61 protein-coding genes and 1 tRNA gene are annotated in these 49,780 nt (G+C 68.0%); 26 read left to right on the forward strand and 36 right to left on the reverse strand.

Going from position 1 to position 49,780, the window contains the following annotated elements:
* Window positions 1–229 precede the first annotated feature (229 nt).
* Both G3T14_RS17575 and G3T14_RS17580 read left to right on the forward strand, forming a co-directional pair.
* The gene (locus tag G3T14_RS17575; RefSeq protein ID WP_163643836.1) at window positions 230–523 is read left to right on the forward strand and encodes a hypothetical protein; all 294 of its coding nucleotides are present in this window, start codon (window positions 230–232) and stop codon (window positions 521–523) included.
* 188 nt (window positions 524–711) lie between these two features.
* Window positions 712–1,254, forward strand: coding sequence for a phage antirepressor KilAC domain-containing protein (locus G3T14_RS17580; RefSeq protein WP_163643837.1), 543 nt, complete (start codon window positions 712–714; stop codon window positions 1,252–1,254).
* 116 nt (window positions 1,255–1,370) lie between these two features.
* On the opposite strand, the gene G3T14_RS17585 is transcribed toward G3T14_RS17580, so the two are convergent.
* From G3T14_RS17585 to G3T14_RS17610, 6 genes are read right to left on the reverse strand one after another with little or no spacing between them, the layout of a single operon-like run.
* Window positions 1,371–1,691 carry a hypothetical protein gene (locus tag G3T14_RS17585; protein WP_246733406.1) on the reverse strand — a complete coding sequence of 107 codons (321 nt, stop codon included), beginning with the start codon at window positions 1,689–1,691 and terminating at the stop codon, window positions 1,371–1,373.
* Window positions 1,688–2,095 carry a hypothetical protein gene (locus G3T14_RS17590; protein ID WP_163643838.1) on the reverse strand — a complete coding sequence of 136 codons (408 nt, stop codon included), beginning with the start codon at window positions 2,093–2,095 and terminating at the stop codon, window positions 1,688–1,690. Before G3T14_RS17590 ends, G3T14_RS17585 begins: the two co-directional genes overlap by 4 nt.
* Before the next feature lie 51 nt (window positions 2,096–2,146).
* Complete coding sequence (locus G3T14_RS17595; RefSeq protein ID WP_163643839.1) at window positions 2,147–2,539, reverse strand: hypothetical protein; 393 nt, start codon at window positions 2,537–2,539, stop codon at window positions 2,147–2,149.
* Window positions 2,539–3,192: a hypothetical protein gene (locus tag G3T14_RS17600; RefSeq protein ID WP_163643840.1), complete on the reverse strand. Its 654-nt coding sequence runs from the start codon at window positions 3,190–3,192 to the stop codon at window positions 2,539–2,541. Before G3T14_RS17600 ends, G3T14_RS17595 begins: the two co-directional genes overlap by 1 nt.
* Entirely contained in the window at window positions 3,189–3,428 is a 240-nt protein-coding gene (locus G3T14_RS17605) for a hypothetical protein (protein WP_163643841.1), read from the reverse strand. Before G3T14_RS17605 ends, G3T14_RS17600 begins: the two co-directional genes overlap by 4 nt.
* A gap of 11 nt (window positions 3,429–3,439) precedes the next feature.
* The gene (locus G3T14_RS17610; RefSeq protein ID WP_163643842.1) at window positions 3,440–5,050 is read right to left on the reverse strand and encodes an AAA family ATPase; all 1,611 of its coding nucleotides are present in this window, start codon (window positions 5,048–5,050) and stop codon (window positions 3,440–3,442) included.
* Between the two features lie 466 nt (window positions 5,051–5,516).
* Between G3T14_RS17610 and G3T14_RS17615 the strand changes: the two genes are divergently transcribed.
* Window positions 5,517–5,843 (forward strand): hypothetical protein, encoded by a 327-nt coding sequence (locus tag G3T14_RS17615; protein ID WP_163643843.1) that lies wholly within the window; start codon window positions 5,517–5,519, stop codon window positions 5,841–5,843.
* Entirely contained in the window at window positions 5,840–6,064 is a 225-nt protein-coding gene (locus tag G3T14_RS17620; protein WP_163643844.1) for a hypothetical protein, read from the forward strand. Before G3T14_RS17615 ends, G3T14_RS17620 begins: the two co-directional genes overlap by 4 nt.
* A gap of 256 nt (window positions 6,065–6,320) precedes the next feature.
* On the opposite strand, the gene G3T14_RS17625 is transcribed toward G3T14_RS17620, so the two are convergent.
* Window positions 6,321–6,617, reverse strand: coding sequence for a hypothetical protein (locus G3T14_RS17625; protein ID WP_163643845.1), 297 nt, complete (start codon window positions 6,615–6,617; stop codon window positions 6,321–6,323).
* A gap of 62 nt (window positions 6,618–6,679) precedes the next feature.
* On the opposite strand from G3T14_RS17625, the gene G3T14_RS17630 reads away from it, so the two are divergent.
* The 4 genes from G3T14_RS17630 to G3T14_RS17645 all read left to right on the forward strand — a co-directional run bounded on the left by G3T14_RS17630 (window position 6,680) and on the right by G3T14_RS17645 (window position 8,434).
* Entirely contained in the window at window positions 6,680–6,874 is a 195-nt protein-coding gene (locus tag G3T14_RS17630; protein WP_163643846.1) for a hypothetical protein, read from the forward strand.
* A gap of 29 nt (window positions 6,875–6,903) precedes the next feature.
* Window positions 6,904–7,362, forward strand: coding sequence for a hypothetical protein (locus tag G3T14_RS17635; RefSeq protein ID WP_163643847.1), 459 nt, complete (start codon window positions 6,904–6,906; stop codon window positions 7,360–7,362).
* Between the two features lie 172 nt (window positions 7,363–7,534).
* The gene (locus G3T14_RS17640) at window positions 7,535–7,753 is read left to right on the forward strand and encodes a hypothetical protein (RefSeq protein WP_246733407.1); all 219 of its coding nucleotides are present in this window, start codon (window positions 7,535–7,537) and stop codon (window positions 7,751–7,753) included.
* Between the two features lie 168 nt (window positions 7,754–7,921).
* Window positions 7,922–8,434: a hypothetical protein gene (locus G3T14_RS17645; RefSeq protein WP_163643849.1), complete on the forward strand. Its 513-nt coding sequence runs from the start codon at window positions 7,922–7,924 to the stop codon at window positions 8,432–8,434.
* 282 nt (window positions 8,435–8,716) lie between these two features.
* On the opposite strand, the gene G3T14_RS17650 is transcribed toward G3T14_RS17645, so the two are convergent.
* From G3T14_RS17650 to G3T14_RS17660, 3 genes are all read right to left on the reverse strand, one after another.
* A tRNA-Gly gene (locus G3T14_RS17650) sits at window positions 8,717–8,791 on the reverse strand.
* Between the two features lie 127 nt (window positions 8,792–8,918).
* Entirely contained in the window at window positions 8,919–9,389 is a 471-nt protein-coding gene (locus G3T14_RS17655) for an NUDIX domain-containing protein (protein WP_163643850.1), read from the reverse strand.
* A 2-nt stretch (window positions 9,390–9,391) separates the two neighbouring features.
* A complete protein-coding gene (locus tag G3T14_RS17660; RefSeq protein WP_163643851.1) occupies window positions 9,392–10,090 on the reverse strand; it encodes a fumarylacetoacetate hydrolase family protein in 699 nt (232 codons plus the stop codon).
* A gap of 159 nt (window positions 10,091–10,249) precedes the next feature.
* On the opposite strand from G3T14_RS17660, the gene G3T14_RS17665 reads away from it, so the two are divergent.
* The 3 genes from G3T14_RS17665 to G3T14_RS17675 all read left to right on the forward strand — a co-directional run bounded on the left by G3T14_RS17665 (window position 10,250) and on the right by G3T14_RS17675 (window position 13,593).
* On the forward strand, window positions 10,250–11,695 hold the full coding sequence (locus G3T14_RS17665) for an FAD-binding oxidoreductase (protein WP_163643852.1): 1,446 nt from the start codon (window positions 10,250–10,252) through the stop codon (window positions 11,693–11,695).
* A gap of 259 nt (window positions 11,696–11,954) precedes the next feature.
* Window positions 11,955–12,248 carry a DUF2218 domain-containing protein gene (locus tag G3T14_RS17670; protein ID WP_163643853.1) on the forward strand — a complete coding sequence of 98 codons (294 nt, stop codon included), beginning with the start codon at window positions 11,955–11,957 and terminating at the stop codon, window positions 12,246–12,248.
* Between the two features lie 79 nt (window positions 12,249–12,327).
* Window positions 12,328–13,593, forward strand: a complete 1,266-nt coding sequence (locus G3T14_RS17675; RefSeq protein WP_163643854.1) for an aminopeptidase — start codon at window positions 12,328–12,330, stop codon at window positions 13,591–13,593.
* Window positions 13,594–13,821: 228 nt separating this feature from the next.
* Here G3T14_RS17675 and G3T14_RS17680 read toward each other — a convergent pair whose 3' ends face one another.
* From G3T14_RS17680 to G3T14_RS17730, 11 genes are all read right to left on the reverse strand, one after another.
* Complete coding sequence (locus G3T14_RS17680) at window positions 13,822–14,571, reverse strand: DUF1223 domain-containing protein (RefSeq protein ID WP_204262919.1); 750 nt, start codon at window positions 14,569–14,571, stop codon at window positions 13,822–13,824.
* Entirely contained in the window at window positions 14,568–15,584 is a 1,017-nt protein-coding gene (locus tag G3T14_RS17685) for a lipid A biosynthesis lauroyl acyltransferase (protein ID WP_163643855.1), read from the reverse strand. The genes G3T14_RS17680 and G3T14_RS17685 overlap by 4 nt, the downstream gene beginning before the upstream one ends.
* A 129-nt stretch (window positions 15,585–15,713) precedes the next feature.
* The gene (locus G3T14_RS17690; RefSeq protein WP_163643856.1) at window positions 15,714–16,736 is read right to left on the reverse strand and encodes a zinc-binding dehydrogenase; all 1,023 of its coding nucleotides are present in this window, start codon (window positions 16,734–16,736) and stop codon (window positions 15,714–15,716) included.
* A 40-nt stretch (window positions 16,737–16,776) separates the two neighbouring features.
* A complete protein-coding gene (locus G3T14_RS17695) occupies window positions 16,777–17,124 on the reverse strand; it encodes a type II toxin-antitoxin system PemK/MazF family toxin (protein ID WP_163643857.1) in 348 nt (115 codons plus the stop codon).
* Window positions 17,111–17,464: a hypothetical protein gene (locus G3T14_RS17700; RefSeq protein WP_163643858.1), complete on the reverse strand. Its 354-nt coding sequence runs from the start codon at window positions 17,462–17,464 to the stop codon at window positions 17,111–17,113. Before G3T14_RS17700 ends, G3T14_RS17695 begins: the two co-directional genes overlap by 14 nt.
* A 159-nt stretch (window positions 17,465–17,623) precedes the next feature.
* Window positions 17,624–17,908, reverse strand: a complete 285-nt coding sequence (locus G3T14_RS17705) for an SH3 domain-containing protein (RefSeq protein ID WP_163643859.1) — start codon at window positions 17,906–17,908, stop codon at window positions 17,624–17,626.
* An 8-nt stretch (window positions 17,909–17,916) separates the two neighbouring features.
* Window positions 17,917–18,687, reverse strand: a complete 771-nt coding sequence (locus G3T14_RS17710; RefSeq protein ID WP_163643860.1) for an SDR family NAD(P)-dependent oxidoreductase — start codon at window positions 18,685–18,687, stop codon at window positions 17,917–17,919.
* Window positions 18,688–18,698: 11 nt separating this feature from the next.
* The gene (locus tag G3T14_RS17715) at window positions 18,699–19,982 is read right to left on the reverse strand and encodes a beta-ketoacyl-ACP synthase (RefSeq protein ID WP_163643861.1); all 1,284 of its coding nucleotides are present in this window, start codon (window positions 19,980–19,982) and stop codon (window positions 18,699–18,701) included.
* Between the two features lie 149 nt (window positions 19,983–20,131).
* The gene (locus tag G3T14_RS17720) at window positions 20,132–21,271 is read right to left on the reverse strand and encodes a beta-ketoacyl-ACP synthase (protein ID WP_163643862.1); all 1,140 of its coding nucleotides are present in this window, start codon (window positions 21,269–21,271) and stop codon (window positions 20,132–20,134) included.
* On the reverse strand, window positions 21,268–21,738 hold the full coding sequence (locus tag G3T14_RS17725) for a 3-hydroxyacyl-ACP dehydratase FabZ family protein (protein ID WP_163643863.1): 471 nt from the start codon (window positions 21,736–21,738) through the stop codon (window positions 21,268–21,270). The genes G3T14_RS17720 and G3T14_RS17725 overlap by 4 nt, the downstream gene beginning before the upstream one ends.
* Window positions 21,739–21,808: 70 nt before the next feature.
* Window positions 21,809–22,111 carry an acyl carrier protein gene (locus G3T14_RS17730; RefSeq protein WP_163643864.1) on the reverse strand — a complete coding sequence of 101 codons (303 nt, stop codon included), beginning with the start codon at window positions 22,109–22,111 and terminating at the stop codon, window positions 21,809–21,811.
* A 326-nt stretch (window positions 22,112–22,437) separates the two neighbouring features.
* Here G3T14_RS17730 and G3T14_RS17735 point away from each other — a divergent pair, with 326 nt between their 5' ends.
* Window positions 22,438–23,592: an AI-2E family transporter gene (locus G3T14_RS17735; RefSeq protein WP_163643865.1), complete on the forward strand. Its 1,155-nt coding sequence runs from the start codon at window positions 22,438–22,440 to the stop codon at window positions 23,590–23,592.
* Between the two features lie 16 nt (window positions 23,593–23,608).
* On the opposite strand, the gene G3T14_RS17740 is transcribed toward G3T14_RS17735, so the two are convergent.
* Both G3T14_RS17740 and ndk read right to left on the reverse strand, forming a co-directional pair.
* Window positions 23,609–23,986, reverse strand: coding sequence for a hypothetical protein (locus G3T14_RS17740; RefSeq protein ID WP_163643866.1), 378 nt, complete (start codon window positions 23,984–23,986; stop codon window positions 23,609–23,611).
* Between the two features lie 133 nt (window positions 23,987–24,119).
* Window positions 24,120–24,542 (reverse strand): nucleoside-diphosphate kinase, encoded by a 423-nt coding sequence (ndk, locus tag G3T14_RS17745; protein ID WP_163643867.1) that lies wholly within the window; start codon window positions 24,540–24,542, stop codon window positions 24,120–24,122.
* Between the two features lie 231 nt (window positions 24,543–24,773).
* Between ndk and G3T14_RS17750 the strand changes: the two genes are divergently transcribed.
* On the forward strand, window positions 24,774–25,316 hold the full coding sequence (locus tag G3T14_RS17750) for a DUF2147 domain-containing protein (protein ID WP_163643868.1): 543 nt from the start codon (window positions 24,774–24,776) through the stop codon (window positions 25,314–25,316).
* Between the two features lie 40 nt (window positions 25,317–25,356).
* Here the strand turns inward: G3T14_RS17750 and G3T14_RS17755 are convergent, their stop codons facing one another.
* On the reverse strand, window positions 25,357–25,992 hold the full coding sequence (locus tag G3T14_RS17755) for a glutathione S-transferase N-terminal domain-containing protein (protein WP_163643869.1): 636 nt from the start codon (window positions 25,990–25,992) through the stop codon (window positions 25,357–25,359).
* Between the two features lie 239 nt (window positions 25,993–26,231).
* Here G3T14_RS17755 and G3T14_RS17760 point away from each other — a divergent pair, with 239 nt between their 5' ends.
* The 5 genes from G3T14_RS17760 to G3T14_RS17780 all read left to right on the forward strand — a co-directional run bounded on the left by G3T14_RS17760 (window position 26,232) and on the right by G3T14_RS17780 (window position 30,257).
* Window positions 26,232–26,477: a hypothetical protein gene (locus tag G3T14_RS17760; RefSeq protein WP_163643870.1), complete on the forward strand. Its 246-nt coding sequence runs from the start codon at window positions 26,232–26,234 to the stop codon at window positions 26,475–26,477.
* A gap of 132 nt (window positions 26,478–26,609) precedes the next feature.
* Window positions 26,610–27,029, forward strand: a complete 420-nt coding sequence (locus G3T14_RS17765; protein WP_163643871.1) for a DUF4345 domain-containing protein — start codon at window positions 26,610–26,612, stop codon at window positions 27,027–27,029.
* Window positions 27,026–29,056 (forward strand): FUSC family protein, encoded by a 2,031-nt coding sequence (locus tag G3T14_RS17770; protein ID WP_281409825.1) that lies wholly within the window; start codon window positions 27,026–27,028, stop codon window positions 29,054–29,056. The genes G3T14_RS17765 and G3T14_RS17770 overlap by 4 nt, the downstream gene beginning before the upstream one ends.
* Complete coding sequence (locus tag G3T14_RS17775) at window positions 29,056–29,250, forward strand: DUF1656 domain-containing protein (protein ID WP_163643872.1); 195 nt, start codon at window positions 29,056–29,058, stop codon at window positions 29,248–29,250. The genes G3T14_RS17770 and G3T14_RS17775 overlap by 1 nt, the downstream gene beginning before the upstream one ends.
* A 2-nt stretch (window positions 29,251–29,252) precedes the next feature.
* A complete protein-coding gene (locus G3T14_RS17780) occupies window positions 29,253–30,257 on the forward strand; it encodes an HlyD family secretion protein (RefSeq protein WP_163643873.1) in 1,005 nt (334 codons plus the stop codon).
* Between the two features lie 515 nt (window positions 30,258–30,772).
* On the opposite strand, the gene gatB is transcribed toward G3T14_RS17780, so the two are convergent.
* The 5 genes from gatB to G3T14_RS17805 form a co-directional block, all read right to left on the reverse strand.
* On the reverse strand, window positions 30,773–32,245 hold the full coding sequence (gene gatB, locus G3T14_RS17785; protein ID WP_163643874.1) for an Asp-tRNA(Asn)/Glu-tRNA(Gln) amidotransferase subunit GatB: 1,473 nt from the start codon (window positions 32,243–32,245) through the stop codon (window positions 30,773–30,775).
* Window positions 32,246–32,488: 243 nt separating this feature from the next.
* Complete coding sequence (locus tag G3T14_RS17790) at window positions 32,489–32,788, reverse strand: hypothetical protein (RefSeq protein ID WP_163643875.1); 300 nt, start codon at window positions 32,786–32,788, stop codon at window positions 32,489–32,491.
* 10 nt (window positions 32,789–32,798) lie between these two features.
* Complete coding sequence (gene gatA, locus G3T14_RS17795; protein WP_163643876.1) at window positions 32,799–34,280, reverse strand: Asp-tRNA(Asn)/Glu-tRNA(Gln) amidotransferase subunit GatA; 1,482 nt, start codon at window positions 34,278–34,280, stop codon at window positions 32,799–32,801.
* Between the two features lie 98 nt (window positions 34,281–34,378).
* Complete coding sequence (gene gatC, locus G3T14_RS17800; RefSeq protein WP_163643877.1) at window positions 34,379–34,666, reverse strand: Asp-tRNA(Asn)/Glu-tRNA(Gln) amidotransferase subunit GatC; 288 nt, start codon at window positions 34,664–34,666, stop codon at window positions 34,379–34,381.
* 133 nt (window positions 34,667–34,799) lie between these two features.
* The gene (locus G3T14_RS17805; RefSeq protein ID WP_163643878.1) at window positions 34,800–34,991 is read right to left on the reverse strand and encodes a hypothetical protein; all 192 of its coding nucleotides are present in this window, start codon (window positions 34,989–34,991) and stop codon (window positions 34,800–34,802) included.
* A 110-nt stretch (window positions 34,992–35,101) separates the two neighbouring features.
* On the opposite strand from G3T14_RS17805, the gene G3T14_RS17810 reads away from it, so the two are divergent.
* Window positions 35,102–35,638, forward strand: coding sequence for an SMI1/KNR4 family protein (locus tag G3T14_RS17810; protein ID WP_163643879.1), 537 nt, complete (start codon window positions 35,102–35,104; stop codon window positions 35,636–35,638).
* 55 nt (window positions 35,639–35,693) lie between these two features.
* Window positions 35,694–36,173 carry a Holliday junction resolvase RuvX gene (gene ruvX, locus G3T14_RS17815; protein ID WP_163643880.1) on the forward strand — a complete coding sequence of 160 codons (480 nt, stop codon included), beginning with the start codon at window positions 35,694–35,696 and terminating at the stop codon, window positions 36,171–36,173.
* Window positions 36,174–36,235: 62 nt separating this feature from the next.
* On the opposite strand, the gene G3T14_RS17820 is transcribed toward ruvX, so the two are convergent.
* The 6 genes from G3T14_RS17820 to acnA all read right to left on the reverse strand — a co-directional run bounded on the left by G3T14_RS17820 (window position 36,236) and on the right by acnA (window position 43,754).
* On the reverse strand, window positions 36,236–36,568 hold the full coding sequence (locus G3T14_RS17820; protein ID WP_163643881.1) for a hypothetical protein: 333 nt from the start codon (window positions 36,566–36,568) through the stop codon (window positions 36,236–36,238).
* Window positions 36,569–36,801: 233 nt separating this feature from the next.
* Window positions 36,802–37,977, reverse strand: a complete 1,176-nt coding sequence (gene dprA, locus G3T14_RS17825; RefSeq protein ID WP_163643882.1) for a DNA-processing protein DprA — start codon at window positions 37,975–37,977, stop codon at window positions 36,802–36,804.
* A gap of 30 nt (window positions 37,978–38,007) precedes the next feature.
* The gene (plsY, locus tag G3T14_RS17830; protein WP_163643883.1) at window positions 38,008–38,616 is read right to left on the reverse strand and encodes a glycerol-3-phosphate 1-O-acyltransferase PlsY; all 609 of its coding nucleotides are present in this window, start codon (window positions 38,614–38,616) and stop codon (window positions 38,008–38,010) included.
* Window positions 38,613–39,920: a dihydroorotase gene (locus G3T14_RS17835; RefSeq protein WP_163643896.1), complete on the reverse strand. Its 1,308-nt coding sequence runs from the start codon at window positions 39,918–39,920 to the stop codon at window positions 38,613–38,615. Before G3T14_RS17835 ends, plsY begins: the two co-directional genes overlap by 4 nt.
* Before the next feature lie 240 nt (window positions 39,921–40,160).
* A complete protein-coding gene (locus G3T14_RS17840; RefSeq protein WP_163643884.1) occupies window positions 40,161–40,829 on the reverse strand; it encodes a hypothetical protein in 669 nt (222 codons plus the stop codon).
* 213 nt (window positions 40,830–41,042) lie between these two features.
* Entirely contained in the window at window positions 41,043–43,754 is a 2,712-nt protein-coding gene (acnA, locus tag G3T14_RS17845; RefSeq protein WP_163643885.1) for an aconitate hydratase AcnA, read from the reverse strand.
* A 320-nt stretch (window positions 43,755–44,074) separates the two neighbouring features.
* On the opposite strand from acnA, the gene G3T14_RS17850 reads away from it, so the two are divergent.
* The 6 genes from G3T14_RS17850 to G3T14_RS17875 all read left to right on the forward strand — a co-directional run bounded on the left by G3T14_RS17850 (window position 44,075) and on the right by G3T14_RS17875 (window position 48,945).
* Window positions 44,075–44,299 carry a DUF6290 family protein gene (locus G3T14_RS17850; RefSeq protein ID WP_163643886.1) on the forward strand — a complete coding sequence of 75 codons (225 nt, stop codon included), beginning with the start codon at window positions 44,075–44,077 and terminating at the stop codon, window positions 44,297–44,299.
* A complete protein-coding gene (locus tag G3T14_RS17855) occupies window positions 44,283–44,552 on the forward strand; it encodes a type II toxin-antitoxin system RelE/ParE family toxin (protein ID WP_163643887.1) in 270 nt (89 codons plus the stop codon). Before G3T14_RS17850 ends, G3T14_RS17855 begins: the two co-directional genes overlap by 17 nt.
* Before the next feature lie 34 nt (window positions 44,553–44,586).
* A complete protein-coding gene (gene ccmA / locus G3T14_RS17860; protein ID WP_163643888.1) occupies window positions 44,587–45,240 on the forward strand; it encodes a heme ABC exporter ATP-binding protein CcmA in 654 nt (217 codons plus the stop codon).
* The gene (gene ccmB / locus G3T14_RS17865) at window positions 45,237–45,905 is read left to right on the forward strand and encodes a heme exporter protein CcmB (RefSeq protein ID WP_163643889.1); all 669 of its coding nucleotides are present in this window, start codon (window positions 45,237–45,239) and stop codon (window positions 45,903–45,905) included. Before ccmA ends, ccmB begins: the two co-directional genes overlap by 4 nt.
* A 113-nt stretch (window positions 45,906–46,018) precedes the next feature.
* On the forward strand, window positions 46,019–46,876 hold the full coding sequence (locus G3T14_RS17870) for an SDR family oxidoreductase (protein ID WP_163643890.1): 858 nt from the start codon (window positions 46,019–46,021) through the stop codon (window positions 46,874–46,876).
* A 599-nt stretch (window positions 46,877–47,475) separates the two neighbouring features.
* Window positions 47,476–48,945, forward strand: a complete 1,470-nt coding sequence (locus G3T14_RS17875) for a PAS domain S-box protein (protein ID WP_163643891.1) — start codon at window positions 47,476–47,478, stop codon at window positions 48,943–48,945.
* 158 nt (window positions 48,946–49,103) lie between these two features.
* Here G3T14_RS17875 and G3T14_RS17880 read toward each other — a convergent pair whose 3' ends face one another.
* Window positions 49,104–49,283 carry a hypothetical protein gene (locus G3T14_RS17880; RefSeq protein WP_163643892.1) on the reverse strand — a complete coding sequence of 60 codons (180 nt, stop codon included), beginning with the start codon at window positions 49,281–49,283 and terminating at the stop codon, window positions 49,104–49,106.
* Window positions 49,284–49,780: the final 497 nt, after the last annotated feature.

The raw sequence follows: 49,780 nt of genomic DNA on the forward strand, positions 1-49,780 counted from the left end.
AGATCCGCCGCCCGCCCGATACCCCCTGACTCAACCCAACCGGACACGGCTCTAGGTGGAAGGGAAGAAGATCGCACCGCGCGATTTCGCTTGCACCTGTTAACTCCTGCCTGGACCCTCCTGGCAAGTTGCACACAGCAACGATTCGGATTTCTGGCGGGGGTCGGAGTTGCAGCGTAGCGTCGTCACGCCCCATCGGACAGATTCATACCGTCGGTGGTGCTCTGACTTGGCGGAGACGATCCGAGAGCACATCCGCGAGCAGGGTTACGACCACCAGGACCTCTATCAGCGTTGGCCGTCGATCCGCCTTGGGACATTCCAGAAGTTCATGAACGGCGACCTGCAGCCGAGCAGCCGGCTCCTGCACTCGTTCGCCGAGGCCAGCGGTCTCGATGTCGAGCCATCCAAGACCCGGTTCCGGCCGTCCATGGCCCCACGCCGGCATGATGCCGGAGCGACTAGGCCTGGGGCTGAGCATGCGGACCTTGGGTCCGCACGCGGGTTGTCCGTTGCAGGATGAAGCGGTTTCCTGAGCGGACGATGCCCTCGGCGCCGAGGCGATTTCCCCGCGTCCCCCCGTCAGGCTGCCGCCCCGTTCCGTCGGGGGCATCGACCGAATCCCGACCTTCCGGAGCCGGCATGCGCCTTCCCCCAGACATTGTGAAGGCATGCATCGGCTTCGCCCCGCAGGCGGGGGTGACCGGAACCGTGCTGCCGGAGATCCGGAAGACTAGATCGTTCGGCGTCGCGCCGGTCGATCCTCTGAACCTGCTGCAGGATCCGACCATCCTCCGCCAGCTACTTGGGGACTTCGCTGAGCAGACGATGCGGCTTCAGGAAGAGAACCGTGCGCTCGGCATCGACCTCACCTGCGCGACCGCCGTCATCGAGAACCAAGAGCCGATCGTCGAGGCCTACGCTGAGATCGTCGAGACCGGTGAGGCCGTGTGCATCACCGACGCGGCGAAGCTCATCGGCGTGCCGCCGTCGGCGCTCTTCGAGCACATGCGCGACCAAGCCGGGGACGAGCCGTGGATCTACTGCCGGACCGGTCGCCCCGAGGTCGCCTTCCAGACGCGGATCAACAGGGACGAGCTCGACCAAAAGGCCGTCCCGTACAAGCGTCCGGACGGCAGCGTCGGCATCCGGTCGATGGTGGTCGTCCTGCCCCGAGGGTTATTCATCCTCAGGGCCGAGATGCAGCAGCGGGAGCGCGACCGCCGCCGGGCAGCCGGCGAGTTCGACCTTTAGAACCGGTTGGAATCCCCTGCCTAACCCAGGCCCTCGGCACCGCGCCAGGGGGCCTTTTTCGTGGCTGGATCGCCAGCGCAAGGAATGGGTACCATCGGTCGTTTGGCTTCCTCCGCCTAGGGGCAAGGCGGCCGACCGGGGTTGAGCCGGAACGTGACGCCATCGTGGAGCAGGGTCCCGTCCGGCTGCAGCACAAGGTCGACATCGAGGTCCACGACGGAGCCGCCGTTCGCGTAGCAGGCGGCAGACCGGGCCCGCCCGCCGGCGAGGACGATCGACCGGCAATCGAGCCCGTCGATTCCCATGCCGCCGTCGGGCCGAACGCTGACGGGCATGGCCACCTCGCCGACGGGGCAGTACAGCCCCGGGGCCGGCCGAGGCGGGTCCGCGAGCGCCGGCGTGGCGAGGACCGCGAGGATTAGGATGGCGCGCATCATGGCTTGAACGCCTCGTCCGCGTCGGCCTCGGGGACCGGCGCGTTGAAATCGACGATCGGTCGGCCCCGGCCCCGTCGGCCGGACAGCACCTTGTCGAGGCGTTCCTCGGCCGCCGGGCGGGCGCCGCCGAGGATGAACAGGGTGTTCTCCGACAGCGCCCACCCCTCGCCGCTATGGACGATCGGCGTGGTCGTCAGAAAGACGTTCCCCTGCCAGGGGTGGCCCCAGCACAGCCCGAAGAGGCCGTCATGCCTGACTTCGAAATCATCGAGGAAGGGGGCGGCGTCGACCTGTTCCGGCGTCGGCTTCCAAGGGGCATCGATCCGAGCCAGCTCCTCGCGCACGGCCTGCCGGCGCTCCTCGACGGCGGCGCGTTCGTTCGGTGTGAGATCTCTCAGGCGCACGGTATTTCTCCTTCTGAGGGCACCTTCGCCCCGGGGCATGCCACCTACAAATCAGGGCGAGATCGCCACCTGCTGCGGGCACCCGGGGATGTTGCTCGCCCACGTGCCGCCGTCGTCCCGGAGGCGCAGCGTGAACACCCTGCCCGGCAGCTGCAGCTTGTCCTCGCCGCCCTCGACGCGGCCGATGACGACGTCGCCGGCGACCGTCGCGCTCCCCCATACCGAGGTACGCGAATCCGTACCTGCCGCCGGCCCCGAGATCTTGCACTCCAGGCGGAAGCGGTGGCCGTCGCCGACGCGGCGGACGTAGAGCGTGCCATCGACGAACAGGCGGCCGTCGACGTCGTCGTGGACGGCGACCGCCCACAGGCGATCCGTGGGGATCGAGCCGGCGAGGCAAGGGCCCGCCCCGAGCAGGGCGGTGGCGAGGATGAGGGCGCGCATCACAGCTTCCTCCGCTTGGCCGCATCGCAGACGTCGCAGGCGATCTTGACCCACCCGCCCTTCCTGTATGCCCCGGGGCCGCCGCAGGTCTCGCAGATGACGGTCGAGAGGCAGCTGGCCGCATCGATGATGGCGGCAACCTCGTCGCCCGTCTCCTCGGGCAGCCCCTCCGTGTACCAGCGCAATTCAGCAAACTTGCTCTTCACCTGCGACGACTTCACGCCGTCGAGGACCCTATGACCGGCGAACGTCTCGGCCGCCGCGCGCGCCAGTTCGAGCCACGGGGTGTCGACCTGCAGCGTCCCCTCCGGGAACAGGTTCGCATAGTCCCGCTCCAGGCCCTCGGAGACGAGCGAGCACGTCGTAGGGACGAGACCCGAAGGCAGCGCGTACCGGGCCGAGCGGATCGCCACGTACCGCTCGGCGATCTCCACGGCGAGCGCGGTGCCCTCAGGCGTGTCCCGGCGACGCGTTCGCTTATCGAGATCGGCCGGCAGCGCGGCCGCCCGCTTGACCGTCGCCTCCAGTTCGACGCGCTCGGGATGCTGCGGGCGCGCCGGCATAGGATCGACGGAGATCGTCGCATCGGGCCCGAACAGGCGGGTAAGGAAGTCGGTGAGCTCGCGCGCCGCGCGGCGTTCTCGGGACGTCATGACGGGCTCCAGGTGCGGGTGCGGGCGGGGGGCAGGCGGGGGATCGACGCGAGGAATCCCGCGGCGGATCGGGACTCGCGCAGGGCGAGGACGGGGTCGCGGTCGCCGTCCTCGGCGAGACGCAGCAGGGCGGCGAGGTAGCCGTAGACGCCTTGGCCGAGCGTGGGCTCGACCGCGCCGTCGGTGACCTGTCCCTCCACGCGGTCGCGGAGCAGGCGGAGCTGGGAGAGCGACATGGCGGCCTCCCTCAGTGCGCCAGGCGCGGGCTGGACCGCAGGGCGACGATCCGCTCGACAGCGCGCCTGAGAGGCCTGATCGACCCTCCCCGCCATGCGCCCGCGAGGGCGTCAATCTCGCTCCCGTCCAGGTCCGGGATCCATCTCGGATCGCTGATGTCGGCGCGGAGATCGTCGAGGATCCCGCGCACGACGATCGGCAGGTCCCGCCGACGCGGCGTGCCGACCTCGACCGCCACAAATCGGTCGAGCAGGGGCCCGCGTAGCGATTCGGTGCCGTTGGCCGTCGCGACGAGCGAGATCCCGCTGAGATCCACCGCGCACTCAAGCCCGATGTCCCAGTACGACCGCCTCGTCGACGGCTCCGCCAGCCCGAGCAGGACCTCGCGCAGGCTGCCATTATGCCCGCCCGCGGCCGGTGCCTTGTCGACTTCATCGAGGACGACGATCCCGTTTCCGCTGCCGCTGGTGATCGCCAGCTGCGCCATGACGCTCGGCCGCGCCGTCGACCACTGCGCGGCCGTTCCGCCGAACGAACTGTCCGAGGCCGACGAGCAGGCGTAGACGAGCGAGGGCACGCCGAGCGCCGTGGCAAGGTCCCGCGCGAGCGTGGTCTTGCCCCCGCCGGGCGGCCCGACGAGGAGCAGGTTCGGCACGGCCGCGTAGGGCCGTCCTAGCATCATGCCGACGATCCGCGCTATGGCGGCCTCGGCCCATGGCGACCGCTCGACGAGCCGGCGCCCGAGATCCTCCAGGTCCGGCATCGGGACGCACGGCAGCCGACGGCCCGCGATCGTGCCGGCCTGTCCCTTCGGCTTCTTGCCATCGGCAGCGGCCGGCAGGACGAGGATAGAGGGAGCCTCCGCGGCCTGTCCGAGGGGGAGGTCCGCGAGCCACGACATGTCGAGCCCCGGAGCCGCTGGAACCACCGCCGTCGGCCGCTCCAGCGGTTCCGGCGGCGTGACGGTGCTCGCGATCCGTTCAAGCAGCGTCCGGGCCGCGAGCTTCTGAGCGTGCCGCTCGGCGACGAAGCCGCGGTCGACGTCGGTCTCGCTATAGGCGACGGCGTCGGGCTCCCGACAGATCCGGCTCGCCAGGTCCATCATCGTCACGCCGATCTCGCGGAATGGAATCGGGTCGCTGAGGACGGTCGAGCCGTACTCGTGGAGCGTCTCGACGCAGAGGGCGACGGCGCGTGCGGTGGCGCTCGGGTCGCCGAATTCGGCCCCGTACAGGCATGCCCGATCCGCGACGTCCCGAAGTTCGTCGAGGATCTCAAACGAGCGGAACGGCGGGCGGTACCCTTCGGTGGCCCTCTCCAGCGCGACGCTCTCCAGGTCGAGTGCGGTGTCGATCCTCGGGTCGTACTGGAAGGACCGGAGCGCCTTGAGCACGTCGTCGGGGAAGCCCTGAGCGAGGCGCCCTTCGATCGCCTCGGCCCACGCCCTCGCATCCTGGAACGCGTCGCCGTGCGCCCATGGATACCCGACGAGGATGTCCTCGATCGAGGGGACGACGGCGCGGTCCCGGCCGCGCAGGGCGGTCTCGTGGCGCTCCAGGCTGTCGGAATACGTGACGATGCGCGCGGCGCGGCGCGCCCAGCGGGTGGGATTGTCGGACATCGGGGAAATCTCGCAGGGATTGGAAACGGGACGCGCGAAGGGCGCCGAGCGCGGGGCTCAGGCGACGGCGGTCGTGCGTTTCTCTATCGAGCGAGCAGTCATGGCGGCGGTCGGCTCCGGTGGAATCCGTACAATGCACATGCGGCCGCCTTCTGTGAAGACGGCCGGAAGGTGTCGGTGGGACCTTGGTTTAAAAACCCCTGGGCTGATCCAGTAAAGGCAACGCAAGCCCTCTCAGAATGTGTGCCATAGCGCGCATTTCAACGGTTTCGGCCTGAAATGTTCGCGATAGCACGCATTTCGGGGTGCCGATCATGCTGTAGAAAACCCGCGCCCGCGACGGGGCCCGCATCCGCCAGGGGGACCACCGACTCAGCGGCTGCCTCAAGCCGTCGTCACCGTCCAGTGCGAATCGTCGCGATGTGGCACCCTGCTGTTCTGTCCGGATTCGCAGGGGGGAAATGGGATGAAGCTCTCCGAGGTTAGCAGGGCGAAGGACCTGGTCGACCAGCGCCGGAAGCTCGTCGTCGCGTACGTTGATGTCGGGCTGCAGGACGACGTCTACGTCCCGTACGGGTTCGCCCATCATCGGGTGACCGTGTTCGGCTACGTGGTCGACGAGCCGATGCTGGAGGCCCTGCGGAAGGCCACGCGGGACGAGATCCTCCGCCGGGTCGACCAGTGCGACGGAGAACTCGCGAAGCTCGGCGTCGAGATCGACGGCATCGAGATCGAGATCAAGCGGGAGGAGTCCCTCCGCCGCACGGTCGAGGTCGAGGAGAAGGCGGCATGATCCTCCCCCGCGAGGTCATCCCCAAGCACATCCGGGCGCCGCTCCACAAGCGGTTCCCCAAGGCTCCGCGCTGGTTCCCGCCGGTGCCCGAGACGCCCTGGAGCATTATCCAGGACGTCCTCGTGCAGGGACGCCGCGACGGCCTGAACGCCACCCAGATCGCCGGGGGCGTCTACACGGTGCTGGTCGCCCGCGGACTTCTCTCGGAGGGCCGGGCGTGAGCGGGAAGCACATGGCGCCCCTGTTCGGGCAGAAGCCATTCATCGTCGAGACCTTTCAGAACTGGCCGCTGGCCCTTCCCTGCCGGGCGGAGGCGTTCCTCGACGCGCTGACGACCTCATCATCGAGGACATCCTGTCGATGTCGGGCGACGAGCTCCGCGCCGAGATCATCGCCGAGGGCGGGGATCCGGATGCGATGGTGCGTGAGGCAGACGCTGCCCTCGATCGGGCGATCCTGACCGTGAAGGCCGCCCGATCAGGGCAGCCACTCCCGGACGGCCGCCTCCACCGCGGCGGCCGCGGCCCCGGGCTCGCTCCCGTGGGGAACGACCTCGTTGGCCAGGGCCCTCCCGGTGATCGGGTCGGCGACGATGACGGTCGACCGCTCCAGCCCGACGAGAACCTGCACGACGAGCTCAAGTCGCGTGCTCGATCCGGGGCCGTCCTCGACCAGGTAGAGGCCCTCGATGTGGGCGGTCGGCCGGCGCCGGGGCGGCTCCATCCTGGCGAGGACGCTCAGGGCGGCGGGGTCGTACTCGTCGTCGTCGGGCATGCGCGGGACTCTGAGCCGGTCACCGATCCGGGACAACCCCGGGCGGATGCGGAGGCACGAACATGAAGAGGCGCACGATAGACGAGCTCGCCCTCGGGGCCTACCGCGACGTCGAGCGGATCATCGCCGAGCGCCCCGGGGACGGCCCGGCCGAGCGGGAGATCCCCATCCGGACGGCGCTCGCCACGTGGATCGCGCACGCCGTCGATCGCGAGGCCCGCAACGACCGGCGGCGCGTCGGGAGGAGCGGAAGATGATGAAGCCGGGATGGGAAGAGCGCTTTGCCGTGATGCAGGCGGAGATGAAGGAGAAGGCCAGACCGCTGCCGGGAGAGCGCCTCGATGGATTGGAGGACCTGCTCGCGAATCCCGATACGCCCGACGGTACCCGAATGACCGACGCCTTCATGGATGGCCTTCGCGGCGGTTGGATGGAGCGGTCGACCCTTCTCGGGCTGAACGCGTTCGTCGAGGCGCCCAACATCCTCCGGCGCAAGACCACCTTCGACGGCGAGCACTGGCATGGCCTAACGCCTGACGAGATCCGGCACCGTCAGGCATTTCTGCTCGCGACCGTGCGCGCCGACCTACAAGATCCGATGCTCAACGATCCTGCCAGACCGGTGACGCTTGTCGCTCAAAGCTTTCCGTCTCCGAGGATACTTCTGACGGCGGACGACATCGTGTCGATACCAACCGACGATGGAACGCCAGGATGGGGCTTCGAATGGACGGACCCATCGTGACCCACGGGGCATGGCAGGTCGCCATCATCTGGGTCGTCCTTTCCGTCCCGCTGGGGACCACAGTCGGCCTGGCGATCGCGTGGGGCAACGGCGCGCCTCACCCCGAAATCGCCCCCGGCGGGGATCGACTCCCGCGCTGATTTGTTCTCCATTCGTTCTCATGTGCGAATCGATGGAGGTCCTCGTGGACGAGATGGAAGCCGCCTACCTTGAGGCCGCCGACGGCGACGCGAGGGACGCCCTGCGCCGCGCGCTCGGGGATGCCCTGCAGGAGATGGCCACCCTGTCCGGGCAGGTCTCCCGCGGGTTCGTGCGGGCATCGAGGCCGGCCGACCTGGCGAGGAAGCTTGGACCCGAGCGCCGGGCCCGTGAGGCTGCACGGCACGGATGATTACAAGTTTAGCGAACGTATTGACCGCAAGCGAACCATAGCAGATCGGCGGCGGCGCAAAGAAAAGTCGTGATGCGATGAATTATCTGCTTGGGCCGCTAAGGTTCGTGCAAGGTTCTGCGGTTACATGAATAGCCCACCGGTGCAGTGCCGGCGGGAAAAAAGATTATGTCACAAAGCTCCTTCAAGAAGTCGATCGCCAACAAGCTCGACGAGCTCCAGTACGTCCTCACGCCGCTGCGCATCGCGCAAGCTGACCTGATGAGCCAGAACTGGATCTCAAACGAGAAGCTCAAGCCGGGCGGCAAGGTGGACGTGATCGCCTTCATCCTGACGATCCTCAAGTACGGCAAGGTCGTCCATGCCGTTTGGGATGCTCCGGACACGATCATGCAGAACCGGGCGATGCTGCTGAAGGGCGAGGCGGAATTCCAGCACCACCACCTCGTGGTGAAGGCCACCACCCCGCGAGAGGACGAGTACACGCTCCGGGTGCCGGACGAGGAGACGGCCAAGGTGCTGAAGTACCTGTTCGTCGACAAGCGTCTGCCCGTCCCCGGTTTGGCCCTCACCGTCGCCCTGTGCGTCGATCGCCCGGCCGCCGGCGACACCACCACCCGCGACGTCTTCTCGAAGACGGTGAGCGCGAACTGGGAAGCCGGGAGGATCGAGGTTCACTGAACGCGCGATCCCGCAGATGAGGCCGCGCGTTTCCCCCGGCTCCGCGAATCCCACGGCGCTTGGAACTGACCAGGGCGGGTGCGACCGTCCCCCTGCGACGAAATCGCGGTCCCGCTTCAATCGGGACCGCCCGTCGCCGACCACCCTGCCGGGACCCTCCCGAGCGGGGTTTCGGCACGTTTCCAACCCAGTTTCCAACCCAAAGCCTCTGAAACGCAAAAGGCCACCCGAAGGTGGCCTCTGCTAACGCGCTGTAATCGCGTTCTAATTCGTCCGTGAAATTGGAGCGGGCGAAGGGATTCGAACCCTCGACCCCAACCTTGGCAAGGTTGTGCTCTACCCCTGAGCTACACCCGCTCACAACCGCGCCGCTGGAGGGAAGACCCGCCGGCGGCCCCGGACGGCGTCTCTAAACACCATTCCGCCGGGTGTTGCAAGCGCCGAATGGCCGTTTCCGATAGCCGGCGTGTTTTGCCGGATCCACCTACCAGTGCACCGCCGGTGCGAGTTCGTCACGGATTTCGGCCAAGCGTGTGCGGGTGGCCCGCGTCGTCGCCTCGGGTAGGGCGTCGAGGGGGAAGAAGCCGCATTCGGCGATCTCGCGGTCGGGTGCCTTGGGCTCCGGAACCGTGAAGGCTGGCGCCACGTAGAGTGCGACGTGGTCACGGCCGGCCGCGGCCCGGTTGTGGTAGAAACCGTGGAGCCGCAGCGGCCGGTCGGGATCGAGCATGATCCCGGCCTCTTCGCGAAACTCGCGGGCCATCGCCTCCGGGGCGGTCTCGCCGGCTTCGACGCCGCCGCCCGGCAGGTGCCAGCCGGCCACGTAGGTGTGGCGCACGAGGCAGACGCGGCTCTGTCCGTCGATGGCCGCACCGCGCACCCCCAGCGTCATGCCGCGCGTCGCCAGGGCGCCGAGATGGAACAGGCGCCGCACCAGCGGCCGGTCGAGCAGCATCGTCAGACCACGTGCAGGCGGATGTCGCCGAGCCCCGCGATGGCGGCCACCATGGTCTGCCCGCGCGTCACCGCGCCGACGCCCGACGGTGTCCCGGTGAAGACGAGATCGCCCGGATACAGCTCGAAATAGCGCGACAGATGCGCGATCTGCTCGGGCAGCGACCACAGCATGTCGGACAGGTCGCCGCGCTGGCGCTCCGTCCCGTCAACGTCGAGGGTGATCGCACCGTGGGTCGGATGCCCGATCGACGCGGCCGGATAGAGCGGGCCGATGGGGGCCGAGGCGTCGGCCGCCTTGGCCAGATCCCACGGCCGAGCCAGGCGCTTGGCTTCGTCCTGAACGTCGCGCCGGGTCATGTCGAGGCCGACCGCATAGCCGTAGACGTGGTCGAGCGCCGAGGCTTCCGGAATGTCGCGGCCGCCCAGCGCCAGCGCCGCCACCATCTCCACCTCGAAATGGTAGTTCTCGGTCTGCGGCGGATAGGGATGGTCGATCACCGCCTGACCGGGCGCGATCTGGAGCGCATCGGCGGGTTTCATGAAGAAGAACGGCGGCTCGCGGTCGGGGTCCTTGCCCATCTCGCGGGCATGGGCGGCATAGTTGCGTCCCACGCAATAGACCCGCCGGACGGGGAAGAAATCGCTCGTGCCCATGATGGGCAGAGCGATGCGGGCCGGGTTCGGGATCACGGACAGCATCGGGTCGGCGTCTCCGGTTGTGAGGAACGGCGGGTCGCGACCGGTCGTCACTCGACCTGCAAAGACCGCTGCCCCTCTCCTATCATAAGCCCCCCTTCCCTATCATAGGAGCCGAGCACCGCCACGCCATCCCGCTGGTGCCCGAGGGGTTTGAGCCCGATGCCCGAGACCGAAGCGCCCGACCTGCTCGCCGCCCTCACGGCCCGTCTCGGGACCGCGCATGTGCTGACGGCGCAGGACGATCTCGCCCCTCATCTCGTCGAGACACGCGGTCTCTATCGGGGGCAGGCACTCGCCGTGGTGCGGCCGGCCGATACGCAGGAGGTCGCCTTCGTGGTGCGCGCCTGTGCCGAGGCCGGGATTCCAGTGGTGGCGCAGGGCGGCAATACCGGGCTCGTCGGTGGCGGCGTGCCCGAGGGCGGGATCGTGCTGTCGCTGACGCGGCTCGCCGCCGTGCGCGCCGTCGATGCCACCGGGGCGACGATCACCGTCGAGGCCGGCGTCACCTTGAGCGACGTCCAGGCGGCGGCGGACGCGCACGGCATGCTGTTTCCGCTCTCGCTCGCCTCGGAAGGCTCATGCCGGATCGGCGGCAATCTCGCGACCAATGCCGGCGGGACGGCGGTGCTCGCCTATGGCAATGCCCGCGACCTCGTGCTCGGCCTCGAAGTGGTGCTCGCCGATGGCCGGGTCTGGAACGGGCTGAAAGCCCTGCGCAAGGACAATGCGGGCTATGACCTCAAGCACCTGTTCGTCGGCTCCGAGGGGACGCTCGGGATCATCACGGCGGCCGTGCTGAAGCTGTTTCCCAAGCCTCTCTCGCGGGCCGTCGGCTTCGTCGGCCTCGCTTCCCCGCGCGCGGCGCTGACCCTGTTCGCGGATCTGCGCCGCGCGGCCGGCGCCGATCTCACCGCCTTCGAGGTCATCCCGCCCTTCGGCCTGGAGATCGTGCTGCGGCATGCCGTCGGCGCGCAGAAGCCGCTCGCCGGCGACCACGGCAGCTACGCCCTCGTCGAGATATCGACGACGCGGCCGGGAGCGAATGCCGTTGCCGAGATGGAGGCGGCTCTGGCCGATGCGGTCGAAGCCGGGCTGGTCGAGGATGCCACCCTCGGGGCGAGCGAGGCGCAGAACCGCGCGCTCTGGGCGCTGCGCGAAAACCTGTCGGAGGTACAGCGTCGCGAGGGCGGTTCGATCAAGCATGACGTCTCGGTGCCTTTGGGGCGGCTTCCGGACTTTCTCGAACGGGCGACGGCCGCCTGCGAAGCGGCGATGCCGGGCCTGCGTGTCTGCGCCTTCGGGCATTACGGTGACGGCAACATCCACTTCAACCTGAGCCAGCCGGTGGGCATGGACAAGGCCGCCTTCCTGGCGGAATGGGGCCGCTTCAACCGCATCGTCCACGATATCGTCAGCGATCTCGACGGCTCCATCGCCGCTGAGCACGGCATCGGGCTCATCAAACGCGACGAGCTCGGGCACTACGGCGATCCGGTGGGGCTCGACCTGATGCGGCGCCTGAAAGCCGCTCTCGATCCGCACGATATTCTGAACCCTGGCAAGGTTTTGCCTGGAACGCACGCAGCGCCCGACGCCGCTGGCTGACGCGGTGTTTCAGCGCAGGCGGCCCATTCTGGTGGAACCGCCGCAGACCGCTCGCCATTGGTATTGTGCGTCGCACCAAATCCTTGCAGTGTATGTGACGCAACGCGCCATAAATCGGCTCGCAAGCTGGAAGAATGTGTGGGTGCAGTGCGGCGGGTTAGCCCGGCGTTAAGCCTCGCAGGCTTCTCTTTCGAAGACCCGAGCGCTGCTGCCGCGAATGCATTCCGCCTGCTCTGCGGGCCTCGAAGGAGACGATCCGATGCCGACCTCACAGGCGAGAGTCCCGACCGCCGAGGCGAGCCGCTACTTGAAGCAGCTCTGCCGGCACTGGAGCCACAAGTTCCCGGTGGAAGCCACCGATGATTCCGGTACCGTGCCGTTCGGTGAAGACCGTGTCTGCACCTTCGAGGCCGAGGCCGACGCATTGCTGATGCGGGTCGCCACCCCCGATCCCGCCGCCCTCACCCGGCTCGAGAACGTGGTGTCCGATCACCTGCTCCGCTTCGCCTTCCGGGAGAATCTCGGCGAGATCACCTGGTCGCGTGCCGCTTGACCTGACGTATCGAGACCTGATCTTGAGGCCCTGATCTGAGAGCGAAGACGCTCCGGCCAGGATCGAGGGAGACCAGGGAATGGACACGCAGGCTCAGACCGGAGAATCGTCCGCGTCCCACGCGCAGCGCCTGGAGCGCCTCGCAGAGGTCGCGGTCAAGGTCGGCCTCGGACTGAAGCCCGGTCAGGAGCTCGTCATCACGGCGCCGCTGGAGACAGTGCCGTTGGTGCGCGCGATCACGGTCGAGGCCTACAAGGCCGGTGCCTCGCTGGTCACGACCTTCTTCTCGGACGATGCCGCGACCCTGGCGCGTTTCGCGCATGGCTCGGATGCCGCCTTCGATACGGCCGCTGGCTGGCTCTACAGCGGCATGGCCGACGCCTACCGCAACGGCGCCGCCCGCCTCGCCATTTCGGGCGACGACCCGGCGCTGCTCGCCGGACAGGACACGGCCAAGGTGGCGCGCGCCAACCGCGCCCGCTCAAAGGCCTACGTTCCGGCCCTCGAACTCATCGCGAACTTTGCCACTAACTGGACCATCGTCTCGGCCGCGACAAAGCCGTGGGCACGCAGCGTGTTTCCCGGCCTGCCCGAGGACGAGGCGCTGTCACGGCTCTGGGACGCGATCTTCGCGGCCTCGCGCGTCGACGGACCCGATCCGCTGGCGGCTTGGGAGGACCACAATGCCGCGCTCCACGCGCGCATGGACATCCTCAACGGGCACCGCTTCGCCGCCCTGCGCTTCGTCGGTCCGGGCACCGACCTCACCGTGGGCCTCGCCGACGACCATGAATGGTGTGGCGGCGCCTCGGTCTCGCGCAACGGTATCACCTGCAACGCCAACATTCCCACCGAGGAGGTGTTCACGACACCCCACAAGGACCGGGTCGACGGCACCGTCACCAGCACCAAGCCGCTTTCCTACCAAGGCACCCTGATCGAGGGCATCCAGGTGCGCTTCGAGGAGGGACGCATCGTCGAAGCCACGGCCCGTACCGGAGGCGACGTTCTCGCCAAGGTGATCGAGACCGATGAAGGCGCGCGTCGGCTCGGCGAAGTCGCCCTGGTGCCGGCTTCCTCGGCGATCTCGACCTCGGGGCTCCTGTTCTACAACACGCTCTACGACGAGAACGCGGCGAGCCACATCGCGCTCGGCCAAGCCTACAGCAAGTGTTTTCGCGAGGGTGGTGCGCAGTTCAGCGAAGCCGACCTTTCCGCGCGCGGCGCCAACCGCAGCCTCATCCACATCGACTGGATGATCGGCTCCGCCGAGATCGACGTGGATGGCCTTACCGCCGAAGGCCGGGCGATCCCGGTGATGCGGGCGGGCGAGTGGGTCGACTGACGACGAGCCCTAATCGTCTCCCGTTTCTCGGCAGCTCGGGATACGGGGGGCGACACCGAACCGATCGGATTAAACGCTTGCCACACCAGAGGCTTGCGCCAAATTGCTCAGCTGAGCTCTGAGTTCGGTTGCCGTGGAAATCTAAGGTCGTGAAAAACCTTCGCGCACTGTCCGATCCCGTTGCGACCGTGTGAGTTTTCCGGCCTACGCGGTGGCGGTGACGATCTACTAGAAACCCGGTGCGGCGGCGGCGCCGAGGATGCGCGCCGGATGGTTCTTGCTGCCGCCTTGCAGCACCACGACGTAGGTGTCGGCCTCGCCGACGCGCGCAGTGGAGCGGGGGATGTCGTAGCGGGCGGCGCGGCCGGCCCAGCTGCCGACCCGCTGCAATCCGCGCACCACGTTGATGTACTCGATCACCTGTCCCTTGTTCTCGCCCTGCCCGATGGCCACGGTGCGCTTGTGCAGGACGGGCAGGAGCCAGACTTCCCCTTGCGTCTCCGGACCGGAGGCGGCGTCGATTTCGATGGCGATTCGGTCGCCCTGCTCGGTACTGCGGACCTGCACCGGGAAGGCACCGGCCTTGCGGGCGTTGCGGACGTTGCGATCGAGGGAATCGCGGTCTGACCGGACCATCGACGGTTCGCCGTTGACGATCGCCTGCGGCGTGAACAGCTGCCGCACGCCGCGCAGGTTCGCGTAGGCACGCTGTCGATCGGTGAAGGCCGGCAGGCCGAGATCGTCCTTCCAGCCGAGATAGTCCCAGTAGGTCACCGGGAAGGTCAGCGCGATGATGCCGGGCTTCTTGGCAAACTCCGAGAGCACCTGCGAGGCTGGCGGGCACGAGGCGCAGCCCTGGCTGGTGAACAGCTCGATGACGACCTGGGCCCCTTCGGCGGCCCAGGCGGGCGTCATGGCGGCCATCGGTATGCCGGCGAGCAGGAGACGCAGGCAGGAGCGGAGCGATCGCGGCGTCATGGCGCTGATGAGACCGCGTGTTCGGGCGGCGGGGAAGTCACGTTGCCTCGATCCGCCGGCTTGGTGTTCGCGGCCGGTTTGGGCTTGGGCAGCATGGCGGGGCGCCAGCGGCGGTGCATCCACAGCCATTGGCCGGGATTTTCGCGGACCCAGGCTTCCACCACGCGCGTCATCGCCTGCATGGCGCCCTGGACGTCGATGGCGCCCTCGGCATCGCGCGGCAGATCGAGGGGCGGGGTCAGTTCGAGCCGGAAATGCGCGTCCGGCTGGCGCACCACCCGCACCCCGTGAACCGGGCATTCGTAATGCCGGGCGAGCTTGCCCATCAGCGGATTGACCAGCACCGGGCGCCCGAAGAACTCGACCACCACGCCGCGGGTGAAGTGCTGGTCGATGAGCTGGCCGAGATGCCCGCCACGCTCCACCACGCCCTGCATGGCGAAGACCGCACCCTGCCCCGCGGCGGCCAGACCCCCCATGGTCTCCCGGCGCACCTCCTGCACGAGGCTTGCGGTGGCCGGATCGTTGGGCGGACGGAAGATCGCGGTGGCGTCGAGGCCGTACCGTGCGGCGCAGATCGCCGGCAATTCCCAATTGGCGAGATGGGCGGAGAAGATCAGCCCGGGCTTGCCGTCGTCGCGCAGGTCCGCGAAGTGGCTCTCGCCCTCCACCGCCATGCGCTGGGTCGCCGGATCGGCGGGGTCGTGGTCGAACAGCGTGTGCAGGTGGGCGTATTCGGCACCGGTGCGCCCGAGATTGTCCCAGGCGTCGCCCGCGATGGCGCGGATCGCTGCCGCGTCGCGCTCGGGGAACGCGGCGCGCAGGTTCGCCATCGCCGTGCGATGGGCCGGCAGGAACGGTCCCACCGTTCTGGCAAGCCAGCCGCCGATCCGACTCGCTCGCTCCGTACCGAGCATCCGTGCCAGCCAGAACAGGCTCCGGATCAGCGGAATCATCGCCAGCCCGGCGAGCCGGGGCAGGTTGCGTTTCAAGACCAAGGCGAGGCGAAGCAAGACGATTCCCGTGCGGCGGCGCGTCCCGACGACGCGAATCGTCCTCCGCTTAGAGCATTTTATTCGACAAGAGCACCCATGCCGGGATTCCCGCAGCGGGTCGCCCCACGCGGGGCTCTGCGGATGCGATCAGAGCGTGACCAGGATCTTGCCGAACACCTTGCGGGATTCGAGCCGCTCCAGCCCCTGCGCGAACTCGGCCAGCGGCAGCACCGTATCCACCACCGGCGTCAACCCGTCCGCCATCTTGGCCAGGGATTGGCGGATATTGGCGATGGCGCAGCCGAACGAGCCGGTGATGCGATATTGCTGCTGGAACAGCTGCATCAGGTTCATCGTCGTCGAAACGCCCGAGGTCGAACCGCAGGTGACGAGGCGTCCACCGCGTTTAAGGCAGAGCAGCGAACCGTTCCAAGTGTCGGGACCGACGTGCTCGAACACCACGTCGACGCCCTTGCGCTTGGTCAGCCGGCGGACCTCGCCCTCGAAGCGCTCGTCGCGGTAGTTGATCACGTGATCGGCGCCCAGGGCCTTGGCCTTCTCGCCCTTGGTATCGTCGCCCACCGTGGTGAACACGGTGCAGCCGATGGCTTTCGCCATCTTGATCGCCGCCGTGCCGATGCCGGAGCCGCCGGCATGGACCAGGATGCTCTCGCCGGGCTCGAGCTTGGCATTGTCGAACAGCATGTGCTGGACGGTGCCGAAGGCGATCGGCGCACAGGCCGCATCGGTGAAGCTGACGCCCGCAGGCACCTTCACCACGAGGCGGGCCGGCATGTTGACCAACTCTCGCGCGAACCCGTCGATATGGAATCCCATCACGCCGGCGACGTTCTCGCAGAGGTTGTCGCGGCCCTCCACGCAGGCCTTGCAGTGGCCGCAGGTCTGGGCTCCGTAGAGCGCCACGCGGTCGCCTTCGCTCAGGCCCTCGACGCCTTCGCCGATGCAGGCGATCTCGCCGGAGGCCTCCGCGCCCACCGTGAGCGGAAGCTTGCGCTTGGCGAACGCCATCCCGCGAAAGCCCCAGACGTCGATGAAGTTGAGGCCCACTGCGCGCACGCGGATCTGGACCTCGCCGGGGCCGGGGGCCGCCGGGGCCGCGACGTCGCTGACGCGCAGGTCACGGTCACCGAAGAGTTGGAGGGCTTGCATCAGGTCGACTTTTCCTCTTGCCGGTTCGGGACGCGCAGAGTCAGCCGGCGCCTCCGGATAGCGTCGTTCTACAAGCAGCTTCAAACGCGAGACGATCGCCGTGCGCAAGTGTGCCGATCCGCCGCCCGATTGCCGAGATCGGAAGCGTGAAGACCTTCCAACGGATGACGGACCGGTGCTTCAGCCCTGCAGCCGCGAGATCGAGGATGACAGAGTCGCTGGGCCACTGGCTCTCGGCCCCCGTCGTGATCATGGCGACGATGACGTGACCGTGGAGCGTATTGAAAGCGCCCGTAGACATGACCAGAACCGGGCGGGGTTTTCGCACCGGCACGTCCACGAACGGGAAAAGCGCAGTCAGGACCTCGAAGCGCTCAAAGCCCGTCATAGGCTGCGGCATCCTCCGGGCTGTTCCACTCGGTCAGCGTCGCCATCAGGGACAGCAGATACGGATCGATCGCACCGGTTTCGGGCTCGATAGTGACCATGGTGCCGCGGCGTCGCTGCAAAGCCCGCCAAAATTCTGCGAAGTCGGGGTCGGGCCTGACGCCGTCGGTGGGGCGTCCGTCGCGTCCATCCCTCATCTTGCGGAATCGGATCGGTCGTCCTTCGATGCGCAGGACAATGGCGTCGTCCGCAGGCAGCGCTCGGATCCGCTGCGCCAGCGCCGCGTCGCCTTCGATGTGGCGCGCCCAGAGTGCATCGTCACGGATGATCATGGTCGCCATAGAGCCGCATCCTCTCGATCATACCAATCTACAGGGGGCAGAACCCGTGAGCCTCGGCGTAGGCTCGTTGCCCGCTGCCATGGCCTAGTCGCGATGACCGGCCCTCACCGAACCTTGGTATCAGATGGTACGAACCGTGCGCGCGTGCATCAACCCGGCTCATTCCGGAGCAAGGTAGCGCCGCCGGGCCCAACCGACGATGGGGCCTGATTTCACGCGGCACCAGGTCAGGCCGCTCGGTGTGTCGCTGGTGCAGCCGAAGCCACGGATGCGGGCTCCTTCGGGAACCTGACCGAGCGCCGCCGCTCCGGCCTCCGGCGTGTCGCGGATGCTCAGGGTCTCGCCCCGCGGCAGACCATTCACGCGGAAGGCCTCCGCCGCTCGGGCCGGGCTCGCCGTCAGGATCGCGGCGAGCGCGCAGGCAACTGCAATGCGGAACAGCATCGACGGTCTCAGGAGCGGTGGATGCCCATCATCGCGGTGAGTCCGCCATCCACCGGCAGCACCGCACCGGTGATGTAGGCGGCGCCCTCGCCCATCAGGAAGGCTGCCAGCGCGGCGACCTCGTCGGGCTTGGCGAAGCGTCCGGCGGGGATCTGGCGCTCCATGCCGGCGCGATGCGCGGCATAAGGCGCCATCATGTCGGTATCGATGAAGCCCGGCGCGATGACGTTCACCGTGACCCCGCGCTTGGCCGATTCGATGGCCAAGGTGCGGCAATAGGCGATCAGGGCGCCCTTGGTGGCGGCATAGGCCGCGTTGCCCGGATTGGCCTGGAGGGCCGCCACCGAGCCGATGGCAACGATGCGGCCCGCGCGTGCGCGGGTCATCCCGCGCACCAGGGATTTGGCGAGCCGGGTCAGCGACCAGAAGTTCACCTGCATGGCGGCCTCGGCCTTGTCCTGCGCCAGCATCGCCGCCAGCACATCGTAGGATTGGCCGGCATTGTGGACGAGGCCGTGGAAGCTCTCGCCCTCGATGGCCTCGCAGAAGGCGTCCAGGGCGTCGCGGTCGGCCAGATCAAGGGCGTGGGCGGTGATCGTCCGGGTGGGATGGGCTTGGCCCAATTCCGCGACGAGGCGGTCGGCCGCCTCCCCCGACGAGCGGTAGGTGAAGGAGACGTCGTGCCCGGCCGCCGCGAGCGCCCTGACGATGGCCGCGCCGAGCCCAGAGGCCCCGCCGGTGACGAGGACGCGCTTAGTCGGCTCGGTCGGGGAGTTCATGCCTAATGGCATCATGCCGGCTCGTCCCCGAGCACCAGGCAGGTGTTCTGGCCACCGAAGCCGAACGAGTTCGACAGCACGCGGCCGACGCTCATGTCGCGGGCGCTCGCCACCACGTCGAGGGGAATCGCCGGGTCCGGCACGAGGTAATTGATCGTGGGCGGGATGCGCCCATGCGCGATCGTCAGGAGCGAGATCACCGCCTCAATGGCGCCCGCCGCCGTGAGGGTGTGGCCGATCATCGACTTGTTGGAGGAGATCGGCAGGCGGCCGATCCGCTCGCCGAATACGGCGGCGCAACCCATCGCCTCCATCTTGTCGTTCTCCGGCGTCGAGGTGCCGTGGGCGTTGATGGTGTCGATGGCCTCGGGGCTCAGACTCGCATCGTCGAGAGCCGCCCGAATCGCCGCGATGCCCGGCGCCCCGTCCGGGCTCGACCGGGTGCGGTGGAAGCCATCGCCCTTCTCGCCGCAGCCGAGCACATAGCCGAGAATTGTCGCCCCCCGCGCGTGCGCGGCCTCGGCATCTTCGAGCACCAGGGCGCCGGCGCCCTCACCCATCACGAAGCCGTCGCGGTTTTTCGAGAACGGTTTCGAGGCGCCCTCCGGCGGATCGTTCTGCGTCGACAGCGCGGAGAGCAATGAGAACCGGATCAGCGATTCCGGGTTCACCGAGCCATCGGTGCCGATGCACAGAGCCGCCTGGACCTCGCCGCGCCGGATCGCCTCGACGCCGAGCTGGATCGCGGTGGCCCCCGACGAGCAGGCGGTGGACAGCGAGATCGGCGAGCCCTTGGTGCCGAAGCGTTCGGCGATATGGTCGGCCACGGAGCCGAAGATGAACAGGTCGTGCCAGGCATCGAAGCGCCGGCTCGCCGCGGCGCGCTGAAGGTCGGTGTAGGTGACGGGCCCGGTCTGGCCCGAGGCTTCGGCCAGTGCCTGACGCTGCGGCCATTCCATCTCCACCGGCGGCACGGCGATGAAGAGAGCGCCGGGAAAGTCGCCGGCCGCTCCGATGCCGGCCTGGGCGATCGCCTCCTCGGCGGCTTCCTCGGCGAAGCGCTGCGACAGGGCAGGAGCCACCAGCGGATCGGTGTCGAGGAAGTCGACGGTGCCGGCGATGCGGGTGCGCAGGCCCTCGGTGGGGAAGCGCCGGATGGTATGGATGCCCGAGCGCCCGGCGGTGAGCGCGGCCCAATTGTCGGCCTGCCCCTGGCCGAGCGAGGTGACGATGCCGAGACCCGTCACTGCCACCAGCGGCCGGCCCTTCGCATCGCGGGGAAATTGCTTCGTCATCGCGCCGTCTTACGCCATTCGCAGTGCGCCCGGAAAGGCAGGCCGGGAATTGAGAGGAAAGGGAGCGCTCGGCGCATGATGTTCTCCTTTGTCGGAGAGCGCTCCTGCGCGTCTGCCAAGACGTAGGGGTCGACCCGCATCCGTGACGCTCAGGCCGCCGTCACGCGGATCACGCCCTCGCCGCGGCGGTGGCCGACCGTGGTTACCGCGACCTCGCGCGCTTCGCCCCGCGCCACGAGGCCGACGGCGAGCGCTGCGCCGAAGGGGGCCGTCACTTCGAGAGTGTGCCCGACCACGTCGCCGAGCGCCGTGCGTGTCGCGTTCGGCGCGAGCCGCGACAGGGCCTCGCCCTCCTCCGCCGTGATCGTCACCACGCCGGTGGCGCCGGAGATCACCGCATCGGGCGCCTGGACGCCCGCGGCCTGCCAGAGGCTGTGAAGGCTCCTGGCCGTGCTGCCGGCCTCACGGCGCGTCCTATCGCTGGCGACGGGGCCGAGCCGCGCCAGTATGGTGGCGCCGCGCGCGTGCGCATGCTCGGCCGATTCCAGGACGAGAAAGGCGGCTGCGCTGCCGAGGATGAAACCGTCTTCGCCCTCCGCGTCTCGCGAAAAGACCGGCCGGAAGGGTTTGGCGCGTAGGTACCCACCCAGCTCGTGGACCACCATCACGTCGGGCCGCTCGGCGCTGTAGGAGCCGCCCACCAGCATGCACGCGACCTGGCCGGAGGCGATCCGCGCCTGGGCAATCCGCAGGGCGTCGGTGCCGGCGGCTTCCTCGCCCATGAAGGTGCGCGACGCGCCCGTGACGCCGTGGACGATGGCGATGTTGCCGGCGAGCAGGTTCGAGAGCTGGGCCAGGAACAGTGTCGGGCGCAGGTCGTTCAGCAGGTGCTCGTTGAGGTAGGCCCCAGGATCGGCCGCCTCGCGCAAGCCGGTGAGGATCGCGCCGTCCACCGCCGTGTCGCGCTCGCCGCCGCCGCAGGCGACGACGAGGTGCATGGCGGCCTTGAGGGTCGCATCGGCCTTCACCCCGGCCGAATCGAGGGCAAGGCCGGCGGCGTAGACGCCGAGCCGCTGCCACGGCTCCATCTGGCGCTGGTCGGATTTTTTTGGAATCTGGCCGTCGAGGACGAGTGGCGCCACCGGGTGAACCGTGTAGGGCGCGAAGGTCTCGGTGTCGGTGCGCGCCGGGGCGCCCGCCCCGAAGGCCGCCAGATGCGCCTCGATCCCCTCGCCCGCGCAGGAGACGAGACCGAGGCCGGTGACGACGACGTCGCGGGTCTCGCTCATGCGGGCAGTCCCGCCAATTCGAAAAGCCCGATCGATCGAGCCCGCTCGCGCATCGGCGCGTCGAGACCCTCCGGGAACGGCATGGTGCGGAAACGCAGCTCCGCATCGGCCAGCGGTTTGCCGTCGTGGCGGATCGCGGCCTTGGTCACCGCATAGCCCGATCCGTCATGCTCCAGGCTCGCCGTCACGACGAGATCCGCGCCGGGGCCGACGAAGGAGCGGAAGCGCGCCTTGTCGATGGCCATCAGGAACGGCATCTGCTTGAAGCCGAGATGCGCGAGCAGCAGGTAGCCGGAGGCCTGCGCCATGGTCTCGGTGAGCAGCACGCCCGGCACCAGCGGATGACCGGGGAAATGGCCCTCGAAGACCGGGCTCTCCATCGGCACGCGGGCCAGGGCCTCGATCCGGCCGGCCTCCCGGTCGAAGGCGGTCACCGTGTCGATCATCTCGAAATATTCGAGGCGCATGGCTCTTACCGGGGCTCCGCTGCGGCGGGAGGCGTCAGGCCTTCAGGAAACGTCGGGCCTTCGAAAGACGTCAGGCCTTGGCGGCCTTCTCGGCCACGAGCGCGTCGATGCGGGCGCAGAGGTTCTTCAGCACGAAGTATTCCTCGGCCGGAACCTTGCCCTCGTTGACCTCCTGGGTCCAGCGCTCGAGCGGCAGCTTGATGCCGAACGCCTTGTCCACCGCGAAGGCGATGTCGAGGAAGGCCAGCGAATCGATCCCGAGATCGTCGATGGCGTGGCTCTCCGGGGTGATCGTATCGCGCGGGATATCGGCGGTGTCGCTGATGATGTCCGCGACGCGGTCGAAGGTGGCGGTGTGGGTCTGTTCGGACATGCGTTCTCGCCGTTTTCCTGGATATCCCGCCAGATCGGGCGGCGCCGACAATCGGCCGGTCCGGGGCCGGCGCATGATGCCCGGTGCCCCCGGTCGCGCAGCATGCCCCGTCGGACGGCCGAGCGCCGCCGTTGAAAGAGGAAGGCGGTCCCTTACACGAGGGGGGTAGACCGGGCAACCGTAGCGCTCGGCCGGGGCATGCCGCCCAGATCGTGAAGAGCGGGCCATTCCACCCGGGGCCGCACAGGCCTAGATGCAGCAACTGCGACCCAGAGGCGGGCGACCCCGGATCGTCGCCCGACCGGCCAAGAGGCATCGAGCCGACCATGGACAAGACACCGCGCGCGGCCGACCGAGCCGCCCCGTTCCAGGCCCCCGTGGCACAGAGTTCCGCGCCGCCCGCGATCCCCCCGGGCGAGCCGGGCCATTTCAGCCCGCCCGCGCAAGGGGCGGCCCGCACGGTGCTGGTGCTGGCACTGGCGGCGCTGGGGCTCTGGGTGCTGCATCCGTTCCTGCCGGCCCTGGTCTGGGCGGTGATCCTGGCGATCGCCCTCGGGCCGCTCTACGCCCGTGCGGAACGGCGTCGGCCGCCCAAGGGCCACAACATCGTCCTGCCGGCGCTGTTCACGGTGGCCGTCGCCCTCGTGTTCCTGGCGCCCCTCGTGGTGCTCGGCGTCCAGGCGGCGCGCGAGGCGCACGATGTGATGGAACTGGTCCGCTCGATGGAGCACAGCGGCATTCCGGTGCCAGAGGTGCTCGGTAAGCTTCCCTTCGGCGGGTCCCAGGCGAGCGCCTGGTGGGCGCAGAACCTGAGCCACCCAGACGCCGGCTCCGAATTGCTGCATCGCCTCGACAATTCCACCGCCATCGGCCTGTCGCGTACGCTCGGCGCGCAGATCGTCCGGCGGGCGGTGCTGTTCGGCTTCAGCCTCGTCGCCCTGTTCTTCCTGTTCCGGGACGGGCATGCGGTCACGCGTCAGGTGCTCACCGCAAGTTCCCGCCTGTTCGGTCCGCGTGGCGAACGAGTCGCCCGGCAAATGGTCGCCTCGGTGCACGGCACCGTGGACGGGCTCGTCCTCGTCGGCCTCGGCGAGGGCGTGCTGCTCGGGATCGTCTATTATTTCGCCGGGGTGCCGCACCCCGTGCTGCTCGGCGCCGCGACGGCGGTGGCAGCGATGATCCCGTTCGGCGCGCCGCTGGTGTTCGGCATCGCGGCGTTGATCCTGGTGGCCAACGGGGCGGTGGTCCCGGCCCTGGTCGTCGTGGTGGCCGGCTTCGTGGTGACCTTCATCGCCGACCACTTCGTACGTCCGGCTCTGATCGGCGGCACCACTCGCCTGCCATTCCTGTGGGTGCTCCTCGGCATCCTCGGCGGCGTCGAGAGCTTCGGCCTGCTCGGCCTGTTCCTCGGGCCGGCCGTGATGGCCGCACTGATCCTGCTGTGGCGCGAGTTCACGCAAGGCGAGGAGGCCCGGGCCTGAGCCCGGGCCGGACGCCTTAGGCCGGGCGCGGCAGCTTGCAGCTGTCCAGCGCATTCAGCGCCTTGGCGCGGGCCGAATCGTTGAAGTAGCCGTTGGTGCGGTAGGCATCGAGCTCGCCCTGGTCGAGGCTCGACAGGGTGCGCTGGGCGTAGCAGCCACAGGGGCGCGCCAGCGAGACTTCCGACACGCTCTGCAGGCGGGCCTGGGTCACGGTGCAGGCGTGGCGCACGCGGCCGGTGAGGTTACCGGTGGACGCGGTCTTGAGCGCCGGATCGGGGGTGTAGCCCGCGAGTTCGGCGGTGGGGCCGGACTTGTTGGCGTTACACGCGGCCATGAGGGAGACGAGGCCGGCGGCAAGCAGAAGCCGGCCGGTGCGCGGGCTGAGAAGGCGCATGGAATGATGGGTCCGTGACAAGGATTCGGGTACGATCCGGTTTCACGCTGCCCCTGGGCCTGCGCAAGGGCGTGGCGGCCACACCCTGACGCAAACGCCGCGCGCCGCGAAAGCGACGCGCGGGTGTGATTCTTCAGCCGACGATGTCGGAATCCTGGAAGAACTGCGCGATCTCGAGCTTGGCGTTCTCGGCGCTGTCCGAGCCGTGGACGGTGTTCTCGCCGACGGACTCGGAGAAGGTCTTGCGGATGGTGCCCGCATCGGCATTGGCCGGGTTGGTGGCGCCCATCACCTCACGGTAGGCCGCGATGGCGTTGTCGCCTTCGAGCACCTGAACGACCACGGGGCCGGAGATCATGAAGTCGACGAGTTCGCCGAAGAACGGGCGCTCCTTGTGGACCTCGTAGAACTTTTCCGCCTGGGCGCGGCTCATCTGAATCCGGCGCTGGCCGACGATGCGCAGGCCCGCCTTCTCGATCACGGCATTGACCGCGCCGGTCAGGTTCCGCTTCGTCGCGTCGGGCTTGAGGATGGAGAAGGTGCGCTCGGTGGCCATGGTCAGTCCGGTTCTGAGGTGCTTGCCGCCGAAATGACTTCGGCGCCGGGCTTATAGCGGGCGCGCCCCCCTCCCTCAACCCGAGTGGGGACAAGGCCTGTCCACAGCGGAAAAGGCTTGGCCATGGCTTTGGCGCAACACTGCCGGAAAAACGCCCGATTGCGGGGGCTTCTGTCCGGGTCAGACGACACCGACCCCTTCCGCAGCCGCAAGCCATACGGAGACCAGGACATGCGCGTCGCCCTGACAGCCGCCTTCATCCTTTCCGGCCTCACCGCAGCCCAGGCCGCCCCGACTCAGGACCCGTCGGGAACCTGGCTCACCGGCGATGGCCGCGCCAAGGTCCGCATCGACCGCTGCGGTCCCGCCGGCGCCAATATCTGCGGCAAGGTCGTCTGGGCCAAGACCGGGACGAACGAGGACGGAACCCCGCGCACCGACATCAAGAACCCGGACCCGAAGAAGCGGAGCCGCCCGGTGCTCGGCCTCACGCTCCTCGACAACCTGAAGCCCGAGGAGGCGAAGTTCTCCGGCGAGATCTACAATGCCGACGAGGGCAAGATGTATCAGGTCAGCCTGGAGCGGGAGAGCACCTCCGAGCTGTCGGTGTCGGGCTGCCTCCTCAAGATCCTGTGCGGCTCGCAGACCTGGACCCGTGTACCGGACGTGAACCAGCAGGCCGCCAACGTGGTGCCCGAGCCGGCTGGGACCGTGAAACCCGCGCCGAAGGCCCATGCCAAGGCGGCCCCGGCGCCGGCTCCCGCCGACCAGTAAGGCGCGTCATCGCCCTCCCCCATGAAAGGGGAGGGTTCGGTCAGATCGCCGCGAAGCCCCGCTGCACCGCGGGTCGCGCCAGCACCCGGTCGAGCCAGGCCTTCACGTGCGGCAGGCCGGCGAGATCGACCCCCTGCTTGCCGTGATATTTCGCCCAGGTGAGAATCGCGATGTCGGCGATGGAGTAGTCGCCGGCGACGTAGTCGCGGCCCGCGAGGCGGCGGTCGAGGACGCGGTAGAGCCGCTGCGTCTCGGTGGTGAACCGCTCGATGGCGTACGGGATCTTCTCCTCCGCATAGATGCGGAAGTGATGGGCCTGCCCGAGCATCGGCCCGAAGCCGGCCACCTGCCAGCTCAGCCATTCATCCACCATCACCCGCGCCCGCTCATCGGTGGGGTAGAGGCAGCCGGTCTTGCGGCCGAGATACTGCAGGATCGCCGCCGATTCGAAGATCGTGATCGGCTCGTGGCCCGGTCCGTCGGGGTCGACGATGGCGGGAATCTTGTTGTTGGGCGAGAGCGCCAGGAAGTTCGGCGCCATCTGGTCGCCCCGGCCGATATTCACCGGCACCACCCGGTAGGGCAGCCCGCACTCCTCCAGCATGATCGGAATCTTCCAGCCGTTGGGCGTGCTCCAGGTGTGGACGTCGATGGGTTTTCCCGGAGCGTGTGCCATGCGGATCATCCCGGCCAAGGTCAGGTTCGGTTCATGCGCCGGATCAAGCCGGAACGCGAGCCGATGGTTGCAAGCTGGTGCGTGAGAGCGACCGGTGGCGAGAGTGGCCGGTGGCGAGAGCGACCGGTGGATTGTGTTGGACGATACGGCGAAAGCCGCTTGCCTGGACACGATCTTGGGGGTGTGATGCGCGCTGTCCGCCCGAAGGCGGCCCGTTTCACAATCGGGGGTTGTCAACCATGCCATTCCGTTTCGTCCTGGCCGCGTGCCTCATCGCGCCGCTCCTGGTGAATCCCGTGCTCGCCAAGGATCCGGTGGCGGGCGCCAAGGAGCCGAGCGTGACCCAGACCGCGCCGCGCGAGCGCCAGAAGAAGTGCGGCGCCGAATGGCGGGCTCTCTCGGTGGCGGACAAGGCCGCGAAGGGGCCGAAATGGCCGCAATACTTCAGCAAGTGCGTCAAGCGCCTCAAGGAACAGAAAGCCTGATACACGGCCCGGCACAGCGACGTGGATGCGTTATCGCACCGCCCGGGCAGCCGGAGCGGGCGGCATTCGGATGATCCACGGAACGCATGAGACCCTGCCCGGTTGGCGGTCGGGCGGGGAACGCGGAGTGCGGTGATGCGGGAGCGCCAGGTGCTGCAGCGGGTGGTGGCTTTGGTCGCCCTCGTGCCCGTGGTTTCCGGGCTCTACGGCGTGCTGTTCGGTCTCACCGGGCTCGGCTCCGGCAGCCTCGTCGACGTCTCGGCCGACAGCCACTTCCGGTATCCGTCGGGCTTGCATCTCGGCATCGGCATCCTGTTCTGGGCCTGTGTGCCGGACATCGAAGCGAAGACGAGCCTGTTTCGCTTCCTCACCCTGGTCGTAGCGCTCGGTGGATTGGCGCGGTTGCTCGGCCTCAGCCTCACCGGCCTGCCCTCGCTTCTCATGATGGCGGCACTCTTCGTCGAACTCATCGTCACCCCGCTGCTCTGCCTGTGGCAGGCGCGGATCGCCGCCCGGGCCGATGCGACGGCCGTCGAGGCGCGTGGTCTTTGAGCGACGCGGCGGTTCGGGCGCCCTCCCTCTTCGATCGCGCCCTCGCTTTCGCCGACCGTGTCGTGCCGCCGCCCGCCGCCTGGGCCTTCGCCCTGCGGATCTGGCTGGCGATGGTGCTCGCGCTCTACGCGGCGTTCTGGCTACAATTGTCGGGCGCCTCGTCGGCCGTGGTCTGCGTCGCGATCCTGGCGCAGCCCAAGCGCGGCCAAGCCCTGTCGAAGGCGCTCTACCGCTTCCTCGGCACGCTCGTCGGCGCGGCCGTGGCGCTCCTCCTCATCGCCCTGTTCGCGCAGGACCGGGTGCTGCTGCTGGTCGGCTTCACCACCTGGCTGTCGCTCTGCGTCTTCACCGCCCACTTCCTGCAGGACACCCGCGCCTACGGGGCGATGCTGTCGGGCTACACCGTGGCGATCATCGCCATCGCGCATATCGACACGCCGCAGGACGTGTTCGACGCCGCCGTCGACCGGGTGGCCGCGATCACCATCGGCATCGTCGCCATCACGTTCATCAACGACGCGCTGGCCTCGCCGAGCACCTGGCGCTCCGTGCGCGACACCCTGACCGGGGCCGTCGCGGCCACGCGGACCTTTGCGCGCGACACCTTCCTGAGCGGTGATCCCGGCCCCGAGCGCACCGCCGCCCTGATCCGCCGCATCGCCGCCATGCGGGGCGATGCCAGCGCCATCGGGGCCGAACTCGACGACGGACACCGGCGTGCGGCCGGCGCCCGCAGCGGCATCGCCGCCCTCTACGTGATGGCGGCGACGGCCCGCGCCTTCGTGGCCGCCGAGGGCCGCCTGCGACAGCCCGGTGCGGCGGTGGCCGAGGCGCGCACGCTCTGTCTCGGTCTCACCGACGCGGAGGTTGCCGATCCGCGGGCCGCTGCCGATGCCGCCGTCCTCCGCCTGCACGTGCTCATCGAGACCGCCACCTGCGCCGACGACGCGCGCGTCGAAGACGTTCTGGCCCTTCAGCGCGCCCTCGATTTCGCGCGGAACGCCGCGTATGCGGCGGACGGCCTCTCCGCCCTCACCACTGGTCATCGCCCACGGCGCGACGTCGATCTGCCGACGCACCGCGATTTTCCCGTCGCCCTGCGCGGCGCGGCGCGGGTGGCGATCGCCTTCGGGGTGACGGTCCTGCTGTTCGTGGCGGCCGGCTGGCCCGCGACCTCCTATGCCCTCGTGCAAGTGGCCGCTACCTGCGCGCTGTCCGCGATCAATCCGAATCCCAAAGGGTTCGCCCGCGGCGTGCTGATCGGCATGCCACTCGCGGCCTTCTGCGCCGGGATCGTACTGTTCGGGATGCTAGCCGGGGGGCAGGGATTTCCGTTGCTCGCCATCGCGATCGCGCCAGTAGTGTTCCTGGCCTGCTTCCTCAGCCTCAACCCGCCGACCTTCGCCGTCGGCTTCATCCTGCTGGTGTTCTTCCCGGTCCTGCTCTCGCCCGCCAACCCGCAATCCTACGATCCGCAGACCTTCCTGACGAATGCCTTCCTAGTCGTCGTGGCGGCGGCGATCCTGTTCGTCACCGTCCGGGTGATCCTGCCGGTTTCGGTATCCCAGAACCGGATCTTCGCCGTCGACTCCGCACGCCGTGCCCTCGTCGCGGCGCTGGTGGGGGACGGCGGCGATGCCACCACCCGGACCAGCCTGAACAGCGACCGGCTGCTCCAGTTCGCGCAGTGGAGTTCGGCCAGCGGCGCCGTCCGCGCGGCTAGCCTGAACCGGGGCTTCGACCTCGCCCGGATGGAGGCGGCGGCCGCCCGCGCCCATCCGCAATTGCGGGAGCTCGGCCGCGACCCTGTTTTGCAGACGGTTGTCCTGCAGGCACGAACCGCCCTCGAAGCCGCCGATGGCCGGCGCATGGCGGAAGCCGCCCGCGATCTGCTCGCGGCCGGCAGGGCCAGCGCGCCCGCCGTCCGCATGGGCGTCGCTCGGGCGGTGAGCGATCTGGCCACCGCCGCCAACGTCGCAGAAACACAAGCACGCTTCCTGCACCGCCTCGGCATTCCGAGGGCGTGATGCGACACGATATCGACCTCGGCGGCGTGCTGATTTCGCCCTTCGTCGCCTACGCGCTCGGCACCCTGGCGATTTTGATGATGCTTCGTTTTGTCTTCGTACGCATTCGCTTCAGCCGGTATGTCGCCAACCCGCCTCTCGCCGAGGCTGGCCTCTACCTCTGCATCCTCGCCCTCCTGATCGTGTTCCTGTGACGATGGCCGACGACAAAACCGAAAACGCGCAGACGCGTCACGATGGGGGCGAACCGCGACGGCAGACGCGCCGAGGCCGGGTGCTGCGCCTGGCAGCCACGGCCGTCATTCTCGCCTGCGCCGCCATCGCCGCATTCGTGGTCTGGCAGTTCTACGTCACTGCGCCGTGGACCCGCGACGGCCGGGTGCGGGTCCAAGTGGCGAGCATCGCGCCCCAGGTCTCCGGGCAGATCGTCGAACTGCGTGTCGCCGACAACCAGACTGTGAAGAAAGGCGACGTACTCTACGTCATCGATCCAGCCGATTTCGAGATCGCCATCGCCACCGCGCAGGCGGAGATGGAGAACCGCGAGGCCGACCTCTCGGTCAAGCGTACCCAGGCCGCCCGGCGCGAGGCGCTCACCACACTCTCGACCTCCATCGAGGAGAAGCAGCAATTCGCCGGCACCGCCAAGATCGCGGAGGCCGCCCTCGCCTCGGCCAAGGCGCAGCTGTCTCAGGCCAAGATCAATCTCGGCCGGACGCAGGTGCGCGCCACTGTGAACGGTCGCGTGACCAACCTGCTCCTGCGGGTGGGCGACTACGCCACCACCGGCACGGTGAATATCGCGGTGATCGACACCGATTCCTTCTGGATCGACGGCTATTTCGAGGAGACCAAGATGGCCCACATCCATGTGGGCGATCCGGTCTCGGCCGAACTCCTCGGCTACGATCCGCTGATCCGCGGGACGGTGGAGAGCATCACGTTGGGCATCAGCATCGCCAATGCGGCGCCCAGTACCCAGGGACTGCCCAGCGTCGACCCGGTCTACACCTGGGTGCGGCTCGCCCAGCGCGTCCCGGTGCGGATCCGCATCGAGGCCGTTCCGGACGGTGTGGCGCTGGTCGCCGGCATGACCGCGACGATCTCGGTGGGCGAGCCCGGCCGACATCGCAGCGATTGGTTCCAGCGCATGCGGCGCCGGCTAACTGGGGCACCTGAGATGTCGCCCGACGTGCCGTGAGGGCGCCGGCTCGGATCGTCAATCGGCTGTGACGCCTGCCGATACCCACTTGGCCATGCGATCCGATAGTGGGCAAGCCCTTGCTTGCGAACGGCGTTTCGGGGCGGGGCCGCGTGCGGATCAATACAGATAAGCGCTGGCGCAGATAGGGGCTTGACGCCCCCCGTTTCCAGTCGCAGTCTCGCTTTGTGTTTCAGCGCTGAAGCACAGCTAAAGTAACGAGGTGACCAGCAGCGACGTTCAACGTTCGATTGCGGCCGACCGAATGGCGGGAGACGAGTATGACTCCACCCCAGCAGCACGCTGCGGCGATGACCCGGTCCTAATTCGATCCGGATCTGAGCAGCACACACGCGGATCACGGGACGGAGGCGGTCTCCGGGGCGCAGAAGCGGCCTTCACGGCACGACTTCGAACACGCGATAGGCCCCACTTTGGCCGCTTCCGCCGCCGGTTCGACCGGCGGCGTTTTCAGGAGTGGTAGGCCAGCCTGAAGGGCTTGGCGCCCTGGTCCTTCATTCGATTCCGAGCTTGGCCTTCAGCAGTGCATTCACCGCCGCCGGGTTGGCCTTGCCGCCCGTGGCTTTCATGGTCTGGCCGACGAACCAGCCGAGCAGCGTGGGCTTTTCCTTCGCCTGCTGCACCTTGTCCGGGTTCTGGGCGATGATCGCGTCGATGGCCGCCTCGATGGCGCCGGTGTCGGTCACCTGCTTCATGCCGCGCGACTCGACCAGCTCACGCGGGTCGCCACCCTCCGACCACACGACCTCGAACAGATCCTTGGCGATCTTGCCGGAGATCACGCCCTCGCCGATGAGGTCGACGATGGTGCCGAGTTGGGTGGCCGAGACCGGGCTCGTCTCGATGCTGTGGCCTTCCTTGTTGAGGCGGCCGAACAGCTCGTTGATCACCCAGTTTGCCGCGGCCTTGCCGTCGCGGCCCTTGGCCACCGCCTCGAAATAGTCGGCCGAGGCGCGCTCGGCGATGAGCACGCCGGCATCGTAGGCGCTGAGGCTATAGCATTCGATGAAGCGCGCCTTCTTGGCGTCCGGCAGCTCCGGCAAACCCTCGGCCAGCGCGTCCACGTAGGCTTGGTCGAATTCGAGTGGCAGCAGATCCGGGTCGGGAAAGTAGCGGTAATCGTGCGCCTCTTCCTTCGAGCGCATGGAGCGGGTCTCGCCCTTGCCCGGATCGAACAGGCGGGTCTCCTGGGAGATCGTGCCGCCATCCTCGATGATCGCGATCTGCCGCCGCGCCTCGACCTCGATGGCCTGTCCGATGAAGCGGATCGAGTTGACGTTCTTGATCTCGCAGCGGGTGCCGAGCGGGTCGCCGGGCAGCCGCACCGACACGTTCACGTCGGCCCGCAGCGAGCCCTTCTCCATGTCGCCGTCGCAGGTGCCGAGGTAGCGCAGGATGGTGCGCAGCTTGGTCACATAGGCGCGCGCCTCCTCGGAGGAGCGCAGATCGGGGCGCGAGACGATCTCCATCAGCGCGACGCCGGAGCGGTTGAGGTCGACGAAGCTCTGGGTCGGGTTCTGGTCGTGCAGCGACTTGCCGGCATCCTGCTCGAGGTGCAGCCGCTCGACGCCGACCGTGATCGACTCGCCGTCCGGCAGATCGACCAGAACCACGCCCTCGCCGACGATCGGGTCCTTGAACTGGCTGATCTGGTAGCCCTGCGGCAGGTCCGGGTAGAAGTAGTTCTTCCGGTCGAACACCGAGCGGAGGTTGATCTGTGCCTTGAGGCCGAGGCCGGTGCGCACGGCCTGCGCGACGCATTCCTCGTTGATCACGGGGAGCATCCCGGGCATCGCCGCATCCACCAGCGAGACGTGGTCGTTGGGCTCGCCGCCGAATTCGGTGGAGGCGCCGGAGAACAGCTTAGAGCGGCTCGTGACCTGGGCATGGATCTCCATGCCGATCACGACCTCCCAATCGTGCAGGCCGCCCTTGATGAGTTTCTTGGGGTTCACGGCTGCGGTCATGATGGCCTGGAACGCTGATCGAGGAAAAAATCTGGTGACCCGACCTGACCCTCAGCCTGAGGTGCCGCGCAGCGGCCTCGAAGGAGCCTTCCACAGGCGTGAGGGCGAACTAGAGCCCTTCTTCGAGGCCCGACAAGCGATCTTGCGACCGCCTGCAGGCACCTCAGGATGAGGGACCGTGTCGGTCCTTGGTCGTGACGGTATCATGCGGCGCGGCGATGAAGCCACCGGCGCGCACCGCACTCAAGCGAAGCGTCGGTAGAGCTGGTGGGCGAGGAAGCCCAGGGTGCCCCACAGGAATCCGGCGATCCAGCGCACGGGGAAGAAGGTCGGCCCATCGTGGCTGACCGGAGCCGGCCAGGGGATGCCGATGGCCGTGACGCCCCACGACACCAGAACCGAGATGGCAAAAGCCATCAGCGATACGAGAATGACCTTCACGAACTGGTCCGACTTCCAGCCCATGATCAGCGCGATGGCGATCAGCAGCGGATCGAAGGCGGCCCAGATCCAGACGTCGAAGGGGTAGACCGGGACAGTCATTGGTTCGCTTTCATGCCCACCACGCGGGCGGCAGCTTGGTGCGCCCGGCCGCGTTCTCGATCACCTGTGCGGCGGCGAACAGGGTCTCTTCGTCGAAAGGCCGGCCGATCAGCTGAAGGCCGAGGGGCAGCCCCTGCGAATCGAGGCCGGCCGGCACCGAGATGCCGGGCAGGCCGGCCATGTTCACCGTGATGGTGAACACGTCCTGCAGGTACATTTCCACGGGATCACCCGAGCCCTTCTCGCCGATTCCGAAGGCGGCCGACGGGGTGGCGGGGGTGAGGATCGCATCGATGCCCGAGGCGTAGGCCTCCTCGAAGTCGCGCTTGATCAGGGTCCGGATCTTCTGGGCGCGCACGTAATAGGCGTCGTAATAGCCGGCGGAGAGCACGTAGGTGCCGATCATGATGCGGCGCTTGACCTCGCGGCCGAATCCCGCCGCGCGGGTGTTCTCATACATGCCGGCGATGTCCTTGCCGGGCACCCGCAGGCCGTACCGCACGCCGTCGTAGCGAGCGAGGTTCGACGAGGCTTCCGCCGGGGCGACGATGTAATAGGCCGGCAGCGCGTAGGCCGTGTGCGGCAGCGAGATCTCGCGGATCGTCGCGCCGGCATCCTTCAGCATCGCCGCGCCCTGATCCCATAGGGCCTGGATCTCGGCGGACATGCCCGCGACCCGGTACTCCTTCGGAATGCCGATGGTGAGGCCCTTGACCCCGCGCACCACCGCCGCCTCGAAATCCGGCACGGGCAGATCGGCGCAGGTGGTATCGCGCGCATCCGCACCGGCCATCGAGCCGAGCAGGATGGCGCAATCCTGCACCGTGCGGGCAATGGGGCCGGCCTGGTCCAGCGACGACGCGTAGGCCGCAATGCCCCAGCGCGAGCAGCGCCCGTAGGTCGGCTTGATGCCCACCGTACCGGTGAAGGCGGCGGGCTGGCGGATCGACCCGCCGGTATCGGTGGCGGTGGCGCCGAGGCACAGATGGGCGGCCACCGCCGCGGCCGAGCCGCCCGACGAACCGCCCGGCACCAGCTTGGTGTCGGAGCCGCTGCGGCGCCACGGCGAGATCACGTCGCCATAGGCGCTGGTCTCGTTAGACGAGCCCATGGCGAACTCGTCGAGGTTGAGCTTGCCCAGCATCACGGCGCCGTCGCGCCACAGGTTATGGGTCACCGCCGATTCGTAATGCGGCTGGAAGGTTTCGAGAATCTTGGAGCCGGCGGTGGTGGTGACGCCGTGGGTGCAGAATAGATCCTTGATCCCGAGGGGAATTCCCTCCAGCGGCCGGGCCTCGCCCGCCGCGATCTTGGCATCGGCCACCGCCGCCATGTCGAGGGCCCGCTCGGGGGTCTCCAGGATGTAGGCGTTGAGGACCTTGGCCTTCTCCATGGCGGCGAGGTATGCGCGCGTGAGATCGGCGGCGGAGAAGTCCTTGGCCTTCAGCCCGTCGCGGGCCTGCGCAAGGGTCAGTTCGTTCAGGCTGGTCATGGCGGTTCTTGTCCTCAAATCCCCGCCGGATCCCGTCGCCGCGATGGGCGCCGAACGATCCTCGGCCGTGGATGGTTTTTCGCGGGTGGAACGGCTGGCTACTCGACCACCTTGGGGACGAGGAAATAGTGATCCTCCGTCTCGGGTGCGTTGAAGACGATGTCGCGGGCGTGGCCGCCATCGGTCACCACGTCGACGCGCTTCTTCATCGCCATCGGAGTCACCGATGTCATCGGCTCGACGCCGGTGACGTCGACGGCTCCGAGTTGTTCGACGAAGGCCAGAATGGCGTTGAGCTCGCCCTGGAGCGGCGCGACCTCGTCGTCGCTCACCGCGATGCGCGCCAGATGCGCGATGCGCCTCACCGTCGTTGCGTCGACCGACATGCTGCCTTCAGACCCCGAAATCCGTCGGGCCGCGCGGGATAACGGTCGCGGCGCCGAGCACAAGGCCGGGCTATAGCACCCGCCTTCGCGCGGTCGCAACGGCGCGGCTCGGCCAAGCGTCGGACGGCGGTCCTTAGGTCACGACGTGGTGGGCCTGGTCCGGAACCTCGATGAGAATGCCGACATGGTGCGGATTGCGTCCCGCCTGGTTGAACCCGACCAGCACGATCTCGCAGGCGAGGACCAGCATCAGCTTGTGCCGGAACGGCATCCGCGTACGGCGTCCCGCCTGCGAGACTTTCGGCTTCGAGAGGAGGGCGATCATCGGCAGCATCCGCATCGTTAACGAGAGATTAACGATGCTCTGGCCCACGGGGTCCACGCAAGGCTATGGGAACGTTTCGTTATGGTTAATCCAGATTAAGGGTGTCGCACATGTGGGAAACGGTATTCACGCGCTGCGTACCGGGGCCGGTCTCGACGCAGGCCGATATCGCCCGGGCCGAGGCCGATCTCGGCTTTTCGCTGCCCGAGTCCTACCGCACCTTCTCCGCCACCTGCGGCGCAGGCCTGGCCAACGGACACTTTCGCATCGCGATCCCCTCTGCGGATGTGGAGACCGATCTCGTCGGCTGTTCGGAATTGATGGCCCACAGCATCGCCGCCGTGATCGACCTGCGCCCGGATCATCGCTTCGAGGTGGAGGGCGACGATGCCTCGGTGGTCGATCGGGCCTGCTTCTTCGGGCGCTCGGAGGCCGGCGAGTTCCTGTTCTGGGACGTGGTGCCGGACCGGGGCGAGTACGAAATCTGGGTGATGGGCGCCGATCTCGAATCGGTGCGCTTCGGAGGTGCCGACTTGGCCGACCTGATGCGGCGCAGCCAGGGGCCGGCGGTGCGCGGCATTCTCGGCATGGGCGCCGAGCCACTCTCCGCGACCTTCGTCGGCGACGCGGTCACGGTGCCGCACTGATTGCCAGCCGCCCGCGGATCGATCAGGACCGCCCATCATCGAGGGAACGACAGACATGACCGAGGCCGAGGTGCAGGCCTTCGTGGAGGCGTCGCAAGGCGGCCCCCGCCTCATCGGGATCGATCTCGGGACCAAGACGATCGGGCTCGCCTTGTCCGATGTCGGTCGCCAGATCGCCTCGCCGCTGGAGACGATCCGCCGGGTGAAGTTCACCCCCGACGTCGCCCGGCTCCGCGTCCTGTGCGAGACGCATCGGGTCGGTGGCCTCGTCATGGGGCTGCCGCTCAACATGGATGGCAGCGAGGGCCCACGGGTCCAGTCCACCCGCTCCTTCGTGCGCAATCTCAAACCGCTCCTCGACCTGCCGGTGCTGTATTGCGACGAGCGCCTCTCCACCGCCGCCGTCACCCGCGCGCTGATCGCGGCGGATGCGTCGCGGGCCAAGCGCAGCGAAGTCGTGGATAAGCTCGCCGCCGCCTACATCCTCCAGGGCTGCCTCGATCAGATACGGGGCATGCTCGACCGGGCGGAGTAGGCATCGGCCCGGATGGCCGATGCCGGGACGGTGTCGTTCCCGTCCCGGCATCGTCGCTCAGGTCAGGGCTTGTAGGTGAAGGTGCTGATCTGGCAGACATTGATGTTGTTGCGGATGAGCGAGCTGCCGTTCTCGAAGACGGCCTTGAAATCGTATTTGCACTTGCCGGTGCCGTCGTCGAGGTTGATATCGAAGGTGTCGCCGTCCTCGATGACGTCTCGGCCAAGGATATCTTCTTCCCAATCATCGGTACCACTTGTGGAAGCATAGAAATGCTTCAACGTCATGCCGGTCTTGTTGACGATATCGACGTGTCGGTTGGCTGCGCTGGCGCCCGTGGCCATAGCCGCGATGAGCGCCGTCGCGAAGACGGCCGCTGTAGTGAACTTAGACATTTTCGATCGACCTAGTCCGCCCAGCGGCGCGCGACGATTGCAACGCCTGAAGTTGAGTGGCGTCGATCTCATCGATCTGCGCCGCATCGCGTGTCAATGTTGTAATTCACTGAGAGCAGCCGAGGGCATCTGCCCTCCACACCCGATACCGCGCCGTCGCGGCGCTTGCCCTGAAACGCGCGCAGGGTCTCCCGGCAGACGTGTGGGAATCGGGCGCTACACTTGCGGGTTTCCTAGCCCACCAGCGAGACCGTGCCACTGCCATGCCGCTCGATACGACCGTCGAGTTCGAGTTCGAGCAGCGTGGTCTGGACCACCCGCACGCTCAACCCGGCCGCGCGCGCCAATTCGTCGGTGCCGATCGGGGTCGGGCTCAGGTAGCCGATGAGACGGCTGCGGTCGTCGGCCGGTTCGAGGGCGTCGGGCCCATCGTCCGTGGTCGGCAGGATGACGCCGTCGCCGTCGAGTTCGTCCCAGAACAGCGTCGCGTCGGCGAGATCCGGGCGGTCGCGGGCGAGGAGACCGGTGTCTTGCGAAAACGCACCGCGTTCGAGCAGGGGTGCGATGGCGTCGACCACGTGGGCCACCTCGGCCACCAGCGTCGCGCCCTGGCGGATCAGGTCGTTGGTGCCCTCCGCCCGCGGGTCGAGGGGTGAGCCAGGGACCGCGAAAACCTCCCTGCCCTGTTCGAGGGCGAAGCGCGCGGTGATGAGCGAGCCCGAGCGGCGGGCGGCCTCGACCACGATCGTGCCGTAGGCGAGCCCCGAGATGATGCGGTTGCGCCGGGGAAAATCGCGCCCCCGCGGCTCCCAGCCCATCGCCATCTCGGCGACGATCGCGCCGCCCGCTTCCAGGATCGCATCGACGAGGTCGGCGTGATTGGCCGGATAGATCCGGTCGTGGCCACCGGCCAGAACCGCCACGGTTCCGGGTATGAGGGCGGCCTTGTGGGCGCGGGCATCGATGCCGCGCGCCAACCCCGAGACCACCACGAGGCCGGCTTCGCCGAGGCCGCGCGCCAGTCGCTCGGTGAAGCCGAGCCCGGCGGCCGAGGCATTGCGCGAGCCGACGATGGCGATGCCCGGCCGGTTGAGGATCGCCGGTTCGCCCCGAACCGCGATGAGCGGTGGCGCTGAATCGGCGGCCTGGAGCAACCGGGGGTAGTCGGCTTCGCCCAGGGCGACGAAGCGCGCGTCGAGGTGGGCGGCGGCCGCCATCTCGGCTTCGGCCTGCGCCCGCGTGGGCGGAACCACGCGCTTGCCGCTGCGTCCGGTGATGCCGGGGAGCGCTTCGAGGGCCGCTCCGGCCCCGCCGAAACGGTTGATCAGGGTGCGAAAGGTGCGTGGGCCGATGCCTTCGGATCGGATGAGGCGCAGCCAGTCGAGGCGCTGGGCATCGTTGAGTTGCACATGCCCCTCCCCTGCGGGCGGGCGATGCGCTCAGCCCTTCTGCCCGATCCGCCCCTCGGTGCCGTCGATCAGCCGGCGGATGTTGGGCGCGTGCTTCCACCATAGCAGGGCCGCGAGCAGGAGGAACAGCAACGCAACCCTCGGCTGTCCTGTCGCCCACAGAACGATGGGCGTGGCGGCCGACGCAATGAGCGCCGCCAACGACGAATATTTGAGGGAGAACGCGAGCCCGAGCCAGATCACCGCGAAGGCGAGCAGCCCGAGCGGGCTCAGCGCCAGCAGGACGCCAAGGAAGGTGGCCACGCCCTTGCCGCCCTTGAAGCCGAGCCAGACCGGAAAAAGATGCCCGAGGAAGGCGCCGAGGCCGGCGACCAAGGCGGCCTCCAGCCCGAACTGCTTCGCGATGAGCACCGCGGCGGTGCCCTTCAGGGCGTCGCCCAGCAGGGTCGCGGCGGCCAGGCCCTTGCGGCCGGTGCGCAGGACGTTGGTGGCGCCGATATTGCCCGACCCGATGGCTCGCACGTCGCCGAGCCCCGCGAACCGCGTGACGATCAGGCCGAAGGGAATCGAACCGAGCAGATAGCCGCCAGCGAGGCAAGCCAGCAGGAGCGGCCAGGCGGTGTGATCCAGTCCGGTCATGCGGCGGCTTGGGTTCGCGCGAGGGTGCTGAAGACGATGGCGCCGCCGACGAGGGTCAGCACGGCCGCCCCCTGCAGCCGGGCTTCGTCGAAGGGCGAATTCTTCGAGCGCGATTTGAGGGTGCGCTTGTCGAGGATGTAGGGCACCTCGGGGTCGATCAGCACGAGATCCGCCGGCGCTCCGGCGGCGAGGCGCCCGGCCTCGCGCGTCAGGATGGCGGCGGGATTGGCGGTCAGAGCCGCCAGCAGGCGTGACAGGGTCACGTCGCCGGTATGGACGAGCCGCAGGGCCGCGCCCAGCAGGGTCTCGATGCCGAGCGCCCCGTCGGCGGCCTCGGCGAAGGGCAGGCGCTTGGTCTCGACGTCCTGCGGGTTGTGGTCCGAGACGATCACGTCGATCACCCCGTCGTTGAGTCCGGCCACCAGGGCGAGCCGGTCGGTCTCGTGCCGCAAAGGCGGCGAGAGCCGGCAGAAGGTGCGGTAATGGCCGATATCGCCCTCGTTGAGGACGAGGTTGTTCACTGAGGCGCCGCAGGTGACGGGCAGCCCGTCCGCCTTGGCCCGGCGCACGATTTCGACGGAATCGGCGCAGGAGATCATCGCCGCGTGGTAGCGGGCGCCGGTGAGGCGCACGAGGCGGATGTCGCGCTCCAGCATCACCGTCTCGGCCTCGCGCGGAATGCCGATGAGCCCGAGGCGAGAGGCCATCTCGCCCTCGTTCATCACGCCTTCGCCCACCAAGTGAGGCTCCTCGACGTGCTGCATCAGCAGGGCGCCGAAATCTTTGGCGTAGGTCAGGGCGCGCCGCATGACCTGGGCGTTGGTCACCGCCTTGAGGCCGTCGGTGAAGGCGACCGCGCCGGCCTCCTGAAGCAGGCCGAACTCGGTCATCTCGTGGCCGGCGAGGCCCTTGGTGATCGCGGCCGCCGGCAGGATCGAGACGCAGGCGGTGTCCCGCGCCCGGCGCAGGACGAAGTCGACGATGGCCGGCCCATCGATGACCGGGTTGGTGTCGGGCATGCAGACCAGCGTGGTGACGCCGCCGGCCGCGGCCGCCGCGCTGGCGCTCGCCAGGGTCTCGCGATGCTCCGCACCCGGCTCGCCGACGAAAGCGCGCATGTCGATCAGGCCGGGGGCCAGAACCTGGCCGTCGCAGGCAATGGTGTCGGCATCGTCCGGCGTGCCGGGGCGGGCGCCCCAGGCGATATCGGCGATGCGGCCGTCGCGGACGAGGACGTGGCCGTGTCCCTGCCGCCCGGTGGCGGGATCGCACAGGGTGGCGTCGGCGAAGAGGATCGGGCGCAACGTGGTCAAAGCCTTGTCCTCCAGCTCTGCGAATGCGCTCCGGCGGCTGTGCCGTACCACAACCGGCCCCTCACTCGTCTAGGAGAGGGCGCGCGTCCCGCGTTTCGGCCGGCAGCAGCTTGGCGTCAAGCGCACGCGCACTGGAACGAGCAAGGCCCTGCCCATTCGGCCGAGGCCTCGTCGAGAGGGTGAGCGGAAGCGTTACGCCGGGAGCGCCCACTCACGCTGACACCGTTTCGCTCAGGATGTCGTTCGTCGAACCTCGCTGTATCGCGGTTCCGATAGGTCACCCTGCCGGTCGAGGAGCCCGGCGGCAACCAAGGAGTCGAGACGCGACAGAACGGTATCGAGTTGAGGGTCCTGGGCATCGCTGCCGCTTTCGCCGAAAATCCGCGCCGAGTTGCACCGGGCACCGATTGCTTCGAGCGTCGAGCCGGCGATCCTCGCCACCTTGCGATACCGACTGGAGCATTCCTCCAGGATGACGTGGTCGAGATCGCCTTTGCCCGTCTGCGCGTCGGCGATCAGGACCGCGCGCAAGGCGATGGTGTCCACCGTGCCGGGCATCGGAAGGCCCAGGTCGCGCTGGCCCATCCAGGTTACCGCGCTTGTTCCCGCTGCGGTTGGAGACATATCCTCTCGATAGGCTGCTTCGGCCAGCAGAGTGCGGTGGACCCTCTCCATGGCGTGGAGCAGTGCGTGGACGCTATCCGCGCCATAGGCATTGAAGCCGAGCTCTCGGTCTGCCCATACCGTGCGGTAGCTGCATCGCCAAAGGTGCGGGCTGACAGCCTCGGGACGAGAAAATCCGGCCCTGATCTCATCGTGCGGGCTGAGGATGAAGCGCCGCTCCACGAATGGCAGCGGTGTTTCGGTCCCGCTCTCCGAGGCGTCGAAGCTTGCCGGCATATCCCCACCCTTCGGCAGCAATGGAGTCACTGCCCCGCCTGATAGTAGGGCTTTTCACGAGCATTTGGCTGAAATGGACCCGATTGCCTTCGGACCCGTCCGGCCAAAGGGTGCTCCGTTCTGGTTTGCTCCGAAACCAGCCCCCCGTCCCGGAATGAAAAAAGCCCCGCCCTTTCGGGCGAGGCTTCAGTGTCGTCAACGTGATCCGGAGCGTTAGGCCGCGAGCGAGCGCAGCACGTAGGGCAGGATGCCGCCGTTGCGATAGTATTCGAGCTCGTCGAGGGTATCGATCCGGCAGGTCAGCGGCACGTCCTGCGTGGTGCCGTCGGCCGAGGTGATCTGCGCCACCATAGTCTGGCGCGGCTTGAGGTCGCCCGACAGGCCGAGCAGCGTCACGGTCTCGTCGCCCTTGAGGCCGAGGGAGGCCCAGGAGGTCTCGCCCTGGAAGACCAGCGGCACGATGCCCATGCCGACGAGGTTGGAGCGGTGGATGCGCTCGAAGCTCTCGGCCACCACGGCGCGGACGCCGAGGAGCTTGGTGCCCTTGGCCGCCCAGTCGCGCGACGACCCGGTGCCGTATTCCTTGCCGGCGAACACCACGAGCGGGGTGCCCTCCGCCTGATACTTCTGCGCGGCGTCGTAGATGAACATCCGCTCGCCCGAGGGCTGGAACAGGGTCCAGCCGCCCTCGACCACGTTGCCGCTCTCGTCCCGGACCATCTGGTTCTTGATGCGGATATTGGCGAATGTGCCGCGCATCATGACCTGGTGGTTGCCGCGGCGGGTGCCGTACTGGTTGAAGTCCTGCACCCGGACCTGATGCTCCTGCAGGTAGGCGCCCGCCGGGGAGTTCGCCCGGATGTTGCCCGCCGGGGAGATGTGATCGGTGGTGATCGAGTCCTGGAACAGGCCGAGGATGCGGGCATCGACGATGTCGGTGACCGGGGCCGGAATCTTGGTCATGCCCTCGAAATAGGGTGGGTTCTGCACGTAGGTGGAGGTCGAATCCCACTTGAAGGTCTCGGCCTCGGTGACCTCGACGGCCTTCCAGTAGTGATCGCCGCTGAACACGTCGGCGTAGCGCGACTTGAACAGGGCCGAGGTGATGTTGGCCTCGATGAACTCCTGGACCTCCGCGGTGGTGGGCCAGATGTCGGCGAGATAGACCGGCTTGCCGTCCGAACCGGTCCCGAGCGGCTCCGTGGTGATGTCGATCTGCATCGATCCGGCGAGCGCGTAGGCGACGACCAGCGGCGGCGAGGCGAGGTAGTTCGCCCGGACGTCGGGATTCACGCGGCCCTCGAAGTTGCGGTTGCCCGAGAGCACGGCGGCGGCGACCACGTCGTTGTCGTTGATCGACTTCGAGATGGCGGCCGGCAGCGGGCCGCTGTTGCCGATGCAGGTGGTGCAGCCGAACCCGACGAGGTTGAAGCCGAGGGCATCGAGTGGCTTCTGCAGCCCGGCGCTCTCGAGATACTCGGCCACGACCTGGGAGCCGGGCGCGAGCGAGGTCTTCACCCACGGCTTCGAGCGCAGGCCCTTGGCCACCGCATTGCGGGCGAGCAGCCCGGCGCCGATCATCACGCTCGGGTTCGAGGTGTTGGTGCAGCTGGTGATCGCCGCGATCACCACGTCACCGTGGCCGATGTCGAAATTGGCGCCCTCCACCGGATAGCGCTTGGCGATATCGGCCGCCTTCTTGAACTCGGTCTCCATCGATCCGGCGAAGCCCGGCTTGGCGCCGTCGAGCAGCACCCGGTCCTGCGGACGCTTGGGGCCGGCGAGCGAGGGACGGACTTCGCCCATGTCGAGGGCGAGGGTGTCGGTGAAGACCGGGTCCGGGGTCTGGGCGTCGCGCCACATCCCCTGCGCCTTGGCATAGGCCTCGACGAGGGCGATCCGGTCGTCCGTGCGGCTCGTCACGCGCAAGAAGTCGATGGTCTTCTGGTCGATGGGGAAGAAGCCGCAGGTGGCGCCGTATTCGGGGGCCATGTTGGAGATCGTCGCACGGTCGGCCACCGCCATGTCGTCGAGGCCGGGGCCGTAGAACTCCACGAACTTGCCGACGACGCCCTTCTTGCGCAGCATCTGCGTCACGGTGAGCACGAGGTCGGTGGCGGTGGTGCCCTCGGGCAGCTTGCCCGACAGCTTGAAGCCGACGACCTCGGGGATCAGCATCGACAGCGGCTGGCCGAGCATCGCGGCCTCGGCCTCGATGCCGCCGACGCCCCAGCCGAGGACGGCGAGGCCGTTGACCATGGTGGTGTGCGAATCGGTGCCGACGAGGCTGTCGGGATACGCGATCTCGGTGCCATCCGAAGAATCCGGATCCGGCTTCGTCCAGACCGTCTGCGACAGGAATTCGAGGTTGACCTGGTGGCAGATACCGGTGCCGGGCGGGACCACCGAGAAGTTGTCGAACGCCGACTGGCCCCACTTGAGGAAGGTGTAGCGCTCGCCGTTACGCTCGTATTCCAGCGCCACATTGTCGGCCAGCGCCTTCGGGGTGCCGAACTCGTCGACGATCACCGAGTGGTCGATAACGAGATCGACGGGCACCAGCGGGTTGATCTTCTGGGGATCGCCGCCGAGCGCCACCATGGCGTCGCGCATGGCGGCGAGATCCACCACGGCGGGTACGCCGGTGAAATCCTGCATCAGCACGCGGGAGGGGCGGAAGGCGATCTCGGTCTCGGTCTTGCCGAGGTTGCCCAGCCACGCGACGGTGGCGGAGATGTCGTCCTTCTTTACCGAGCGGTCGTCCTCGAACCGCAGGAGGTTCTCGAGGATCACCTTCATCGCGAACGGCAGCGCGGTTGCGTCGGCCAGACCCGCCTTCTCCGCATGCGGAATCGAATAGTAGGTGTAGGATTTGTCGCCAACCGTGAGGGTCTGGCGGGATTGGAAGCTGTCGAGCGATGCCACGGCGTTATTGATCCTCGCGAGCGGTTGGTCGAACACGCGCAGGCATAACCTGCGCCACGAAACATGTGCTCGGCTGTGTGCGCTGAAAGCGCGCGCCGCTCCGGGGGTGCCCGGATGAGGGTGTTGCGCGAAGGGCGATTTGAACGCCCTGGACTCGCGCGGCGCAGCCTGGACGCGGTATAGAACACTTCGAAACTGGCCGCTACCTGGGGGCCTGACAGAGCTGTCGGTTCGTCTGGACGTCCGCAATCGACGTGGACGTGATCCGGCGGTCGAGCTAGACGGAAGTGTGGCACCCGAAGCCCCCTTGGAGACCGTCGATGCTCGCCCTGCGTCTGCCTCCCGAGATAGAGGATCGCCTGGAGGCTCTTGCCCAACGCACCGGGCGCAGTACGAGCGATCACGCCCGCGACGCCATCCTCGAACATCTGGACACGCTCGAGGATGTCGAAATCGCCGAGCGCCGGCTCGAGGCTGTGCGACGGGGCGACAGCGCCACAACTACGCTCGCCGATCTCTTGTCGCGCTATGGCGTGGCGGATTGAGTTCGAGCGTTCGGCCGAACGCGACCTCGCCAAGCTCGATGCGGAGACCGCCAAGCGAATCCTGAGATTTCTGCGCGATCGAGTCTCGCCGTCGGACGATCCGCCTACGATCGGCGAAGCCCTGAAACGGGCCAGACTCGGCAGCTTTTGGAAATATCGGGTCGGTGACTGTCGGGTGATCGCCGCCATCGAGGCCGGCGCCCTGCGCATTCTCGTCGTAAAGGTCGGCAACCGCCGCGAAGTCTACCGATAGTGGTTGATGACACCCTCTTGAGCCAGGACACCCCGTGCGGCTGACCGCCCAGACCCTCGCGGTGCGCCGCTCCGGCCGCCGCATCTTCTCCGATGTGTCCTTCGCCCTCGGACCGGGCGAGGCCCTGATGGTCACCGGCCGCAACGGGGCCGGAAAATCGACGCTGCTCGCTGTTCTCGCCGGCCGCCTGAAGCCCGAAGCCGGCGTGCTCACCGTGGCCGATGTCGGGGAGGCCACCCTGTCGGAATGCCTGCACGTGGTCGGACATCGCGACGGGCTCAAGAGCCCATTGACCGCCGAGGAGAACCTCGCCTTTGCCCGCGACCTGCTCGGGGCGCCGACCGCAAGCCCCAAGGCGGCGTTGGAGGAACTCGGCCTCGGCCACGCCCTCAGACTTCCGGTGGCCTATCTCTCGGCCGGGCAGCGGCGGCGGGTGGCTTTGGCCCGCCTGCTGGTCTGCCGCCGGCCGCTTTGGCTCCTCGACGAACCGACCGCGGCCCTCGACACGGCCTCGCAGGCCGTACTCGCCGGCATGATGGCGCGCCACCGCGCGGAAGGCGGCCTCGTCATCGCCGCGACCCATCAGGCGCTCGGACTGGAGAACGCCCGGGAATTGCGCATCGAGGCGGCGGCGTCCCGTCCGACTGCCTCTGAGGCCGCCATCCCGGCGGCGGAGGTGTGGTGGTGATCCGCGCACTCAAAGCCCTCGTCGCCCGCGACCTCGCTCTCGCCGCCCGCGTCGGCGGCTCGGGCGCGCTCTCCCTCGTGTTCTTTTTGATGATCGTCGCCCTGGTGCCGTTCGCGCTCGGGCCGGACCTCAACCTGCTGTCGCGGATCGGGCCGGCCATCCTGTGGCTGGCCGCGGTGCTCGCCACCCTGATCGGCCTCGATCGGCTGTTTCAGGCCGACGAGGAGGACGGCTCCCTCGACTTGATGACCGGGGCGCCGGTGCCGATGGAACTCGTGGTGCTCGCCAAGGTGCTGGCTCATTGGCTCACCACCGGCCTGCCGCTGGCCCTGGCCTCGCCGCTGTTCGGGCTCCTCGTGGCCCTCGACGGCACCGCCATGGGCGCCACCGCGCTCACCCTGCTCGTCGGCACCCCGGCCCTGACCTTCGTCGGTGCGGTGGGGGCGGCGCTCACCGCTTCGATCCGGCGGGGCGGTCTGATCCTCGCCGTGGTGGTGCTGCCACTGATGATCCCGACGCTGATCTTCGGCGTCTCGGCGAGTGAATCGGCGCTGGGGGGCACGGTGCCGTTCACGACGCCGCTCGCCATCCTCGGCGCCTTGAGCCTGATCGCCGGCGTGGTCGGCACGCTGGCGGCGGCCGCGGCGCTGCGCTGGTCCGAGTGAGCGGGGCCGGCCGCGCGGTGTGACCTTCGGCCCCGCGAACCTCAGGGCCAGGGCGGCGCTTGTCCCCGAAGAGAGCCGCCGCGGCGCGGCCGCACACCGAATACGGGACCGTCATGCATTCCTATCCCAAACCGCCATTCCCCCAGCCGCCGATTCCTTATCCGGGCCGCTCCTCCGAGATGAAGCCGGTGCCGGACCATGGCGAGGAGAGCTACGAAGGCTCGGGCAAGCTCACCGGCAAGGTCGCGCTCATCACCGGCGGCGACAGCGGTATCGGCCGGGCGGTGGCCATCGCCTATGCCCGCGAGGGGGCCGACATCGCGCTGAGCTATCTCGACGAGCACGACGACGCCAAGGACACTGCCGCCTGGGTGGAAAAAGCCGGGCGCCGCGTCGTCCTGTTGCCGGGGGATGTCGCCGACCACCGGCATTGCGCCAGCCTCGTCGACAGGACCATCGCCGAGTTCGGCCACCTCGATATCGTCGTCAACAATGCCGCGGTGCAGGTACTCGCCGACACCCTCGAAGACATCGCGATCGCCGATTGGGATCGGCAATACGCGGTCAACGTCCATGCGATGTTCTACATCCTCAAGGCCGCCTCGCCCCACCTGAAGGCGGGTGCGTCGATCATCAACACTTCGTCGGTGAACGCCAAGAATCCGGTGCAGCAGCAACTCGCCTATTCGTCGACCAAGGCGGCCATCGCCAACATGACTACCAACCTGGCGCAAATCCTCGGCCCGCGCGGCATCCGCGCCAATGCGGTACTGCCCGGTCCGATCTGGACCCCGCTGATCCCGGCGACGATGTATACCGAGCAGGTGGAATCGTTCGGTGCCAAGACCCCCGCCGGCCGCCCCGGCCAACCCGCCGAACTCGCCCCCGCCTATGTGCTGCTGGCCTCCGATGCCGGGAGCTACATGAGCGGCGCGATGATCGCCGTCACCGGCGGCATGGTCACGCTCTGACGGCGCGTTCCTCGATCGGTCTCGCGTTTCCAGCCCGAGCACCGGTCGACCATCGTCCTGGCTACCGCATCCGGGACGATGCTTCCTCTCTCCGAGCTGCCCCTGCTGAGGGGCGCCATCCGATCGTCCATCCTGACGAAACTGTGATGTCGGTCGCCGACCCATACCGAGGTTTCCGAAGACGTCGCGCGGCCCTGCCCGATCGGGCACGAAGTCACGGTCGCGTGACGGGAAGCGTGTCGCGCATCGGCGCTTCATCCCGTCGTGGTGCGCCGGAGAGTCGGTGAGAAATAAATCATATGGCTCAATGTTTTAGGATGGCCGCCTGCCTCCGAACGGAGGGGGGTGCCCGATGCGCAGGCTCGCCGGCGACCCTATGGGGTTCTGGGCGGGCACTGTGAAAATATCCAAAATAATCACAAGGCTTGCTCGGTCCCGTGCCGCAGGGATTGTCTCAGTTGGTCGCGGGAATATCAAAAGTAAGTGAGAGAGTAGCCTCCCCTTAAATGCCTATATTTGGTGCTTCATGGAAAATTGACGGACCGCATTGAAAGGTGCCCGAACGTCAGCATCAGCGCGGGCGGAGGGGGAAGCGGACTATGTTTGACGCGGGGCTGCGCGCGACGCTGGATGCCATCGATCGTTCGCAAGGGCGGATCGAGTTCACCATGGACGGGAAGGTGCTCGTCGCGAACGCGCTCTTTCTGAACCTGATCGAATATTCCGCCGACGAAATACAGGGCCGCCCCCACAGCATGTTCGTGCCTGAGGATGAGCGCACCAGCCCGGCCTATCTGCAGTTCTGGGAAAGCTTGCGTAGGGGTGAGTTTCAGGCCCGTGAGTTCCGCCGCATCACCAAGAGCGGGCGCGAGATCTGGATCCAGGCCTCCTACAATCCGATCTTCGACCGCCGCGGTAAGCCGATCAAGGTCGTGAAATTCGCCACCGACATCACTGAGCAGACGCAGCGCAATGCCGCCTACGAGGGCCAGATCGCTGCCATCAACCGCAGCCAGGCCGTCATCAGCTTCACCCTCGACGGGACGGTGACCGACGCCAACACCAACTTTCTGCAAACGATGGGGTACCGCCTCGACGAGATCAAAGGACGCCACCACAGCCTCTTCGTCGATCCCGTCGAACGGGAGAGCCAGGCCTATCGCGGGTTCTGGACGTCGCTCGGCACCGGCGCGCACCAGTCCGGCGAGTTCAGGCGGGTCGCCAAGGACGGACACGAGGTCTGGATCCAGGGCGCCTACAATCCGATCATCGGACGCGACGGCAAGCCCTGCGCAGTGGTGAAGTTCGCCACCGACGTAACGGCCCAGGTGACCGAACGCCTCCGGCGCGCACAGGGCCAGCGCGAGATCGACACCGATATCGGCTCGATCATGCACGCGATCTCCGACGTCAGCCGACAGGCGGCGACGACGGCCGAGGCGGCCGCGCAGACGTCGGGCAACGTTCAGGCGGTGGCGGCCGGTGCCGAAGAGTTCTCGGCCTCCATCGAGGAACTGAACCGGCACGCCATCGAAGCCAAGACCGCCTCGGACGAGGCCGTGATCCGCGCCGAAGAGGCCGGGGGGATCATCTCCGGCCTGACGGCGGCGGCCGACAAGATCGGCGAAGTGGTATCCGTCATCCGTTCGATCGCCGACCAGACCAACCTGCTCGCGCTGAATGCCACCATCGAGGCGGCCCGTGCCGGTGAGGCGGGCCGGGGCTTCGCCGTCGTGGCCGCGGAGGTGAAGGCGCTGGCCAATCAGTCCTCGCGCGCCACCGAGGAGATCGGTACGCAGATCGCCGCCGTGCAGGGCTCCACCGAGCAGGCCGTTCGCGCCATCGAGGCCATCGCCAGGACCATCGGACACCTGAGCGAGATTTCGCTGAGCGTGTCGTCGGCGGTGACGGAGCAGGCGGCGGTGACCCGCGACATGTCCGTCAACATGCAGACCGCGGCCCAGAGCGTCGAACTCGTCCGTCTGAACATGGATGGGATCGCGCACGCCGCCAACGACGTCGACAGCTCGGTCCAGAAGGTCGGCGCCGCAACGCGCGCTCTCGCCTAGCGACGGCCCTCACCGTCGCGAAAGGGCCACCCGCACCGTCGCGATGGTGCGGGTCCTCGCCCGTTTTCCCACGCGATGATTTCCGGTTCGCTCGAAGACGATGTGACGCCCTAACGCGATAGAGCCGTTCTGGCGATCCGAGGATCACCAGAACGGCTCTAATCCGTGATGTCGCCCGATGCCGGCCGCGTCATTGCGGGTTCCGAACCTGAGCCGGGAACCCGGCCGCGCGGCTGGCGCTGATTGTCCCAGCGATGGCCAGGCCGCCGGCCGGCCTCGGCGCTGACACGCTCCGTCAGATCGATGCAGCGATCGCGCAACCACGACATCCAGCTCATCGCGCGTTTCCTTGACGTCGAGATCGGGGCGGGCTCGCTTCTGATTCAAGATCGGGCGCGAGCCGGCCAATGCCAGAGCCTCCGCCAAAAATATCCGCACGCCAAGCGCTGCCCATAATCCAAGCGCTGCTCATAACCGAAGCGCTGCTCTAACCGGGGCATTGGGGATCGGGCGGGCGCACATCTCCGCCTACAGCGGGGATTTCCCCTGCTGCGCTGTTCCCGAAGCGCCGGATACTAGCGACCGCTTCCGCCTCCGACCCGTCTCGATCGCGCCGAGCCTTCGGGGGCTCGCCACCGAGGGCTGCCCGTTTGCCTGTCGGAATGAGGTCGCTTGCGCCGGCACGCCGCGGTCATCGCCAAAGCCGGGTGAAAACGCGAAAGAGCCCAGCCTTTCGGCCGGGCTCTCCGCAGTGTTGGGTCCGATGGCGTCCGGTATAGAGCGCCGGTCGGGTCCTAGTACGTGCCGAACTTGTAGTTCAGGCCGGCGCGGACGA

This window comes from Methylobacterium sp. BTF04 (assembly GCF_010692745.1).
In the GTDB taxonomy this organism is placed as follows: Bacteria; Pseudomonadota; Alphaproteobacteria; order Rhizobiales; family Beijerinckiaceae; genus Methylobacterium.

Excerpts from the sequence above, each read along its gene's own strand:
- G3T14_RS17585 (WP_246733406.1), bottom strand. The coding sequence starts at position 1,691 with ATGATGCGCGCCATCCTAATCCTCGCGGTCCTCGCCACGCCGGCGCTC.
- G3T14_RS17595 (WP_163643839.1), bottom strand. The coding sequence starts at position 2,539 with ATGCGCGCCCTCATCCTCGCCACCGCCCTGCTCGGGGCGGGCCCTTGC.
- G3T14_RS17600 (WP_163643840.1), bottom strand. The coding sequence starts at position 3,192 with ATGACGTCCCGAGAACGCCGCGCGGCGCGCGAGCTCACCGACTTCCTT.
- G3T14_RS17605 (WP_163643841.1), bottom strand. The coding sequence starts at position 3,428 with ATGTCGCTCTCCCAGCTCCGCCTGCTCCGCGACCGCGTGGAGGGACAG.
- G3T14_RS17610 (WP_163643842.1), bottom strand. The coding sequence starts at position 5,050 with ATGTCCGACAATCCCACCCGCTGGGCGCGCCGCGCCGCGCGCATCGTC.
- G3T14_RS17615 (WP_163643843.1), top strand. The coding sequence starts at position 5,517 with ATGAAGCTCTCCGAGGTTAGCAGGGCGAAGGACCTGGTCGACCAGCGC.
- G3T14_RS17620 (WP_163643844.1), top strand. The coding sequence starts at position 5,840 with ATGATCCTCCCCCGCGAGGTCATCCCCAAGCACATCCGGGCGCCGCTC.
- G3T14_RS17625 (WP_163643845.1), bottom strand. The coding sequence starts at position 6,617 with ATGCCCGACGACGACGAGTACGACCCCGCCGCCCTGAGCGTCCTCGCC.
- G3T14_RS17630 (WP_163643846.1), top strand. The coding sequence starts at position 6,680 with ATGAAGAGGCGCACGATAGACGAGCTCGCCCTCGGGGCCTACCGCGAC.
- G3T14_RS17640 (WP_246733407.1), top strand. The coding sequence starts at position 7,535 with ATGGAGGTCCTCGTGGACGAGATGGAAGCCGCCTACCTTGAGGCCGCC.
- G3T14_RS17645 (WP_163643849.1), top strand. The coding sequence starts at position 7,922 with ATGTCACAAAGCTCCTTCAAGAAGTCGATCGCCAACAAGCTCGACGAG.
- G3T14_RS17655 (WP_163643850.1), bottom strand. The coding sequence starts at position 9,389 with ATGCTGCTCGACCGGCCGCTGGTGCGGCGCCTGTTCCATCTCGGCGCC.
- G3T14_RS17660 (WP_163643851.1), bottom strand. The coding sequence starts at position 10,090 with ATGCTGTCCGTGATCCCGAACCCGGCCCGCATCGCTCTGCCCATCATG.
- G3T14_RS17665 (WP_163643852.1), top strand. The coding sequence starts at position 10,250 with ATGCCCGAGACCGAAGCGCCCGACCTGCTCGCCGCCCTCACGGCCCGT.
- G3T14_RS17670 (WP_163643853.1), top strand. The coding sequence starts at position 11,955 with ATGCCGACCTCACAGGCGAGAGTCCCGACCGCCGAGGCGAGCCGCTAC.
- G3T14_RS17675 (WP_163643854.1), top strand. The coding sequence starts at position 12,328 with ATGGACACGCAGGCTCAGACCGGAGAATCGTCCGCGTCCCACGCGCAG.
- G3T14_RS17680 (WP_204262919.1), bottom strand. The coding sequence starts at position 14,571 with ATGACGCCGCGATCGCTCCGCTCCTGCCTGCGTCTCCTGCTCGCCGGC.
- G3T14_RS17690 (WP_163643856.1), bottom strand. The coding sequence starts at position 16,736 with ATGCAAGCCCTCCAACTCTTCGGTGACCGTGACCTGCGCGTCAGCGAC.
- G3T14_RS17695 (WP_163643857.1), bottom strand. The coding sequence starts at position 17,124 with ATGACGGGCTTTGAGCGCTTCGAGGTCCTGACTGCGCTTTTCCCGTTC.
- G3T14_RS17700 (WP_163643858.1), bottom strand. The coding sequence starts at position 17,464 with ATGGCGACCATGATCATCCGTGACGATGCACTCTGGGCGCGCCACATC.
- G3T14_RS17705 (WP_163643859.1), bottom strand. The coding sequence starts at position 17,908 with ATGCTGTTCCGCATTGCAGTTGCCTGCGCGCTCGCCGCGATCCTGACG.
- G3T14_RS17710 (WP_163643860.1), bottom strand. The coding sequence starts at position 18,687 with ATGAACTCCCCGACCGAGCCGACTAAGCGCGTCCTCGTCACCGGCGGG.
- G3T14_RS17715 (WP_163643861.1), bottom strand. The coding sequence starts at position 19,982 with ATGACGAAGCAATTTCCCCGCGATGCGAAGGGCCGGCCGCTGGTGGCA.
- G3T14_RS17720 (WP_163643862.1), bottom strand. The coding sequence starts at position 21,271 with ATGAGCGAGACCCGCGACGTCGTCGTCACCGGCCTCGGTCTCGTCTCC.
- G3T14_RS17725 (WP_163643863.1), bottom strand. The coding sequence starts at position 21,738 with ATGCGCCTCGAATATTTCGAGATGATCGACACGGTGACCGCCTTCGAC.
- G3T14_RS17730 (WP_163643864.1), bottom strand. The coding sequence starts at position 22,111 with ATGTCCGAACAGACCCACACCGCCACCTTCGACCGCGTCGCGGACATC.
- G3T14_RS17735 (WP_163643865.1), top strand. The coding sequence starts at position 22,438 with ATGGACAAGACACCGCGCGCGGCCGACCGAGCCGCCCCGTTCCAGGCC.
- G3T14_RS17740 (WP_163643866.1), bottom strand. The coding sequence starts at position 23,986 with ATGCGCCTTCTCAGCCCGCGCACCGGCCGGCTTCTGCTTGCCGCCGGC.
- ndk (WP_163643867.1), bottom strand. The coding sequence starts at position 24,542 with ATGGCCACCGAGCGCACCTTCTCCATCCTCAAGCCCGACGCGACGAAG.
- G3T14_RS17750 (WP_163643868.1), top strand. The coding sequence starts at position 24,774 with ATGCGCGTCGCCCTGACAGCCGCCTTCATCCTTTCCGGCCTCACCGCA.
- G3T14_RS17755 (WP_163643869.1), bottom strand. The coding sequence starts at position 25,992 with ATGGCACACGCTCCGGGAAAACCCATCGACGTCCACACCTGGAGCACG.
- G3T14_RS17760 (WP_163643870.1), top strand. The coding sequence starts at position 26,232 with ATGCCATTCCGTTTCGTCCTGGCCGCGTGCCTCATCGCGCCGCTCCTG.
- G3T14_RS17775 (WP_163643872.1), top strand. The coding sequence starts at position 29,056 with ATGCGACACGATATCGACCTCGGCGGCGTGCTGATTTCGCCCTTCGTC.
- G3T14_RS17780 (WP_163643873.1), top strand. The coding sequence starts at position 29,253 with ATGGCCGACGACAAAACCGAAAACGCGCAGACGCGTCACGATGGGGGC.
- gatB (WP_163643874.1), bottom strand. The coding sequence starts at position 32,245 with ATGACCGCAGCCGTGAACCCCAAGAAACTCATCAAGGGCGGCCTGCAC.
- G3T14_RS17790 (WP_163643875.1), bottom strand. The coding sequence starts at position 32,788 with ATGACTGTCCCGGTCTACCCCTTCGACGTCTGGATCTGGGCCGCCTTC.
- gatA (WP_163643876.1), bottom strand. The coding sequence starts at position 34,280 with ATGACCAGCCTGAACGAACTGACCCTTGCGCAGGCCCGCGACGGGCTG.
- gatC (WP_163643877.1), bottom strand. The coding sequence starts at position 34,666 with ATGTCGGTCGACGCAACGACGGTGAGGCGCATCGCGCATCTGGCGCGC.
- G3T14_RS17805 (WP_163643878.1), bottom strand. The coding sequence starts at position 34,991 with ATGATCGCCCTCCTCTCGAAGCCGAAAGTCTCGCAGGCGGGACGCCGT.
- G3T14_RS17810 (WP_163643879.1), top strand. The coding sequence starts at position 35,102 with ATGTGGGAAACGGTATTCACGCGCTGCGTACCGGGGCCGGTCTCGACG.
- ruvX (WP_163643880.1), top strand. The coding sequence starts at position 35,694 with ATGACCGAGGCCGAGGTGCAGGCCTTCGTGGAGGCGTCGCAAGGCGGC.
- G3T14_RS17820 (WP_163643881.1), bottom strand. The coding sequence starts at position 36,568 with ATGTCTAAGTTCACTACAGCGGCCGTCTTCGCGACGGCGCTCATCGCG.
- plsY (WP_163643883.1), bottom strand. The coding sequence starts at position 38,616 with ATGACCGGACTGGATCACACCGCCTGGCCGCTCCTGCTGGCTTGCCTC.
- G3T14_RS17840 (WP_163643884.1), bottom strand. The coding sequence starts at position 40,829 with ATGCCGGCAAGCTTCGACGCCTCGGAGAGCGGGACCGAAACACCGCTG.
- G3T14_RS17850 (WP_163643886.1), top strand. The coding sequence starts at position 44,075 with ATGCTCGCCCTGCGTCTGCCTCCCGAGATAGAGGATCGCCTGGAGGCT.
- G3T14_RS17855 (WP_163643887.1), top strand. The coding sequence starts at position 44,283 with ATGGCGTGGCGGATTGAGTTCGAGCGTTCGGCCGAACGCGACCTCGCC.
- G3T14_RS17870 (WP_163643890.1), top strand. The coding sequence starts at position 46,019 with ATGCATTCCTATCCCAAACCGCCATTCCCCCAGCCGCCGATTCCTTAT.
- G3T14_RS17875 (WP_163643891.1), top strand. The coding sequence starts at position 47,476 with ATGTTTGACGCGGGGCTGCGCGCGACGCTGGATGCCATCGATCGTTCG.
- G3T14_RS17880 (WP_163643892.1), bottom strand. The coding sequence starts at position 49,283 with ATGAGCTGGATGTCGTGGTTGCGCGATCGCTGCATCGATCTGACGGAG.